The sequence below is a fragment of the Novosphingobium cyanobacteriorum genome, from assembly GCF_029436685.1.
GTDB lineage: Bacteria > Pseudomonadota > Alphaproteobacteria > Sphingomonadales > Sphingomonadaceae > Novosphingobium > Novosphingobium cyanobacteriorum.
Genome location: NZ_JAROCY010000007.1, coordinates 114825 through 170790, shown reverse-complemented (window position 1 = coordinate 170790; position 55966 = coordinate 114825). Strand labels below are relative to the sequence as shown.

Here is a 55966-nt window from a genome sequence, read left to right as displayed (position 1 = left end):
TTGATCGCGCCATAGCGCACGCCCTCGATCTCGATCCCGTGGATCAGCTCCTCAAGCTGCGCCTGCGTGACGGCGCCGAACGTGCGCGCGCGATAGGTGCGTGGCACGCCGTTGATCGGCAGCTCCATCGCCCGCTTCAGCTCGCCATCATTGGTCAGCAGCAGCAGCCCTTCGGTATTGAGGTCAAGCCGCCCCACCGGCATCACGCGGCCCGCTCCCGGGGGCAGGGCGTTGCGCAGCGCGGTGTAGATCGTGGCCCGCCCCGCCGGATCACGCTCGGCAGTGATCAGGCCCGATGGCTTGTGGAACATGAACAGGCGGGTGGCGGATGCGGCGGCCACAGGGTTGCCGTCCACGGTCACGCCCTTCAGCCCCTTCAGCACCGTGGCGGGCGTGGTCAGCACTTCGCCATCCAGCGCCACGCGCCCTTCGGCGATCATGCGCTCCACATCGCGGCGGCTGGCCACGCCGGCGCGCGCCAGCAGCTTGGCGATGCGCTCTCCCTCTCTGGCGCCTTCGCGGCCGCCTTCATTGGGTGCTTGCTGCCCGGCAGCGGTCTGGTCAGGAGCGGCGGGCCGTCGCGGACGGCCGCTCCCGGTCTTGGGGGGGAATGCCATGACCCACCTTTAGCGGGGGATGGCCTCCGCGTCACCCCTAGCCCTGCGCGGAAAGCACGTTAGGGTATCGGGCAGCACCCCAATTCCGTTCGTGTCGAGCGAAGTCGAGACACCGGGCGCAGTGTCTCGACTTCGCTCGACACGAACGGTGGGGGACGTTTCAGGGATCGCACTCCGTATGGCCTCAGCCGCCGCCACCGAAGACAAGCCACCGCGCCCCAAGGGGTGGAAGCTGCTGAGGATCGCGCTCAGTTCGCGCAAATCGGCCACAATGCTCGGCTTCGGCTTTTCCTCGGGGCTTCCCTATGCGCTGCTGATCGGCACACTCAACGCCTGGCTGGGCGAGGAGAAGATCGACCTCGCCACCATCGGCGTGCTGTCGTGGATCGGCCTGTCCTATTCCTTCAAGTTCCTGTGGTCGCCGCTGGTCGATCGCCTGCCGCTGCCCGGGCTGGAGCGGCTTGGCCGGCGCAAGAGCTGGATCCTGCTGTGTCAGGTGGTGCTGGTCGGCGGCTTTGCCGGCCTTGCCGTCACCGATCCGTCGAAGGCGATCGGCACCTTCGCCCTCTTCGCCTTCATCGCCGCGCTGGCGTCTGCCACGCAGGACGTGGCCGTGGACGCCTGGCGCATCGACGTGGCAGACGAATCGACCCCGGTGGAGCTGCTCTCCTCGATCTACCAGTTCGGCTATCGCATCGCCTCGATCGTCGGGGGCGCGCTCGCGCTGTTCCTGGCGGCGCGGATGCCGTGGGAAGGGGTCTATCTGCTGATGGCGGGGTTGATCTCGCTGATCGTGCTGGTCACCCTGCGCGCGCCCGATACGCCACGGCCAGAGCAGGGCGCGCTCCATGCGTCGCTGGCCGAGCAGGGTGAGCTGGCCCCGCAGGCGCGCTGGCTGGCGCTGGGTGTGGTGGCGGTAAGCTGGGCATGGGCCATCGGCACCATCCTGCACTTCATGTCGGGCATGCTGCGCCCGCTTCTGCCGGGGGAAAAGCATCCCTCGGTGGCCGATTTCACCAAGGCCTATGCCCCGTGGATCGTGCTGGCGACGGTGGCGGTGCCGCTGATCGTGGCGGCCACGACCAACTGGCTGAAGGCCAGCGGCCACGCGGTGCTGACCCAGCCGGATCACAAGGTCACCCCGCTGCGCACCGCGGCGAACCACCTCTATGTGGCGCTGGTGATGCCGCTGGCCGAGCTTTCCGGGCGGCTGCGCTGGGGCGTGCTGGTGGTGATCGGGATGATCCTGTCCTACACGCTGTGCTACAATATCTGGGGCAGCTTCGCCTTTCCGTTCTACCTGCAGCACCTGCATTATTCGAAGGACGAAGTGGCCTTCGCATCGAAGGTGTTCGGCATCTTCATGACCATCGCCGGCATCAGCCTGGGCGGTTACCTGTTCCTGCGCCTGGGCCGCATGCCCACGATCCTGATCGGCGCGATCCTCCCGGTCCTCGGCAACTTCGTCTATGCAGACCTGGCCGAAGGCGCGGTGCATATCGATGCAGTGGGCCGTACGCTGGGCCTCAACGCGCTGTTCGGCCTGTTCGGCTTCGATGAACGGATGGTGCGGCTGCTGCTGGCGATCAGCTTCGAAAACATCTCGACCGGCATCGCCGGGGCGGCCTTCGTGGCGTATCTGTCGGGCATCGTCAGCCGCAACTACACGGCAGTGCAGTATGCGCTGCTCTCGTCGATGACCTTCCTCATCGGGTCGCTGGGGCGCGGCATCGCCGGCGATACCATCGACCGTTTCGGCTATCCCACCATGTTCCGCTGGACCGCCGCCGCCGGCGCGGTGGCGATCCTGTTCGTGCTGCTGGAATGGGTCCGGGTGAAGCGGGCAGAAATGGCCGAGGCGAAGGCGGAGTAGGATCGGTTTCGCGCAAAGACGCGAAGGATTTGGTTCGCGCAGAGAGCGCAGAGGGCGCGTAGAGGAGATAGGGCGGCTGCGCCGCAGGCTTATTTCCTCCTTCTCTCTGCGATCTCTGCGGTCTCTGCGCGAAACCTAAATCAGTCCGGCACTTCCTCGTTCAGCCGCAGCACTTCGCCCGCGAGATAGAGCGAGCCGACGATCAGCAGGTCGCCCTCTGGCGGCAGCGCGCGGATGGCGCTGGGTACGTCGGCGAAGCTGCGCACCGGCAGCGCGGTGTGCGGGGCGAAGTCTTCCACGCGGTGCGCATCGTGGCCCGGGGCCGGCACCACCGAGACTGACAGCGCATGGCTGCCCAGCGGGGCCAGGATCGCGGACGGGTCCTTGTTGGCCAGCATGCCCATGATCAGGTGAACTGGCGGCTGCCCGGCAAGGTGGCGGGCGATGGCGCGCCCGGCGTCTGGGTTGTGCCCGCCGTCCAGCCATACCGTGCGCCCGCCCGCCAGCGTGGTCAGCGGGCCATGGCCCAGCCGCTGCAGCCGTGCGGGCCAGCGCGCATCGACGATGCCCTTGCCCATGGCGTGCAGCGACACGTCCACCATCTGCTGGTGGCGCAGCATGGCCACGGCCAGCGCGGCGTTCTCCGCCTGGTGCGCGCCAGCCAGCGCGGGCAGGGGCAGGGGCAGTTCGCCACCCCCGTCGCGATAGTGGATCGATCCGCCGATCTGCACGTGCCAGTCGCGCCCGCGCACCAGCACCGGCGCGCCGATGCGCGCAGCAGTATCCAGCACGGACTGCATCGCCGGTTCGGGATAGGCCTGCGTCACCAGCGGCACGCCCGGCTTGGCGATGCTCGCCTTTTCGAAGGCGATGCGCGCCAGCGGGTCGGTCGGCACGCCCTCTTCCGGCGCCAGCAGGAACGATTCGTGGTCCATGCCGAGCGTGGCGATGCCGCACACCGCCGGGCCTTCCAGCACGTTGGTGGCGTCCAATCGCCCGCCAAGCCCGGTCTCGATCACGCAGGCATCGGCCTTCTCGCGTTGGAAGGCGAGGAACGTGGCAACCGTGGTCACTTCGAAGAAGCTCGGCTCAAGGTCTTGCCCGGCGTCCAGCACTTCCTTCAGCAGGCTGGCCAGCAGTTCGTCCTCGATCAGCTTTCCGGCAATGCGGATGCGTTCGTTGTAGCGGACAAGGTGCGGCTTGGTGGCGGTGTGGACGGTCAGCCCATCGGCCTCCAGCATCGCGCGCAGGTAGGTGCAGGTGGAACCCTTGCCGTTGGTGCCCGCCACATGGAACACCGGCGGCAGCGACCGCTGCGGATCGCCCAGCCGCCTGCACAGCTCGCGCACCGTATCCAGCCCCAGCCGCCCGCTGGGCAGAGACAGCGCGCCCAGCCGGTCAAGCTGCGCCTGCACGCGCGGGTTTTCCGAAATGGCGAAGTCTTTCACGGGCAGCCCCTCCCGCCTGCGGGAGGGGTTTGGGGTGGGCAGGGGAAAGCGCGGCGCATGTTCGCGCCCACCCCCGGCCCCTCCCGCAGGCGGGAGGGGAGAAGGATCACGCCGCCGCCTTCGCCGCCATCAGGTAACCGATCACCGTGGCCAGCCGGTCCTTCAGGTCGCGGCGGTGGACCACCATGTCCAGCATGCCGTGATCGTGCAGGTATTCCGCGCGCTGGAACCCTTCGGGCAGCTTTTCGCGGATCGTATCCTGGATCACGCGCTGGCCGGCAAAGCCGATCAGGGCGCCCGGCTCGGCCATCTGCACATCGCCCAGCATGGCATAGCTGGCGGTGACGCCGCCGGTGGTCGGGTCGGTCAGCACCACGATATAGGGCAGGCCCGCGGCGCGCAGCTGGCTGATCGCCACGGTGGTGCGCGGCATCTGCATCAGCGAAAGGATGCCTTCCTGCATTCGCGCGCCGCCGGCCGCCGTCACCGCGACATAGGGGCACTTTTCCTGGATCGCGCGGCGCACGCCGGCGATGAACGCATCACCCACGGCCATGCCCATCGATCCGCCCATGAAGGCAAAGTCCTGCACGCCGACAACCGCCTTGTGCCCACCGATGCGGCCAAATGCGTTGGTCAGTGCATCGGGGTGCGGGTTGGCCGCCTTGGCGCCCTTCAGGCGGTCGGTGTACTTCTTGCTGTCCCGGAACTTGAGCGGGTCTTCCTTCACCTTGGGCGCGGGCAGGATCTCGAAGCCAGCGTCCAGCAGCTGCGCCAGCCGGGCGTCCGCGCCGATGCGGCCGTGGTGTTCACAACGCGGGCAGACCGAAAGGTTGTCCTCATACTCCTTGGTGAACAGCATCTCGCTGCACGAAGGGCATTTGATCCACAGGTTGTCGGGCGTGTCACGCTTCTGCGTGAACGACAGCGAATTGCGGACTTTGGTCAGCCAGCTCATGCCAGTTCCTTCTTCGCGGCGTGGACGGCCTCGGCCAGTGCGGAAACAAGGTCCCTCACCGGTCCGGCGGCGTTCGCGCCGTGCTCTGCGATAACGTCGATCAGCGCGGAGCCGACGACGACGCCATCGGCCACGCTGGCGATCGGCCCGGCCTGTTCGGGGGTGCGCACGCCAAAGCCGACCGCGATCGGCAGCGTGGCGGTCTGCTTGATCCGCGCCACGGCTTCCTCGATGCTGGCCAGCGCCGCGCTCTGCTTGCCGGTGATCCCGGCGACCGAGACATAGTAGAGGAAGCCCAACGAGCCATCGAGCACCGCAGGCAGGCGCGCCGCATCGGTGGTCGGGGTGGCAAGGCGGATCGGGCTGATCCCCTTGGCGCGCAGAGCCGGGCCCAGCTCGCCGTCTTCCTCGGGCGGGATGTCCACGCAGATCACGCCGTCGACGCCCGCAGCGGCGCAGGCATCCGCGAACCACTCCGGCCCACGGATGGTCATCGGGTTGGCATAGCCCATCAGCACCAGCGGCACGTCAGGATGCCGCGCGCGGAAATCGGTGGCGATCTTCAGGATGTCGGCAGTCTTCGTGCCGGCGGCCAGGCTGCGCAGGTTCGCCTTCTGGATCGCCGGGCCATCGGCCATCGGATCGGTAAAGGGCATGCCCAGCTCGATCACATCGGCCCCGCCCTCGACCAGCGCATCGAGGATGGCGGGCGTGGCATCAGGCGTGGGATCGCCCGCTGTGACGAAGCAGACCAGGGCGGCATGGCCTTTGGCGAAGGCGGATTGCAGACGGTTTGGGGAGAGGCGGTTGGTCATCTGGGAAGTCGGTACCCGGAGTAGAACAGGAACAGGGCAAGCGCGCAGAGCGCATAACCGATGGCATCGAGGATGTCTTCCGTGGTGGACCAGTCCTCCACCCACGGTTCATCCATAGTGCGCCAGCTTGCCCAAGCTCCAAGCGTCGCGACAACGCCGGCCATGAGCAACCTGTCGCGTCGCGTCACAATTTCACCCCCAGGTGCTCCGCAACCGAGAAGATGTCCTTGTCGCCGCGGCCGCACAGGTTGGCGAGGATGATTGCGTCCTTGGGCATGGTCGGCGCCACCTTCTTCACCGCAGCGATCGCATGGCTGGGCTCCAGCGCGGGAATGATGCCTTCGGTGCGGCACAGCAACTGGAACGCATCGAGCGCCTCGGTGTCGGTCACCGAGGTATAGTCCACCCGACCGATCTCCTTCAGCCAGGAATGCTCCGGCCCGATGCCGGGATAATCGAGGCCTGCCGAGATCGAATGGCCTTCGATGATCTGGCCGTCCTCGTCCTGCAGCAGGTAGGTCTTGTTGCCGTGGAGGATGCCGGGGCGGCCGCCCGCAAGCGACGCGGCGTGCTCCTTGTCCAGCCCATGGCCCGCCGCTTCCACGCCCAGCATCTTGACCGAGGTGTCGTCCAGGAACGGGTGGAACAGGCCGATCGCGTTGCTGCCGCCGCCGATCGCCGCCACCAGCAGGTCGGGCAGGCGGCCGGTGCGGTTCAGCATCTGGGCGCGCGCCTCGCGCCCGATCACGCTCTGGAAATCGCGCACCAGTTCCGGATAGGGGTGCGGGCCGGCGGCGGTGCCGATGATGTAGAACGTGTTGTGCACGTTCGCCACCCAGTCGCGCAGCGCCTCGTTCATCGCATCCTTCAGCGTGGCCGCGCCCGCCGTCACCGGCACCACTTCGGCGCCGAGCAGCTTCATGCGGAACACGTTGGGCTGCTGGCGCGCTACGTCGGTCGCGCCCATGAAGATCGTGCAGGGCAGTCCGAAGCGCGCGCAGACCGTGGCCGTGGCCACGCCATGCTGGCCCGCGCCGGTTTCCGCGATGATCCGCGTCTTGCCCATGCGCATGGCAAGCAGGATCTGCCCGATGCAGTTGTTGATCTTGTGCGCGCCGGTGTGATTCAGCTCGTCGCGCTTGAACCAGACCTGCGCCCCGCCCAATTCCTCGGTCAGCCGCGGCGCGAAATAGAGCGGGCTGGGGCGGCCGACATAGTGTTCCAGCAGATCGTCGAATTCGGCCTGAAACGCCGGGTCGGCCTTCGCCTTGCGGTATTCCTGCTCAAGATCGAGGATCAGCGGCATCAGCGTTTCCGCCACATAGCGGCCGCCGAACTGGCCGAAGTGGCCGCGTTCGTCGGGTTGGTTGCGGAAGCTGTTGGGGGTCTGGACAGTCATGCTTGGCCCTTTGCAGAGCATGGCGCGAATGTCCAGATTCCTGCGCGGGCAGGGGGCTTTCCGCTTCCTGCACATGTTGTTCACGCTGCTGCAAGATTGCGGGTGCAATAGCGATCCCGCAACGTCGTGAAGGCGGCTCCTCACGGGGTCGCCTTTTCGTTTATTGCAAGTAACATAGTATGTTTTGCAATCATGTTGTTCGCTTGAATAACAATCTGTTGCAAAAATAATACAATGATGCGCGATTGCATCTGGCGGTGCCGTTTCGCCATTGCAGCATGCGGTTCCCGCGCCTAGCTGGCCCCCGCCCCCAAAACAAGAAGGGGCCCATTGATTTCAGGAGGTTACCATGCGTCTCGTTCTCACCGCTCTCGCCGCCGCGGCTGCGGTTGCCGCCACCCCCGCCCTCGCCAACGAAATCCGCGCCGAAGGCCGCGGCGGCGTGATCTGGGACCAGGGTACGACCGAAGCCATCGCCGGCGTCGCCGTCGGTTATGACTACGACCTCGCCCCCAAGACCTTCGTCGGCATCGAAGCTTCGGCTGACAAGATCCTCACCTCGAACACCATCGTGTCGTTCGGCGTCAACGCCCGCGCCGGCGTGTCGGTGCCTGTCGTCGGCAAGCTCTACGCCACCGGCGGCTATGCCACCAAGCCCTGCCACGGCTGCGAGGAATCGTGGAACCTGGGCGCCGGCGTGCAGCACACCATCCTGCCGATGACCTACCTGAAGCTCGAATACCGCCACTACTTCGTCGGTAACGGCTTCAGCGATCCCGACGCGGTTGTGGCCGGCGTCGGCATCAAGTTCTGATCTGATTGGATCAGGCGGCGCGCGGTCTCTCAAGCGCGCGCAGCAAGATCGGGCGGCATCCTTCGGGATGCCGCCCTTTTTGTCTGGGTATGACACGGTGTGTCGCCGGATTTAGCGAACCATCGGGCAATTGGCCCTCGTCATTGCGGGAAGGCGAAGCCGACGAAGCAATCCAGAATTGGCGCAGACCGCCCTGGATTGCGGCGCCCCCTGCGGCGGCTCGCAATGACGAACCGGATGGTCTTGCGCGCTCGTCGCCGTCAGATCGTCCGCACCGCGCGGACGAATGCCGCAATCCGGCCCGCGTCCTTCACGCCCGGCGCGCTTTCCACGCCCGAGGATACATCCACCGCCGGCGCGCCCGTCACATGCACCGCATCGGCCACGTTGAGCGGATCGAGTCCGCCCGCCAGCATCCATGGCAGCGGGTGCTTCCAGCCTTTCATGAGGTCCCAGTCTATGCGCAGGCCGGTGCCGCCGGGCAGGGCCGCACCCTCGGGGGGCTTCGCGTCATAGAGGATGCGGTCCGCCGCCCCGGCATAGCTGCGCGCGGCCTCCATGTCGGCACGCTTGCGCACGCCCAGCGCCTTCCACGCCTCGCACCCGGTGGCGGCGCGCACCTGCTGGACGAAGGCGGGCGGCTCCTTGCCGTGTAGCTGGATCACGTCGAGCGGCACGGTCGCGCGCACTTCGTGCAGCAGCGCCATGTCCGGATCGACGAACAGGCCGACGATGCGCGTGCGGCCCGCGGCGCGTGCGGCCAGCGCGGCCGCCTGCCCGATGGCCACGTTGCGCGGGCTCTTGGGAAAGAACACCAGCCCGATATAGTCCGCCTGCGCGGCAATGGCCGCATCGAGCGTTTCGGGCGTGGACAGGCCGCAGATCTTGATGAGGGGGGCAGGCATGGCCGCCAGATAGGCTTGCCATACCCTCCCGTCAAAGGGGCCCTCCCGTCAAAGGGGCCCTCCCGTCAAAGGGGCCCTCCCGTCAAGGCGCCCGTTCAGCCAAGCGGGGCCAGTTCATAGGTCACGGTCACGTTCGCACCGATCTCCAGCTCGCCCGCCGCCACCGGGCTGGGCGCCTTGGCGCTGGCCATGTCGGCGCGGGCGAACATCACCGGCATCGGTGGCGGGGCCCAGCCGCCGTTCTCGTTGATGGTCAGCACCCGCACCACGCGCAGGCCTGCGGCCTTGGCATAAAGATCGGCGCGGGCGCGGGCCTTGCGCATGGCCTCCACGCGCGCTTCATCCTGCGCCGCTTCGGGATTGTCGAGCATGAAGTTCGGCCCGTTCACCTGGTTCGCGCCAGCGGCCACCAGAGTGTCGATCACCTTTCCGAACTCGTCGATCCTGCGCTGCTTCACCTGCACCTGGTTGGTTGCCTGATAGGCGATGATCACCGGCTCCTGCTCGGTCGAACCATCAGGCCGCACGCGCGGATTGCCATAGACCGGATTGACCGAAAGGTTGCTGGTTTGGATGTCGCGATCGGCGATTCCCGCCTTCTTAAGCGCGGCAATCACCCCGTTCATCTGCGCGGCATTCTGGGTCAGCGCGGCTCCTGCGGTCTTGGCCTGCGTGGTCACGCCGGCGCTGAACAGCGCAATGTCGGGCACGCGGGCAGACTTGCCTTCTGCCGAAACGGTCAGCATGGCATTGCCGGGCGCGATCACCGGGCCGGATTGCATCGTCTGCGCGGCGGCGGTCTGCGGCAGCGCCGCCATGGTCAGCGCGGCGAGCGGCAGCGCGGCAAGCGAGGTGGCGAAGATCAGCTTCTTCATAGGACGGTCTCCCTCTGGCATCATCCCGCCGGTGTGGGCCAGCCGGGGTGAGCGCGCGATGAACCGTTCAGCCGATACTTCGTTCCAGCACCGCCATGCCGAAGCGGTCTTCACCGCCAGAGGGGAAGGGGCGCTTTTCACCTGTCACGCGGTATCCCCGCCGCTGGTAGTACGCGATCAGATCGTGCCGCACGTCGATCACGGTCATTTCCATCACAGTGGCGCCGAACGCTTCCACCGCGGTGTCTTCCGCATCGGCGATCAGCGCGCGGCCCAGCCCTTCGGCCTGCAACTCGGGATCGACGCACAACATGCCCAGATAGGCGCGTCCGTTGCCAAGGTCGGCAACGGTCACCGTCCCCACGAATGCGCCGTCCACGATCGCCAGCAGCACGCGCTTGGCCGGATCGGCCAGCGTCTCGGCCAGTTCGGCATCGCTGGTGCGCTCGTCGTCCAGCAGGTCCGCCTCGTGCGTCCAGCCCTGCCGCGCACTGTCTCCGCGATAGGCTTTCTCCACCAGCGCGCGCAGGCGCGGCAGGTCCTCCGGCTTCGCGCTCCGAAAGCGGATCATGGTCCCAGCCTGCTGACTGTGCTGGGGTTGCAAGCGAAAAAAGACGTCATCCCTGATCCTGTCCGTCGAAAAGACGAGCGCTGATACTTGCGGCGGGATCCGTCACGCAACCGATCCTTAATGCCATCGCTGTATAGGCTCCAGCCATCACTTGCATGGAGCGGGGGCAAAAATGCGCAAGGGCGTGGCGATAACGGCGGTTCTGGCATCGATACTGGCGGGGTGCGCCCCCGGTGACGAATATGCCATGAGCCGCAAGGACGCCTATATCAAGCTTGCCGGGTTGACGATCGAGCCTTCGCAGAAGGCGCCGTTCATCATGCTCGACCAGCCGGTCCACGGCAATGGCCTGAACCGCATCGTCTTTGGCGCAGAAGACGATGCACCGGGCTTTGGCTGTGTAGCCAACCTGTCCGAACTTGCGCCGGAAAAGACCAAGATCGCGCTCAACTGCCATGGCGCGGCGGGCGATGGCGCCAGCAACGGCATGGCGCATAACATGCTGCGCGATCGCCTGATCGAACTGATCGACGCCACCCTGACCGATCGCGCCTATGATCCCGAAAAGGCCGGCAGTACCGCCTCGCGCTGGCCCGGCGATGGCGTCGATGGCAGCATCGGCGGCGCGGTGGGGCAGGCGATGAAGATGGATGCCGACATGAAGCGCGACATGCGCGAGCTGAAGGCACAAGCCGAAGAGAGCCAGCGGGAACAGGCCGTGAGCCAGCCTGACGGCGGCCAGGGCTATGATCCCAGCCCGCCGGAGTAAGCCCTAGAGCGTTGCCTCTATCGCGCGCGCGGCGGCTACCGGGTCAGCCGCGCGGCTGATCGGGCGGCCGATCACCAGCACGCTGGCCCCGGCATCGCGCGCGGCGCGCGGGGTGACGATGCGCTTCTGGTCGGCGGCGCTGGCGCCATCGGCCGGGCGCAGGCCGGGCACCACGAAGTACCCGTTCTTCCACTGCCTGTGCACCGCGCCCACTTCGTGGCCCGAACAGACGATGCCATCCAAGCCCGCTTCCTGCGCCAGTTCCGCCAGCCGCAGCGCCTGATCGTGCGCGGTGCCGGCAATGCCCTGACGGGCGAGGTCGGCATCGTCCAGGCTGGTCAGCACGGTCACGGCAACAACCTTGGTATGCTCGCCAGCCGCCGCCTTGGCGTCTTCCAGCATGGCGCGCCCGCCCGCAGCGTGGACGGTCACGATCGCCGGTTCCAGCACATGGATTGCCTGCATCGCGGCGGCCACGGTGTTGGGAATGTCGTGCAGCTTCAGGTCGAGGAAGATCGGCAGCCCGATCTTGGCGATTTCATGCACGCCGTGGTGGCCGTGGGCGCAGAAGAATTCCAGCCCCAGCTTCAGCCCGCCGACATGGCCCTTCACCTTCTGCGCCAGCGCCGTGGCGGCATCGAGGCGGGGCAGGTCGAGCGCAAGATAGATCGGATTGCTCACGGCGTTCTGTCGGTCCCGTTTTTGCTTGCAGCATCAAGCTGCGTCGAGGTGAGCGAGGCGGCGGCCTGCTGCTGCAGGTTGCCCTCAAGGTTCGTGATGCGCCGCTGCAGTCGCCAGCGCGTGGTGCGGTAGAGCGCCCACATCGGCAGCAGCCCGAGCAGGAAGGCCCCCACCACCAGCGCCGGCAGCTTGGTGTCCAGCACCAGCCCGTCCCAGATGCGCACTTCCACCGGATTCCAGTTGGCCACCGTGAAGGCGGCCAGCACCCCGGCGACGAGCACCCAGAATATCGTGCGCAAGGCTCTCATCAGGCGGTCCTTCCCGGTGCGTTACCCGTTGGCCGACAGCCTAGGGCGCTTTGGCCGGGAAGGCGAGTCCCGGTTGGTCAGGTGCCGAACACGCGGTCAAAGATCGTGTCGATGGCCTTAAAGTGGTAATCGAGGTTGAACTTCTCCTCGATCTGCTCCGCCGTCAGCACCGCGGCCACTTCAGGGTCCGCCTTCAGCAGTTCCATCAGCGAAAGCTGGCCGTCGGATTCCCACACCTTCATGGCGTTGCGCTGCACCAGGCGGTACGAGGCATCGCGCTCCAGCCCGGCCTGCGTCAGCGCCAGCAGCACGCGCTGCGAATGGACAAGGCCGCCCATCTTGTCGAGGTTCTTCTGCATCCGCTCGGGGTACACCACCAGCTTGTCCACCACGCTGGTCAGGCGGGCCAGCGCGAAGTCCAGCGTGATCGTGGCGTCAGGGCCGATGAAGCGTTCCACCGATGAGTGGGAAATGTCGCGCTCGTGCCACAGCGCCACGTTCTCCAGCGCCGGGGTCACGGCAGAACGGACCATGCGGGCAAGGCCGGTCAGATTCTCTGTCAGCACCGGGTTGCGCTTGTGCGGCATCGCCGACGAACCCTTCTGCCCCGGCGAGAAGTATTCTTCCGCTTCCAGCACTTCGGTGCGCTGCAGGTGGCGGATTTCCACGGCCAGCCGCTCGATGCTGCTGGCGATCACGCCCAGCGTGGCGAAGAACATGGCGTGGCGATCACGCGGGATCACCTGGGTGGAAACCGGCTCGGCGGTCAGGCCGAGCTTCTCCGCCACGTATTCCTCAACCGAAGGATCGATGTTGGCGAACGTGCCGACCGCGCCGGAAATGGCGCAGGTGGCGATCTCGGCACGGGCATTCTGCAGGCGCACCTTGCAGCGGCTGAATTCGGCATAGGCTTCGGCCAGCTTCTTGCCGAAGGTGGTCGGCTCGGCATGGATGCCGTGGCTGCGGCCGATGGTGGGGGTATACTTGTGTTCGAAGGCGCGGCGCTTGATCGCGTCGAGCAGGCCGTCGAGATCGGCCAGCAGCAGGTCGCTGGCGCGCGCCAGCTGCACCGCCAGCGTGGTGTCGAGCACGTCGGAGCTGGTCATGCCCTGGTGCATGAAGCGCGCCTCCGGGCCGACCTGCTGCGCCACCCAATCGAGGAAGGCGATCACGTCGTGCTTGGTCACCGCCTCGATCGCGTCGATCGCCGCCACGTCGATGGTCGGGTTGGTCGCCCACCAGTCCCACAGCGCCTTGGCCCCGCTCGGCGGCACCACGCCCAGCTCACCCAGCTTCTCGGTCGCATGGGCCTCGATCTCGAACCAGATGCGATAGCGCGCTTCGGGCTCCCAGATCGCGGTCATCGCGGGGCGGGCATAACGGGGGACCATGTTCGACTCCGGTTTTCAGCTTCGCGCCGCCGCTAGGGGGCAGGGGCGCGCGATGCAAGGGGGGAGGCCGATTCGTTCAGCAATTCCCGCGCAAAGGTGAACGAGGTTGACACAGTTGACACTGTCCTGAGGGAAAATCCGGGCCCAGTCAGACCGCCTGCCGCAAGACGGTGAGCAGGCATTATCGCGAGGATGGGCATGCTTTCCCCATACCACTGTTGGGCCTTGTAGGACAGCGCGAGTGGTCGGTTCAGTCCCAGCGGAAGTCCAGCACGGTCTCGCCCGTGGCCTGCCCATCGGCATCGAATCGCCGTTCAGCGATCCGGCCTGCGCCACCGGCGTCGACCGTCAGCACGGTGGAACAGCGCGTGCCGTAGAGCGGGTTGCGGATGAATGCCGACGAGAATTCGGGCGAGGGACCGGGGCCGGGCAAGGGCGCTTCGCTGCGGAGTGCGGTGAAGAGCGGCTCCATCGCGGCGTCATCCCGCTCCAGCCACCCGGCCAGCGCCGCTTCCAGCGCCAGAGTCTTGGCCCAGCGATCATCGAAGCCGCCGTTGGACAGGCCGTGGATGCCGGGATCAAGCAGGCGGCGCTGCGGGGCAGGGTGATTGGTCAGGTGCCAAGCCTGCGGGCCATCCACCAGCAGCAGGTTGAACGGGTTCATCGCCGCGATGCCGTCGGGCCCGCTCCCCAGCAGCCAGTGCGCCACCAGCGCACCCCGGCTGGCAAGGTGCGCCCGCGGATAGCCGTCCACGCGATAGTTGGTCACCAACGCAAAGCGTCCCGCCGCGTTCGCGCCCAGCCACGTGCCCCCGGCCTGCAGGTCACGCCCAGCCAGGATGCCATTGTTCCACCGCGAAAGCGGCGCCGTGGGGCGTTGATGGTATTCATCGCGGTTGCCGATCATCACCAGCCGCCAGCGCGGGCTGGCCGAAAGCGCCACGGCTGCGACGCACATCAGATCAACCCTTGCGCCTTCAGCGAACAATGCCCTTCGCGGCCGATGATCACGTGATCGTGCACGGTGATGCCCAGCAGGCGTCCGGCCTCGATGATCTTCTGGGTGATCTGGATGTCCGCCCGGCTTGGCTTGGGCGAGCCTGAAGGGTGGTTGTGGACAAGGATCAGCGCCGCCGCGCCGATTTCCATCGCCTTGTGAATGATCTCGCGCGTGTAGATCGCGGATTCGTCCAGCGTGCCGTCGCTGATGATCTGGTCGAGGATCAGGCGGTTCTGGGTGTTGAGATAGAGCACGCGCACGCGTTCGTGGTTCAGGTGCGCCATGTCGATGTGCAGGTAATCGATCAGCGCCTGCCAGCTCGCCAGCACCGGTTCTTCGCGCACCGTCTCTCGCGCAAGGCGGCGGGCGGCGATGCCGGCGATCTTCAGCGCGGCGGCGGCGGTTTCCTTGATCCCGGAAATGCCCATCAGCGCGCGCGGATCGGCATTGAACACCCCGGCCAGCGATCCAAAGCGCTGGATCAGCATGCGCGCCAGCGGCTTCACGTCCTTCTGCGGGATCGCTGTCATCAGCAGGTATTCTATGATTTCGTGATCGGCGAGGGAAACATCACCGCCTTCGAGCAGGCGCTGGCGCAGCCGGGCGCGATGGCCCGAAGGGTCAAGCCCCTTTTCCCGCACGCGATTTTTATCTTCGGAAGCATCGCGCCGTTCATCGAAGAGTCGGGGTTCGTCGTTCATCCCTCAAGCCGGAGCGGGCACCGTTCGGCTGGCAGTGCGTTACGTTCACTGCATTGCCTAAGCCGAGGCGCTGCGCAAGAAGGGGGCGAATGGCGAACGGTACCGATTTGGCGCAAGGCTCGCAGTCCCATGCTCCCGTGGAGCCGGATGACGGCGAAACCATGCCCGCCAGCCGCCGCTCCCGCCGCCGCGCCCTGATCGCCGGGGGCAGCGTGTTTGCGCTGGTGCTGGGCGGGGCGTGGGCCCTTCGTGAGCGCATCGCCGGCCATTTCATCGATCAACAGCTGACGGCGTTGGACGTTCCGGCAACCTACCGGATCGAATCGATCGGTCCGGGCGTGCAGGTGCTGCGCGATATCGTGGTGGGCGATCCCAGGCGTCCAGACCTCACGGTGGAGCGGGCCGAGGTGTACCTCGGCTATGGGCTTGGCACGCCCTTCATTCATGAGGTTCGTGTCCATAAGCCAAGGCTTTACGGCACATACCTGAACGGAAAGCTGAGCTTCGGCAGGCTGGACGAGGTGCTGTTCGCCCCCGGCGACGGCAAGCCGGTGCGCCTGCCCGATCTGTCGCTGGTGCTCGATGACGCGCGGGGCCTGGTTGACAGTGACCACGGCCGCCTTGCGTTCAAGGCCGAGGGCCGCGGCAACCTGCGCAACGGGTTTGCGGGCAGCCTTGCCGCGCTGATGCCCGAAGTGCGGTTTGGCGATTGCCGCACCGGACGCGCCACGCTGTTCGGCAAGGTCAGCATTGCGAAGGAGAGGCCACGCCTGACCGGCCCGATGCGGCTTGACCGGCTGGCTTGTGGATCGAGTGTGGCGCTGCAGGACGCCACGCTCGATCTCGACCTGACCGGCGACAAGGACCTGAAAGGTGCGATCGCCCGGGGCAAGCTGCGCAGTGGTGCGTTCGTCGCCGGGTCGGCCGGTGCCGAATCGCTCGCGCTCGATACCGCACTGGCCCTGCGGGATGGCGCGCTCAGCGGGCGCGTGGCCGCCAATGCCGGCGGCGTGCGCAGCGGCGGCGCGTCGATCGGCCTGCTCGGGCTCGACGGGCTGCTGCGCGTGCGCGACAGCTTTTCCACCGTGGAATTCCGCGGCACCGTGGATGGCCAGGGCCTGCGCCGAGGCCCTGCGTTCGACCGCGCGCTGCAATCGGCGCAGGCGAGCGCGCAGGGCACGCTGCTGGCCCCGATGGCGGCGCAGGTGCGCACCGCGCTCGCCCGTGAGGAGCGCGGCAGCAGCCTTGGCGGCGATGTTACGGTTCGGCGCAATACCGAAGGGTGGAGCGTGGTGGTGCCGTCGATGACGCTGCGCGGCGGCAGCGGCGCGGCGCTCGCCACGCTATCGCGCGTGCAGTTGACCGGCGATGGCAGGCGCACGCCACGGCTTGCGGGCAGCTTCGCCACGGGCGGGGCAGGGCTGCCGCGCATCACCGGGCAGATGGAGCGCGCCGGCAATCGCCGCGGTGGCGGGGCGCAGTTCCGCCTTGCCATGGCCCCCTATCGCGCCGGCAATGGCGAACTGGCCGTGCCCGACATGGTCGTGGCGCAAGTGGCCGATGGCTCGCTCGGGTTCTCCGGTACGGCGCGGCTTTCCGGTGCAATTCCAGGTGGTTCGGTGCAGAACCTCAACCTTCCTGTGCAGGGCGCACTTTCGGGCACGGGGGCGCTGGCGCTCTATCGCCGTTGCATCACCCCGCGTTTCGACCGGCTGGTGATGGGGCAGATGGCTCTCGATGGGCGCAGCGTCACGCTCTGCCCGGTGGCGGGCCAGCCGATGGTGCGCAGCGATGCGCGTGGCCTGCGAATCGCCGCCGGCGCCGCCAACCTCTTGCTGTCGGGCAAGCTGGGCGAAACGCCGATGCGGCTCGATAGCGGCGCGGTCGGCTTCGCCTGGCCCGGCACGCTGACGGCCAGGGGCGTGAACGTGGTGCTCGGCCCGGAAGACACCGCCGCGCGCTTCCGGCTGAACGATCTGGTTGCGCGGCTGGGCAAGGACTTTTCCGGCACGTTCGGCGGGGTGGAGGCGCGGCTCGCCGCCGTGCCGCTCGACGTGACGAATGCCAGCGGCGAATGGCGCTATACCGATGGCGCGCTGGTGCTGTCCAACGCCAGCTATGACCTGACCGACCGCACGCCGGTGCCGCGCTTCGAAAAGCTGCTGGGCCGCAATGCCACGCTGACGCTGGCGGACAGCCGCATCGTTGCCGAAACGCCGCTGATCGCACCCAAGACCGGGCAGGAAGTGGCCCGCGCCACGATCCGTCACGATCTTGGCAACGGCACCGGCCATGCCGACCTTGCCGTGCCCGGCCTGCTGTTTGCCGACATCAAGGGCGACACCGGGCTGCAGCCGGCGGACCTGACGCGGCTGGCGTTGGGCGTTGTCGCCAACGTGGCCGGCACGGTCAAGGGCACGGGCCGCATCGACTGGAACGAACGGGGCGTGACGAGCACCGGCACGTTCGGCACGGACAGGATGGATCTTGCCGCCGCATTCGGCCCGGTGAAGGGGCTGGCGGGAACGCTGCGCTTCACCGACCTGCTGGGGATGGAAACCGCCCCGCACCAGCAATTGAGCGTGGCCTCGGTCAATCCCGGCATCGAGGTGACCGATGGCAAGCTGGACGTGCAGATGCTGGCCGGGCAGGTGCTGCGCCTGAACAGCGCGCAGTGGCCTTTCCTGGGTGGCACGATCGCGCTGGAGCCGACCGAGCTGCACCTCGGCATTGCCGAGGCGCGGCAATACACGCTGACCATCGTCGGGCTGGATGCCGCGCGCTTCCTTGAACGGATGGACCTGTCCAACCTTTCGGCAACCGGCATCTTCGATGGGCAGCTGCCGCTGGTGTTCGATGCCAATGGCGGCCGCATCGAAGGCGGCAATCTCGTGTCGCGCCCGCCTGGCGGCAATGTCTCCTATGTCGGCGCGCTGACGTACAAGGACCTGTCGGCCATGGCCAACTTCGCCTTCGATGCGCTGAAGTCGATGGACTACCAGACCATGACCATCGCCATGCGCGGGGATCTTGAGGGCGAGATCGTGACCAACGTGAAGTTCGGCGGGGTGAAGCAGGGCGCGGGCACGAAGAAGAACTTCGTGACGCGGCAGATCGCCAACCTGCCGATCCAGTTCAACGTCAACATCCGGGCGCCGTTCTATGCGCTGATCGGCACGGCCAAATCGATGTATGACCCGAGCACGGTGAAGGACCCGCGCGAGCTTGGGCTAGTGGATGCGCAAGGGCGCGCGCTGCGCCGCCAGAACGCTTCCTTTACGCCGCCTGCCATGCCTATTCAGACACCAGTCAGCAGAACACTGCCATGAGGAGCGATGAATTGACCCGATCCGCGAACCCTGCGACGATTGCCTTCATGAGGGAGAGCGGAAAACGGTCGATGCGGCGCACCTTGCGGGCGCTGCGGTTGGTAGGGCTGATGGGGGCGGTCTGCGCGTTGCCGGGATGCATCTCGGTAAAGGCGCCGGACAAGCCGATCGTCATCGAGCTCAACATCAACATCAAGCAGGAAGTGGTCTATCGCCTGGCCGGGGACGCCGCGCAGACGATCGACAAGAACGCAGGGATTTTCTGACCATGACGCGCATTGTTCACAAGACGCTTGCCGGCCTGGCGCTGGCCGGGCTGATCGCTGCGGCGCTGCCCGGCGTGGCGCTCGCCCAGGCGCGCGATCCCGCCTATGCCGCCGCACGTGCCGCAGGGCAGGTGGGTGAGAAGATGGACGGCTATCTCGGCTATGTCACCCCGCCCAGCCCGGCGCTGCGCGCGGTGATCGAGGACATCAACATCAAGCGCAAGGCCGTCTATGCCGACAAGGCGAAGGCCAACAGCGCGACCGTGGAAGAATATGCGCTGACATCGGCCTGCCTGCTGATCTCGCAGACCAAGCCGGGCGAAAAATATCAGGCACCCGATGGTTCGTGGCAGACCCGTGGCGCGGGTGCGCCGATGCGCGACGCGCGTTGTCCTTGATTGGTTAGCCCTGATCGTCCTCCCAAGGCTTGCGGCACCGGCCCGCTCCCCCGCCCGGCCACCCATAGCGAACAATTCCGGCGGGTGACCCAGTTGGACATTTGGGCGGGGGAGCGGGCCGGTGCCGCAAAGGGAAGCCCGGATGGGCTGACCGCACAATCAGATTGCGCATACGTAGCAACTGACCAAATTCAGCCCCTTTGCGCTTTCGGCGTGGAGGGGCTTTTCATTTCGGATCGTCCTGTCTCCGGGGCGGTTGACTCAGGGGATACCCCCGCTTAAGGGGGCGGCGCTCTCGACGGACAGGCGTCGGTCGTGCAGCGTCTTGCGTGCCCGCAAACGGCAGGAGAGGCGAAGCATGGACGATGACAGGACGGGCAGGGCGCCCATCGGCGAGGATGCGCGCATCGAAACGCTCGACGAGCGGCTCAAGGCCGCCCGCAAGCGCGAAGAAGTGCGGACCAACCCGAAGGCTCCGGATGGTTCGGACGCCAATTACCGCGCGGGCAACCGCGTGTTGGCGGAACTGATCGGCGGCCCGGTGGGCGGGGCTTTCATCGGCTGGGTCATAGACCAGTTTGCCGGGACAAAGCCCTGGGGACTGTTGCTGATGATGTTCGTGGGGGTCGGGGTCGCCTTCCGCAACATCATAAGGATTTCGAACCGGCCTCCCGAGTAATTGGCAGGCAAGGGTTTTTTCGCCGGCGCTCCGCAAGGGGCGCTGTAGTCATATTCGAGTGTACGGGGACAAGCGCGTGGCCGAAGGCAAGGTCGATCCGGTTCACCAGTTCACGATCGAGAACCTTTTCGGGACCGATCACTGGGCGATCGGCGGTTTCAACATCGCTTTCACCAATTCGGCGCTGTGGATGCTGATCACGGCGGTGGTGCTCGTGCTGTTCGTGGGCGGCGGCGCCAAGCGCCAGCTGGTTCCCGGGCGCTGGCAGATGGCGGTCGAAGGGTTCGTCGGCTTTGTCGACAACCTGCTCAAATCGAACATCGGGCCGGCGGGGCGCAAGTACCTGCCGTACATCTTCTCGCTGTTCATGTTCATCCTGTTCGCCAACCTGCTCGGCCTGCTGCCGCTGGCGCTGGTCGGCCTGCACCCGTTCACCGCCACCAGCCACTTCACGGTGACGGGTGTCCTTGCGGTGATGAGTTTCGCGATCGTTCTGATCGTCGGCTTTTCCAAGCACGGCCTGCACTTCTTCTCGCTGTTCGTGCCCCACGGCACGCCCCTGCCGATGGTCCCGATCATCTTCCCGATCGAGCTGATCTCGTTCATGGTGCGTCCGTTCTCGCTCGGCCTGCGTCTCTTCGTCGCGATGATGGCCGGCCACGTCCTGCTGGAGGTGCTGTCGGGCTTCGTGATCTCGGGCACCAATGCCGGCGCGCTGACCTTCGGGATCGCCGCGCTGCCCAGCTTCCTGCTGATGATCGGCATCTGCGCCCTGGAACTGCTGGTCGCCGGCATCCAGGCCTATGTCTTCGCGCTGTTGACCTGCGTCTATCTGAACGACGCGGAAAACCTTCACTGACCGTACCAACCATTCCACTTCGGATCTGAGAAAAGGGAGTTTTTATCATGGACGCACAGAGCGCAAAGCTTCTCGGTGCCGGTCTCGCCGCCATCGGCGCCGGTCTGGCCTCGCTGGGCGTGGGCAACGTCTTCGCCAAGTTCCTCGAAGGCGCGCTGCGTAACCCCGGCGCTGCTGATGGCCAGCAGGGCCGCCTGTTCATCGGCTTCGCGGCCGCGGAACTTCTGGGCCTGCTCTCGTTCGTCGTGGCGATGATCCTGATCTTCGTCGCCTGAACGAATGACGGCCCGGACAAACGGGTCGAATACTGTTGATGACACGGCCGGGGCCCGCTCATGCGGGACCCCCGGCCGCAACAAGCGCGGACCAACGCGATGCCTCAGATAGCACAGCTTGCCACCACCTATTCCAGCCAGGTCTTCTGGCTGCTGGTGTGCTTCGGCCTGGTCTTCTTCGTCGTCGGCCTGGGGCTGCTGCCCAAGGTTACGACCACCGTCGACCAGCGCGACAAGCAGATCGCCGACGACCTTGCCGCGGCGGAAGCCGCACGGGCCGCCGCCGATGCCGAGGAAGAGGCCTGGCGGGTCGCTGCCAACAAGCAGCGCGCCGATGCGCAGACCCTGATCGCCACCGCCAAGGCGGAAGCGGCCAAGGCCACCGACGCGGCGCTTGCCGCCGCATCGGCCCGGGTCGATGAAACCGTCGCCGCTGCGGAAGCCCGGATCGGTGCGGCGCGCACCGCCGCGCTGGGTGAAATCGAAGGCGTGGCTGCCGAAGCCGCGCAGGACATCGTCAGCCGCATCGCCGGCCTTTCGGTCTCGGCCGAACAGGCGCACGGCGCGGTGAAGGGAGTGCTCGCGCATGGCTGAGGCCAACACCACCGCTACCGTCGAGCAGCCCCACGGTTCGGAGCACGAGGTCGAACCCGCAGCGCTGGGCCTTACGCCCGGCATGTGGGTGGCCGCCGCGATGCTCGTCTTCCTGCTGGTGCTGGTGTGGAAGAAGGTCCCCGCCGCGATCACCGGCGGTCTCGACAAGCAGATCGACGCGATCCGCAACCAGCTTGCCGAAGCCAAGGCCCTTCGTGCCGAGGCGGAGAAGCTGCGCGCCGAATACGCCGCGAAGATCGCCAATGCCGAAAAGGACGCCGCCGCGATGCTCGCCCATGCGCGCAGCGAGGCGGACCAGATCGTGGCGAAGGCCGCGGCCGACACGCAGGACGTGATCGCCCGTCGCGAGAAGATGGCTTCGGACAAGATCGCCGCTGCCGAACGCGCCGCGGTTGACGATCTGCGCGCCAAGGCTGCTTCGGCCGCCGCTGCTGCTGCTGCACAGCTCATCGCCCAGAACCACGGCGCCGCCGCCGACAAGGCGCTGGTGGATGGAGCGATCGCGGGGCTCGTGAACTGAGGTTTTCATAGCCGGTTTGCCACGGAAGGGTCGCATCTTCCGGGCCACGCGGAACGAAAGGCCTCGCCGGCAACGGCGGGGCCTTTTGCATTGTGCCTGTCAGATCGATCGATGCATCACCAGCGCATCGACCAGGCCCAGCGAGGGGTGATCGAAGGCGAGCGGGATGCGGCCGACGATGGCGAAGCCGCACGCCTGCCACAGGCCGACCGCGCGGGCATTGGTCGATACCACGAAGTTGAACTGCATGGCCCGGAATCCCCGCGCCTTGGCCCGCCCCAGCGAATCACCGCACATTGCCCGCGCCACGCCCTGGCCACCGGCCTCGGGGGCAACCATGTAGCCGCAATTGGCCACATGCCGCCCGCCGCCCTGCTGGTTTGCCCGCAGGTAATAGGTGCCGATCACCGCGTCCGTTCCGTCCTGTACCACGAACACGCTGTTGCCCGGTGCGAACCAGTATGCCAGCGCCGCCGCACGCGTCAGGTTGCGGTCCAGTGCATAGGTCTCGCCCGCGCGGATCACGGGCTGCAGGATGCGCCAGATGGCGTCATGGTCGCTTGTGCGGGCAGGGCGGATGTGCATCTTTCCGTCGGTACGCGCGTTGGAGTGGGTGATGAAGCGTTTCGTTCTGCTGCTGATCTGCCTCGTGCTCGGTGCGCTCTCCGCGCCCGTGCTGGCGCAGGGCCCCCGGCCACCCGCCCGCCTGCCCGGTCCACTGCCTACCCATGCCGACAAGGTCTATGTCACTGGCGTTCCCGCCACCGATCCGCGCAAGATTGATCTCTATCTGCCGGCCGCCGATGGCAAGGTGCACCCCGTGGTGATCTTCACACATGGCTCCGCCTGGCTCGCCAACAACGGCCGCGATGATGCGCAGGTGCTGGCCGAGGTGCTGAACCCGCTGGGCTATGGCGTGGCGGGCGTTGCCGTGCGCACCAGCGCGCAGGCGCGATTCCCGGGGCAAGTCTTCGATATCAAGGCGGCAATCCGCTGGTTGCGCGCCCATGCGCGCGAATATGCGCTTGATGGCGCGCGCATCGGCATCGTGGGCGAAAGCTCGGGCGGGTGGACCGCCGCCATGGCCGCGCTCACCGGCGATTTCGGCCCGTTCGAAGGCCGCCTGGGCAATCCGAAGGAATCGAGCCGTGTGCAGGCGGCAATCGCCTTCTACCCGCCGACCGATTTCACCCGGATGGACGAATGGGCGCTTGAACCGTGCCGTCCGCAGGCCAAAACGCCGTGGGAGCGCGCCTTCTGCCACGCCGCCAGCATGAGCCCCGAATCCCGCCTGCTCGGCTGCGCACCCGCCGCCTGTGCCGACAAGGCGCAGTTCGCCGATCCGATCCGCTTCATCTCGGCCGACGATCCGCCGCTGATGGTGATCCATGGCGCGGCAGATCCCGTGGTGCCGCATGCGCAGGGTGAGATGCTTTATCACGCGCTGGCCCGCGCCTGTCGCACTGCCACTTTCGTCAACCTGCCGGTGGCGGGGCATGGGCCGTGGCACGGCATGCTCACCGAGCCGAAGCTGGGCTATGGCGCCACCATCCAGCAGACCACGCCCGCCGATTGCGGCGCCACTGCGCCGGTGCCGGTCACCATGGGCTGGCCGGTGCTGGTGGAATTCCTCAACGCGCACCTGAAGCGCTGAGGCCGCAGCCTCAATCGCGGGTGGAGCCGCGCACGACCAGCCGCACCGGCACGCGCCGGGGGGAGGGGGCCTCGCCGCCGATGGTGGCGATGAGGCGATCGACCAGCAGCGATCCCGCCACCTCGAAGTCCGATTCCACCGTGGTCAGCGGTGGGGTCGACCATTGGCCCGCGCGCACGCCGTCAAATCCGACCACGCCCACGTCGTGCGGCACCTTGAAGCCACGCGCGGTCAGTTCCTTCAATGCGCCCAGCGCGATCTCGTCGCTCACGCCGAACACGGCATCGAACGGCCGGCCGCTGTCGATCAGCGCGGCAGCGGCCAGTCGTCCCTGCTCCTCGCGCGGCAAACCCCGCTCGATGCGCTGCAGGAAGGGTTCGAGCCCCGCATCCTGCATGGCGGCGGCATAGCCGTCGAAGCGTTCCTTGAACTGGCGCTGCGGCGACGTTTCCGATCCGATGCACACGATCTGGCGATAGCCGCGCACCAGCATGTGCCGCGTCGCCAGTGTCGCCCCGGCGATGTTGTCGCTGCGCACCCAGGGGAAGCTGTCGTTCGGCGCGCCCCAGCACACCCAGTTGGTGCCTTCGGCCAGCTCGCCGAAATAGTCCCACGCGGCGGTGTTCTCGCTGGTGCCGATCACGATCATGCCGTCGGCCTTGCGCCGTTCCTGGTAATGGCCCCAGAAGTTCTCGGGGCTGTCCTGAAACGAGACCAGCACTTCATACCCGCGCGCAGCCGCCGCGGCGCACGTGCTGCCCAGCAGCGCGAAGTAGAACGGGTTCAGGTCCTTGCGGTCCTCGCCCGGGCGGCAGATCATCACCAGCGCCAGCGTGCCGGTGCGCCCCCGGCGCAGCCGCGCGGCGTTCTCGTCCACCTGGTAGTTCAGCGCCCGCGCCGCTTCCATCACCCGCTTGCGCGTCGGCTCGCTGATCGACGTGTCGCCGGCCAGCGCGCGGCTCACCGTGGACTGGCTGACCCCCGCCTTCTCGGCGACGTCGAACGACGTGACCCGGACGATCCGCTTTTCCACCATCGCTCGCTTACTTCCCCCAAACCGTCCGATCAGCGAAAGCTGTCCTTCGCGGCGCGCAGCGCGGCAAAGGTCTGCACCGCGTCGCCGCCACCCCACCGCGCCTGCATGGCAGGATCATCGGCGCGGAGAAAGGGGTTGGTTGCGATTTCCCGTTTCAGGACGGTCGGAACCGTGGGTTCGCCCGCACCACGCCGGGTCTCCACTTCTGCCGCATAGGCCGCCAGCGCCGCATTGTCTGGATCGGCATGTACGGCAAAGCGCGCGTTCGATGCAGTATATTCGTGCGCGCAATAGATCGTGGTGTCTTCGGGCAGCGCCTTCAGCCGCGAAAGGCTGGCCCAGAACTGCCCCGGCTCCCCTTCGAACATGCGTCCGCAGCCCAGCGCGAACAGCGCATCGCCGACAAAGGCGATGCCCGCAGTGGGCAGCCAATAGGCCACGTGCCCCATGGTGTGCCCGCCCACGTCGATCACCTGCGCGTCCACGCCGTCCAGCGCCACAAGGTCGCCGCCCGCCACGGTGCGGTCCACCGCCGCGATCCTGGGCGCATCCACCGCCGGCGCGACCACCAGCGCCCCGGTCTGCGCCTTGATCGCCTCGTTCCCGCCGGCATGGTCGGGATGCCAGTGCGTGTTCCAGATCTGCGTGATCCGCCAGCCCTTCGCTGCCGCCTCGCGCAGATAGGCCTCGGCATCGGGCGTATCGATGCACACGGTCTCCCCGCTCTGGCTGTCATGCACCAGATAGCCATAGTTGTCGGACAGGCAGGGGAACTGATGGACTTGGATGGTCATCTTGTGTCTTCCGCTGGTACGCAATCAGGGGGCAGGGCGGCGCGCAAAGTGTTTGTTCAGGTCTGTCGATCATTGCCCGGTGGCCTGTCGTTTGCGAAGGCTTCTCGAATTCCGGCAGGAATATCATCGCCCCGCAGCGCGCGAAGAAGGTCCGCCTCCGTCCATTCAGGGTTGTCGTCATCAAATACGATCTGACGATTCTGGTCGGTCATTTTGAGTTTCAGGCCCTTCATTCCAGACCAATCCTGTTGCGGCTTCGAAAGATTATCCGAAGTTGGAGCAACCCCAAGGCGATCACCGGGTAAAGATACAGACCGCCTCCATCGTTTTCGAAGGTTCCCGATATCAGCGCGAAGGCAATGGTCCCCACACATGCAACCGCAAGCATAAGTTCTAACGCAGTCGGCTCACACTCATGCATCTGCGCTCGGGAAATCATGCCGCCCCGAGGCATCCATATAAGCCCGTAGGCGACCAGCACCATCCACAGCCAAGGGACGGCCCGGTGGGTCAGCGCTTCCGACCAAGCCAGAACTAGCAAGCCAGCGGCACCCCACGGTGCGTGCCGTATTGGTGCGGTCCACAAGGCTCTTGCGGTCTCAAGCATCGGACTGAGCATATCGCCTTTCACCAAAAGCAAAAGCCCGCCCGGATCGCTCCGGACGGGCCTTGCATTCAGTCCCGCTTGGGGCTCGCGTTCTTACGAACGGGCCTTCAGCGCGGCGCCGAGGATGTCGCCCAGCGAAGCGCCGGCATCCGACGAGCCGTACTGTTCCACGGCTTCCTTCTCTTCGGCCAGCTGGCGGGCCTTGACCGAGAAGTTCGGCTTCTTGGAACGGTCGAAACCGGTGACCATGGCGTCGAGCTTCTGGCCGACTTGGAAGCGGTCGGGGCGCTGTTCGTCGCGGTCGCGGCCGAGGTCCGAACGCTTGATGAAGCCGGTCGCTCCGTCTTCGCCAGCCTGCACTTCGAGGCCGCCATCGCGGACTTCGAGCACGGTGACGGTGACGACTTCGCCACGACGCAGCGAACCAGCACCCGCGGCCGAAACACCGCCAGCCGCCGGAGCGCCCTTTTCAAGCTGCTTCATGCCGAGGCTGATGCGCTCCTTCTCGACATCGACGTCGAGAACGACGGCCGAAACCTGCTCGCCCTTGCGGTGCAGCGCCAGCGCGTCTTCGCCCGAGATGCCCCAGGCGATGTCCGACATGTGGACCATGCCGTCCACGTCGCCGTCCAGGCCGATGAACAGGCCGAACTCGGTGGCGTTCTTGACTTCGCCTTCCACGGTCGAACCGACCGGGTGCTTCTCGGCGAAGGCTTCCCACGGGTTCTGCTGCGCCTGCTTGAGGCCCAGCGAGATGCGGCGCTTGTCGCTGTCGACTTCCAGCACCATCACGTCGACTTCCTGCGAGGTCGAGACGATCTTGCCGGGGTGGACGTTCTTCTTGGTCCAGCTCATTTCCGAAACGTGGACCAGGCCTTCGATGCCCGCTTCCAGTTCCACGAACGCGCCGTATTCGGTGATGTTGGTCACGGTGCCGCGCAGCTTCGCGCCGACCGGGTACTTGGCGGCAACGCCATCCCACGGATCGTTCTCGAGCTGCTTCATGCCCAGCGAGATGCGCTGCGTGTCCTGGTTGATGCGGATGATCTGCACCTTCACGGTGTCGCCGATGGCAATCACTTCGCTCGGGTGGTTCACGCGCTTGTAGCTCATGTCGGTCACGTGGAGCAGGCCGTCGATGCCGCCCAGGTCAACGAACGCACCGTAGTCGGTGATGTTCTTGACCACGCCGTCGATGATCTGGCCTTCCTTCAGGTTCTGGATCAGGCCCGAACGTTGCTCGGCGCGGGTTTCTTCCAGAACGGCGCGGCGCGAAACCACGATGTTGCCACGGCGGCGGTCCATCTTCAGGATCTGGAACGGCTGCGGCATGTCCATCAGCGGGGTCACGTCGCGCACCGGGCGGATGTCGACCTGCGAACCGGGCAGGAAGGCCACGGCGCCGTCGAGGTCGACGGTGAAGCCGCCCTTCACGCGGCCGAAGATAACGCCTTCAACGCGCTTGCCTTCGCCGAATTCGGATTCCAGCTTGTCCCACGCGGCTTCGCGGCGGGCACGGTCGCGCGACAGCATGGCTTCGCCGTCGGCGTTCTCGACGCGGTCGACATAGACTTCGACTTCGTCACCGACCTTCAGGCCGTGCGGCTGGCCGGGCGAGGCGAATTCGCGCAGCGCCACGCGGCCTTCGCTCTTCAGGCCCACGTCGATGACGGCCTTGTCGTTTTCGATGGCGGTGATGGTGCCCTTGACGACGCGGCCTTCAAAACCGCCATTGGCGGCTGCGCCCAGCGTCTCGTCGAGCATCGCGGCGAAATCGTCGCGAGTGGGATTGGTAGCCATTTGCATGCTTCCTGTATCGATGTTTCCGGCCAGGCGGTTGAATCCGCCGGTCTTTCACCGCACACCGCCCCATGCGGTGCCCGGGCCAAAAGGGCCGAACCGCCCGCCGGGCCTCATGCCATGGCGGGCATCCTTGCCGGTTGCCCGGAAGAACCCGCGCGCCCTAGGCCCAATCGCCGGGAAACGCAAGCGAAACCGCGCCTTTTGCAAGCGCCTGGTTGCGCTGGATCAAGGCCGCCCATGCTGCAGGTGCTAACGCTGTCTCCAACGCAGCGATCCCATCCCTTCCATGCCATATCATCCTGAATTCTCAGGGGCTTGGCGCTTGAAGGCGGACTTTGACGGAGAATGATCATGACCACCCTGGCAGACCTTGCCCCGATCACCGAACTGACCACACGCGATGGCACCGTGCTGACCGTGCGCCCCGCCTTTGCCGAGGACGAGGCAGCGCTGGAAGCCTTCTTCGATCTCGTCAACGCCGAGGATCGCCGCTTCCGCTTCCTCGCCGCCTCGCAGCACGTGGGGCATGATCAGCTGCAGCCGCTGACCCATGTCGATCACTGGCGCACCGAAAGCTTCCTGGGATACGATCGCAAGAGCGGGGAACTCGTCGCCAGCGCCATGCTCGCCTGCGATGCGAAGATGCACACCGGCGAAATCGCGGTCTCGGTGCGCGGCGACTATCGCGGCAAGGGCGTGGGCTGGACCATGCTCGACCTGCTTGCCGCAGAGGCGCAGCGCCGTGGGCTGAAGCGCGTGATCTCGATCGAGGACCGTGACAACCACGCGGCGATCGAACTGGAACGCGAAAAGGGCTTCACCGCCCACGGGCTGGACGGTGATCCCCATCTGGTCCTGCTGGAAAAGCGTTTCGACTGAACGTTTTGCAGGCGTTTCCTCAGGCGGCTCGGCGCATTGCGCCGGGCCGCATCTGCGCGGCAGGGCCCGTCGCGCTGGTGCGGAACTGCGCCACCATCTGCGCCAGCGAATCCGCCTCCTGCGCCAGCGATCGTGCGGCGGCGGTGCTTTCCTCCACCATCGCCACGTTCTGCTGGGTCAGCCGGTCGATTTCCAGCACGGCGGCGTTCACGTGGCTCATGCTGCTGGCCTGGTCCTCTGCCGATCGGGATATCTCGGCAATCAGCGCGGCGATGCCCGATGTCCGTTCTACGATGGCGGACAGCGCCTCGCCGGTATTGCCCACCAGCGCCACGCCGGCGGAAACCTCGCGCGCGCTGGTGGCGATCAGCGTCTTGATCCCCTGCGCTGCTTCCGCGCTGCGCTGGGCAAGGGCGCGGACTTCGGTGGCCACCACGGCAAAGCCCTTGCCGGAATCGCCCGCGCGGGCCGCCTCGACACCCGCGTTCAGCGCCAGAAGGTTGGTCTGGAACGCGATGGCATCGATCAGGTCCACGATCTGGCCGATCTCTGAAGACGAACGCTCGATCGCGGTCATCGCGCGCACTGCATCCTCCACGATCTGCTTGCCGCTTTCCACTTCGGTATTGGCTGCCGCGATCACCGCGTGCGCCTCACGCGTGCGCTGCGCCGTCTCGGTCACCAGCGCGGCGGTTTGCTGCACGGCGGCGGTCGATTCCTCGATGCTGGCGGCCTGTACATGGTTGCGGCGGGCAAGGTCGTCAGAGGCGCCGCGGATTTCGGTTGATCCGTTGCTCACATCCTGCGCTGTCACCGAAACCTGCGCCACCAGGCTGTCCAGCCGCGCCGCAGCCTGGTTATAGGCCGTGCGCAGTGTTTCATATTCGGGCGCGAAAGCCGTCTCGATGCGGTGGACCAGGTCGCCTGCCGCCATCCGTTCCAGCGCGCCGCCCATGGTGCTGACCACCACGGCCTGCCGCTCCGCCGCCTCGCGCTGTTCCAGCGCGGCGCTGCGGAAATGCACGATGGCGCGGCTCATCTCGCCGATTTCGTCCGGCCGCGCGGTGCCTTCCGGCGATCGGGACAGGTCGCCCCCCGCCATCGCGCGCATCAGATCGGCAGTCTGCGCCAGGGGGCGCAGCACCCGCTGGCCCAGCAGGCGCAATGAAACCACCACCATGCCCATCACCACCGCCCCGGCCAGCAGCATGACCAGCACAGTCACCTGCATGGTCCAGGCCGCCTGCGCATCAAGCGCGCCGCGCACTTTCGCCGCGTGCGCCGCCAGCTTGCGGATTTCCTCGGTATGCTTGCGATAGAGGATGCGGGCCTTGCCCTGCGCGATGGCGGCGCCATCGGCGTCCTCGCGTTCAAGCGCGGGGATCAGGTTCTGGTCCACTTCCGCCCAGAACTTGTCTGCCAGCGCCCCGGCGCCTTCATCCAGCTGACGCTTCAACGATGGGTCAATGTCCGACGCAGCCCAGCGCTGGCGCGACGCGCGATACTCCGTCTCCAGCCGCTTCAGCTCCGCCTTGTCCTGATCAAGCGCGCCGCCCAGGTTGGCTGCATCGGAAACGCGCAGCATCGCCTCGGTCACGAACAGCGGCGGTGGCAGGATATCGGCGGTGAAGTCAGAGATGTCGTTGATGCGGTGGTGGACCGGGCCGTTCACGCGCACCTGCTGCACGCCCAGCGCCATGGCCAGTGCGGCCACAAGCAAAACCCCTGTCACCACCAGTCCGGCCTTTTGGCTCGCATCCCGGATTGTCATCACCGCGTTCCCCGTCGTCATAAGGCGGGGCAGGGATAACCGAACGGCGGTCAGAAAACGTTTGTAACGAAGTTTCGTAGAACTACAGAACGCATCTGTTCGAAAATTAAGCGTACGAATCGGACCTTTCTAGCCAATCCGGTTGAGCAATCCTTGCGCGAAAAGTGCCAGCGTATCATCTCGCGCGCCCATCACCACCACGCGGTCACCGGGGCGGGCCAGTTCCACGATCCGGTCGGCGCAGGCCTCGCGCGTGTGAAGGTGCTCGGCATGGCCACCATGCGAATTGATAAGCGTAACAATGCGTTCCGATCCGACAGAGCGGTCCACCGTGCCGCCGAAATAGACCGGATCGCACAGGATCGTAATATCGGTGGCATCCAGCCGGGACCCTAGCACTTCTGCTAGCTCAGCCCCCATCTGGCGCAGCGGCCCATAGCCGTGGGGCTGGAAAAACGCGATCACACGCCCGGCGTGGGCCTTCAGGGTCGTTAACGTCGCAGCGACCTTCTCCGGGTTGTGGCCGAAATCGTCGATCACCGTCACCCCGCCGGGGCTGGTTCCCACGATGTCGAACCGCCGTGCCAGGCCGGCAAATTCCGCCAGGGCCGCCACGCCCTGCGCCAGCGGCACGCCCGCCGCATCCGCCGCCGCCAGCGCCGCCAGCGCATTGGCCAGGTTGTGCCGCCCCGGCACCTGCAGCGTCAGCGCATGGCCTGCGCCATCGCGCCGGTCCACCACCGTGGCGCTGATCGAGGTCGGCCCTTCAACTACGCTGCCCGGTTCCACCGAAACCTGCGCTTGCGGAGAAAAGCCGAACGTCAGCGAGGCATGGGCGCGCGGCAACAGCGCCACGCTTTCCAGATCGTCGGCATTCACCACCGCCACCGCCGCCCGATGCAGGAAATCGCCAAACAGCGCGCGCAGCTCCTCCATGCTCTTGTGGTCCAGGCTCACGTTGTTCAGCACCGCCACGCTGGGCCGATAGAGCGCGATCGATCCGTCGCTTTCGTCCACTTCGGAAACGAAGGCATCGCCTGCGCCCGCCCGGGCGCTGGCGAAGGGCGCTTGCGGAGCGCGGAAGTTCTTCATCACCGCGCCGTTCATGATCGTGGGATCGCGCCCGGCTTCGGTCAGGATCCACCCGATCATGCCGGTAACCGTGCTCTTGCCGCTGGTGCCACCCACCGCGATGCCCAGCCGCGCGGCGTTGAACAGCTGCGCCAGCAGTTCGGCCCGGCTCATCCGCGTGCAGCCCAGTTCCTTTGCCCGGATCACTTCGGGCACGGTGTCCTCCACCGCCGCACTGGCCACCAGCACCTGGTTGGCAGAGGCGATGCCCGATCCGTCCTGCGGAAACAGCGTGAAGCCCAGGCTTTCCAGCCAGGCAAACTTTTCCGGCGTCCGCCCTTGGTCGCGCCCCCGGTCCGATCCGGAAACTTGCGCGCCCAGACCTTTCAGGATCAGCGCCAGCGGCAGCATGCCCGATCCGCCGATGCCGCAGAAAAACCAGGGATGCGAAACGAGGTCGGGAGAGGGGGCTTGCGTCATGGTTGCAGGCCCTAGCCTATCCATGCGGATCGGCCAACGCCACGCATCGCGTGGCAGGCACAGACCGGAGCGATCCAATTGCGTCCGTTCGGTCAGGCCAGCCCCCCTAACGCGCCGATCCCTAATTCTTTCCCGCGCGACGAACACGGAGCCGTGTGGCAATCCCCCGTTAACCCGGCGGCAACCGCTTTGCGCAAGGCGGCGCAAAGGCTATGCCCGGGCCATGCGTATCGCCATCTGCGCCCCTTCCACGCCCTTTTCCCGCGAAGATGCCGCACGCGTTTCTGCTCTGGCTTCGGTGCATTTCCCTGGAATCGAACTGCTTTTCCATGATCAGTGCTTCGCGGTTGAAGGCCATTTCGCCGGGCCGGATGCGCTGCGCCTGTCCGCCCTGCTGGAATGCGCCAACGATCCGGGAGCCGACGCGGTGTGGTTCGTGCGCGGCGGCTACGGCGCCTGCCGCATCGCAGCCGACGCGGTGGCCGCGATGGACGCAACCGCCCGCAACAAGCCGTTCCTCGGCTATTCCGACGGTGGCACCCTGCTCGCCGCACTCTATCGCGCCGGGGTGGGCCATCCGGTCCACGCCCCCATGCCCACCGACATCCGCCGCGAAGGCGGAGAGGCCGCGGTCCTGCGCCCGCTTGGCTGGCTGGCCGGGGAAAGGACCGGGCTGGAACCCTCGCTCGGCACCACGCCCACCGTGGCCTTCAACCTGATGACGCTGGCCATGCTCGTCGGCACCCCGCTGATGCCAAGCCTGTCCGGCCACGTGGTGATGGTGGAGGAAGTCAGCGAACATCTCTACGCCGTCGATCGGCTGCTCTTCCACGTTACCCACGCATTGGCGGCGCAGGGCGTGGCGGGCCTTCGCCTTGGCCGGGTAAGCGATGTGCCTGAAAACGATCGCCCGTTCGGCTCCGATCCGGAAAGCATGGTGCGCAACTGGTGCGCCCGCACCGGCATTGCCTACCTTGGCGCCGCCGATATCGGGCATGACATCCACAACAAGATCGTCCCCTTCGGGCTTGCGGGCAGCGCCAGTCACTCATAGGGGCCGCGCAATTACGCCTTCGGGGCGGCGCAAACGCAGGAGAGAAGGTCACATGAGAGCATTCGTTTTCCCGGGGCAGGGCAGCCAGAAGGTCGGCATGGGTGTCGAACTCGCCGAAGCCAGCGCCGCCGCGCGTGAGGTGTTCGAGGAAGTGGACGACGCGCTGGGACAGAAGCTGTTCCAGATCATGAAGGAGGGCCCGGATGATGCGCTGACCCTTACCGAAAACGCCCAGCCCGCGATCATGGCCAACGCCATCGCCGTGCTGCGCGTGCTGGAACGCGAAGGCGGCATCGCGCTGGCCGACAAGGCCGATTTCGTGGCGGGCCACAGCCTGGGTGAATACACCGCGCTCTGCGCCGCCGGGGCCTTCAGCCTGGCTGATACCGCCCGCCTGCTTAAGCTGCGCGGGCAGTCGATGCAGGCCGCCGTGCCTGTGGGTGTCGGCGCCATGTGCGCGCTGCTCGGCGCCGATATCGAAAAGGCCACTGCGCTCGCCGCCGCTGCGGCTGAAGGTGAAGTCTGCACCGTCGCCAATGACAACGATCCCACGCAGGTCGTGCTTTCGGGCCACAAGGGCGCGATCGACCGGGCCATTGCGCTGGTCAAGGAACACGGCATCAAGCGTGGCGTCGCGCTGCCGGTGTCCGCCCCGTTCCACTGCCCGCTGATGCAGCCCGCCGCCGACGCCATGGCCGAAGCGCTGACCAAGGTCCCGCCGCAGGCCCTGCGCGTCGCCCTCTTCGCCAACGTCACCGCCGCCATCGCGACCGACCCGGCCGAAGTGCAGCGCCTCCTCGTCGAACAGGTCACCGGCCGCGTCCGCTGGCGCGAAAGCGTGATCGCGATGAAGGACGCGGGCGTAGACCAGTTCGTCGAACTCGGCGGCAAAGTCCTCGGCCCCATGATCGGCCGCACCGTGGCAGACGTCTCCATCACCAGCACCATAACCATGGCCGATGTGGAAGCCCTCCTGAAGGACCTTTGAGCCGATCATCTGTCGCTCGATTTCGGTTTCTCGCAGAGACGCAGAGGGAAAAGAGATCGCGGAGGAATGCATGCGCCAAATCGACGCCCTGACCGCAGCCGTGATCGATGAGGCGATCCGCATTCACCGCGAGCTCGGACCAGGCCTGTTTGAATCCGTTTACGAATCAATCCTTGCCGGTCGGCTCGACGCTTTGGGCATGCGCATCGAACGCCAGCTAACTCTCCCTGTCGAGTTCGATGGCAAGCGCTTCGACGCGGCATTCAGGGTTGATATGCGGGTTGAGGGGTGCCTAGTGCTTGAGATCAAAGCAGTGGACCAGTTGAGCAAGGCGCACGAGAGACAACTGATAACCTATCTGAGATTGATGAAGCAGCCCGTTGGGCTGCTTCTGAACTTTTCCGGCGCAACGATGAAGGAAGGCATCCGCAGAATGGTAAACAACTACGCCCCCGACTGACATCTCTGCGATCTCTTTCTCCTCTGCGTCTCTGCGAGAACCAACTAAACATTCTCTTTCACCGGAGCACACATATGGAAAACCGTCTCTTCGATCTCACCGGCATGACCGCCCTAGTCACCGGCGCTGCCGGCGGGATCGGTTCGGCCATCTGCCATGCGCTGGCGAAGCAGGGTGCAAGGCTGGCTCTCTCCGGCACCAACCCGGCCAAGCTGCGCGCCTTTCGCGAAGAGCTGAACGAGACCTACGGCCACGATCATGTCGAGATCACGTGCGACCTGTCGAACACTGAACAGGTCGAACACCTCGTTCCCGCCGCGCTCGATACGCTGGGCAAGGTTGATATCCTCGTCAACAACGCCGGCATCACGCGTGACAACCTTGCCATGCGGATGAAGGACGACGAATGGGATGCGGTGATCCGCGTCAACCTCGAAGCCGCCTTCCGCCTGATGCGCGCCGCCGCCAAGCCGATGATGAAGGCCCGCTTTGGCCGCATCGTCACCATCACCAGCGTGGTCGGCGCCACCGGCAATCCAGGGCAGGTGAACTATGCCGCGGCCAAGGCCGGCCTTGTCGGCATGTCCAAGTCGCTGGGCCAGGAACTCGCCAGCCGCAACATCACCGTCAACTGCGTCGCCCCCGGCTTCATCCGCACCGCGATGACCGATGTCCTGCCCGATGCGCAGAAGGACGCGCTCAACGCCCGCATCCCGATGGGCCGCATGGGTGAAGGCAGCGATATCGGCGCCGCAGTCGCCTATCTCGCCAGCAGGGAAGCGGGCTACGTCACCGGCCAGACGCTGCACGTCAACGGCGGCATGGCCATGATCTCGTGATCCGTGGGGCGGGCAGGGGCCTCATGATGGCGCTGGCGCTGTGCGTTGGCGCGCAGGCCCATGCCCGCCCGCCAGAGGCGCTGGCCTGTGCCATCATGGGGGCGCCTGCCGGGCTCGACGCGCGCATCGCCGATGTCGTGGTCAGCCGAGACAACGATCGTGGCCGGCCCGCGCTCGATGAACTGCGCGCCATCGTGGAACGCTGTGGCGATGACCAGTTCCTCACGCCTGACCAGCGCGAAGCCTATTTCACCTATACGCTCGGCCGCATGGCGCGCGATGTTCTCGATGCCCGCCTTGCCGAAAAGGGCCTCTCCGCCGCGCTGATCGACCATGCGCTCGATATCGGCCCCGGCAATGCCAACAACCCGGCCGAGAAGGTGACCGAGGGCGATCTGCGCCATGTCGCCACTGCGCTGTCCGAATCTGGCAAGGACCCGACCGCCGTCACGTCCGAAGGCTGGGGCCTGATCACCGCGTGGATCGTCGCCACCGCCAACATGTTCGACGGTCTGCGCAAGCTGGATTGAGCGCTGCACCCCCGGACCGCGCGAAATCCGCGCATTTATGCACAGCTTCCCGCAGCTTCCCCGCGCAACCGCTTGAAGCGCTTGGCGTGGCGGGTAAGAAAGGTGGTCCGAAACCGCAATTTCCCTGCGCGATTCCGCGCATGGGGCCGCTTACACAGTCGGGGGTGGCATCCGCCGTCCGGCCGCTGGGGGGATCGAGACGAGAATGAAGGCGACGATCGAACGCGCGACCCTGCTGCGCTGCCTGTCCCACGTGCAATCGGTGGTCGAACGGCGCAACACCATCCCCATCCTCTCGAACGTGCTGATCGAGGCAGCGCCGGACAATTCCGTGCGCCTGATGGCCACTGACCTTGACCTGCAGATCATCGAATCGATGGGCGCGGTCTCGGTGGACAGCCCCGGCGCGATCACCGTTTCGGCCCACCTCCTGTTCGACATCGCGCGCAAGCTGCCCGATGGCTCGCAGGTCAGCCTCGAAACCGCCGACAACCGCATGATCGTCAAGGCCGGGCGCAGCCGCTTCCAGCTGCCCACCCTGCCGCGTGACGATTTCCCGGTGATCGTTGAGGGCGATCTGCCCACCAGCTTCGAGATCCCGGCCCGCACCCTGGCCGAACTGATCGACCGCACCCGCTTCGCCATTTCGACCGAAGAGACGCGGTACTACCTCAACGGCATCTTCTTCCACGTCACCGACGACGTGCTGCGCGCCGCTGCCACCGACGGCCACCGCCTTGCCCGCTTCACCCTGCCGCGCCCCGAAGGCGCCGAGGGCATGCCCGACGTGATCGTGCCGCGCAAATGCGTGGGCGAGCTGCGCAAGCTGCTGGAAGAAGTGCTCGACACCAACGTGCTGGTCGATCTTTCCGCCAGCAAGGTGCGCTTCACCCTGGGCGGCGAACACGGCGTGGTGCTCACCAGCAAGCTGATCGACGGCACCTTCCCGGACTACAGCCGCGTGATCCCCACCGGCAACGACAAGCTGCTGCGGCTTGATCCGCGCTCGTTCTTCCAGGGGGTCGATCGCGTGGCCACCATCGCCACCGAAAAGACCCGAGCGGTCAAGATGACGCTGGAAACCGATCGCGTCACCCTGTCGGTCACCAGCCCCGACAACGGCACCGCGGCGGAAGAAGTCCCCGCCGAATACACTTCACCCGGCTTCGAGATCGGCTTCAACGCCAACTACCTGAAGGACATCCTCAGCCAGATCGATGGCGACAACGTGGAACTGCACCTGGCCGATGCCGGCGCCCCCACGCTGATCCGAAAGGATGAAAAGTCCAGCGCGCTCTATGTGCTGATGCCGATGCGCGTCTGATCGCCGGCGTTTCAATGTACGGAGCGACCTGAGTTCTTATCGGGTCGACCAAGGTCGCTCCGCATTGCTCCTTATCTATTGGTTTATACCGGAATCAATCTTCCGATTTAATGCGGTCCATGAAGGGGACCCATGGGTCAGGCCAAAAGGCCGGGAAGGTATTGGTATGGACCGCGCTGAAGTAAACAAGAAGCTCGCATTCTTCTGTCTTTCGCAGGAGGATTTCGCGCGTTTCGCCACCATCGGGTCCGCTGTTGCCAAGCACGCCCCGCCCGCGCTCGACAAACTTTACGACCGCATCGCCCAGAATCCCGAAACCGCCGCCCAGTTCTCCTCGCGCAAGGCGATGGACCACGCGCGGGACAAGCAGGTCGATCACTGGGCCAACATGTTCTCGGGCGGCGGGGTTGACGAACGGTATCTTGAAAGCGCCCAGGTAATCGGGCGCGTCCATGCCCGCATCGGCCTGGAACCGCACTGGTACATCGGCGCCTATGCCTCGGTCATGGACGATGTGATCCACGGCATGTCGGGCATGATCGGCAAGCGCAACGCCAACCTCGTCGGCACCATGATCAAGATGGCCCTGCTCGACATGGAAATCGCGCTCGGCACCTATTTCGAGGTCGAGGCGGAGAAGCGCGCCAACGTGATCGAAAAGCTCGATGGCGCCCTCCACCGCATGATGGACGGCGATTTCGCCACCGAACTTCCCGAACTGGCCGACGGCTACAAGGAAATCCGCAACGCCTTCGAAGCGATGCGCGTAAAGGTCGGCGCCGCCCTTTCGGAAGTGGGCGAAGCCTCGCGCAATGTCGATGTCGGCGCGCGCGAGATCAGCCAGGCCTCCAACGATCTGGCCCGCCGCACTGAACAGCAGGCTGCCAGTCTGGAAGAAGCCTCTGCCGCGATGTCCAGCCTTGCCGCCTCGGTCGCCAGCACGGCCAACGATGCCGGCCACATGCACCAGTCGGTGTCACAGGCCCATGGCGATGCCCAGGCTGGCGGCGCAGTGGTCAGCGAAGCCGTCGCCGCGATGAACGACATCCACCGCTCGGCACAGGAAATCGGCAAGATCATCGCCGTGATCGATGGCATCGCCTTCCAGACGAACCTGCTTGCGCTCAACGCGGGCGTTGAGGCGGCCCGTGCCGGGGATGCCGGCCGCGGTTTCGCGGTTGTCGCCAATGAAGTGCGCGCCCTTGCACAGCGCTCTGCCGAAGCCGCGCTGGATATCAAGAAGCTGATCGGCGAAAGTTCGGCACAGGTCGAACGCGGCGTCCAGCTCGTCGGCCAGACGGGCGATACCTTCGGCCGCATCGTTGCCAACGTGGGTGAGATCGCCGGCCTTGCCAGCACCATTGCAGACATGGCGCGCGAACAGGCCGGCAATATCGGCTCGGTCCGCCAGACGGTGGGCGAGCTCGACATCATGACCCAGCAGAACGCCGCCATGGTCGAGGAAGCCAACGCCGCCTCGCGCAATCTGGCGGGAGAGGCCGACCGCATGGCGGGGCTGGTCGACAAGTTCGCCGTCGCCGGCCAACGCAACCACGGTGGCAGCGCCCTGCGCCACGCGGCGTAAGGGGCTGTTCGGTGTCGCCCTGTTTCAGTGCGGGTGAAACAGGGAAATCTCCATCATTCCGCCGCTTCGCGCGTCTCCGCCCGCTGCGGCCCGCGCAGCACGCCGCCCGGCGTTTCCCCGGTCCATTCGCCCTTGCGGAAGGTCACCCGGCCTGACTTGATCGTCAGGTCATAACCTTCAGCCTTCTGCAACAGTCGCTTGCCCCCCGCCGGCAGGTCAAACGCCAGCCACGGCTTCAACAGGCGCAGGTTGTCGAAGTCGATCACGTTGATGTCCGCGATCGTCCCCGGTGCAATCACGCCCCGGTCGTCCAGGCCATAGAGCCGCGCGGTGTCGTGGCACTGCCGCTTCACCGCCTGCTCCAGCGTCAGCCTGTTTTCGCGCTTCCGATCACGCACCCAGTGCTGCAGCATGAAGGTCGGGCTCGCCGCATCGCAGATCGTGCCGCAATGCGCGCCGCCGTCGCTCAGCGAATTCACGCAGTCCTCGCGCGCCTGCAGCGCTTCCAGGAAATCCAGGTTGCCATCCGAATAATTGAGGATCGGCAGGTAGATGAAGCCGGTGCCGCCATCCTGCATCAGCAGGTCATAGGCGTATTCGGCCGGGCTTACGCCCTTCGCCGCTGCGCGGCCCGCCATCGAATGTTCGTATTGCGGCTCGTAATCGAAGTCCGCATCCATCTCGTACAGGCGGTCCCAACCTTGCGCGATCATGCGATAAAGGTGCACGATGTCGCTCTCGGGAAACACGTTGTCCTCGGCCAGCAGCCTTGCCTTGAACGCCGGGTCCGAAAGGCGCGCCAGCTGCTCGTCCCACGGCAGGGTGGCAATCTCCGCCCACGATGATCGCCAAAGGAACGGATGGATGGTGCCGCGCCATGCCATCACCACGCCATTGCCACGCAGCGCGATCGCCGCCACGATGTTCGCACCAGTGGCGTTCTGGCGGTCCATTTCGGCAATCTGTTCTTCCAGCGGTAGTTCCTTGGCGATGGATTGCAGCGCCGCGAACGTCACCGGCAGCCCGGTCTCGCGGCTGATCGCGCCCATCCACTCGAACTCGTTCCATTCGCGCCGCATGTCGCTGGCCAGCTCGAACACGCCATGGCCGGCGCGGCCCATCGCCCGTCCGATGGCGATCAGTTCCTCGGGCGTCGCCGTGGTGCCCGGCACCAGTTCCCCGTCCACGGACTTGTGGATCACTGTGCGGCTGGTGGAAAATCCCAGCGCGCCCGCGCGCACGCCGTCTTCCACGATCGCCGCCATCTTCTCGATGTCATCGGCCGTGGGTACCGCGCCCGGCTGCTCCCGCTCGCCCAGCACATAGGCGCGCACTGCGCCATGCGGCACGTGCGTGCCCACGTCCACGGTGCGCGGCAGCTGTTCCAGCGCGTCGAGGTATTCGGGGAAGGTTTCCCAGTTCCACGTCATCCCCTCGGCCAGCGCCGTGCCGGGAATGTCCTCCACCCCTTCCATCAGGCCGATCAGCCATTCGTGGCGGTTCGGTGCGGCGGGCGCAAAACCCACGCCGCAGTTGCCCATCACCACGGTGGTCACCCCGTGCCAGCTCGAAGGTGCCATTTCGGCATCCCAGGTGGCCTGCCCGTCATAATGCGTGTGGATGTCCACCCATCCCGGCGCTACGATGCGCCCGGTGGCGTCTATCTCTTCCTTGGCGTCGCCGTGCACAGTGCCCACCGCGCTGATCAGCCCGTCGCGGATCGCCACGTCGCCGATGAAGCGCGGGCGGCCCGTTCCGTCCACAATCGTTCCGCCGCGAATGATCATGTCATGCGTCGCCATCGCCCAATCCTCTCTCCTTGCGCGCGCCGACTCGTGGGAAGGGGTCAGCATCGCGCCTTAATTGCGCGATTAAGACACGAAGGTCGCCGTGGTGCAATATGGCCCGGTCAGTGTTCGCCGCTTGCCCGCATCATCTCGGCCACGTCCACGAACTTTTCGCGCGGGGCGCCATCGCGGGCGCGGGCGGCTTCAGCTTCCTCAATCCGCTTCCAGTCGCTGAAGCTCACCACTTCGATCCTGCGCTCGCGCGCGCGAGCGTCAAAGCCGGCGCCGCCGCGCTTGCCGCCCTGGCTGATCAGCCCGTCCTCCATGTCCGCCTGGATCAGCTCCACCACCCCGAACCCGTCGGGGCGGTTGGTGCCGATCGTGCCCGATGGACCGCGCCGCGCCCAGCCCACGCAGTAAAGCCCCGGCAGCACGCGTCCATCGTCGTTGGCGATCTTGCCCGCGCGCTCGTCGAACGGCACGCCGGGTATGGGCATGGAGCGGTATCCGATGCAGGCCACCACCAGGTCGGCAGGAATGGAGTAGAACGTGCCGGTGCCGATGGCCCGCCCGCTCTCGATCTTGGTCCGCTCCACCTGCACGGCCTCCACCCGGCCATCGCCCAGCAAGGCGCGCGGCGCGCCGAAGAAGTCGAACTCAACCTCCACGTCCATGTCGGCGCGATGGCTTTCGGGGATCGCGGCGAATGACCGCAGGTGGCTCACCGATTTGCGTATGCCCGGCTCCAGGAACGCGTCCTCGGCTTCTTCGGGCAGGTCGTTCGGGTCAACGCGCGGCGCCGCGCGTTTCAGGTGGCCCAGTTCGCCCAGTTCCTTTGGCGTCATCATGATCTGGTGCGGCCCGCGCCGGCCCAGGATCACGATGCGCTTCAGCCCCGATTGCGCCAGCGCATCCAGCGCATGGCCCACGATGTCCGCGCCTTCGAACTCCTCGGGCGTCTTGGCCAGGATGCGCGCCACATCCAGCGCCACGTTGCCCATGCCGATCACCACCGCCGTCTTGCCGGAAAGGTCGGGGTTCAGGTTGGCGAATTCGGGATGGCCATTGTACCAGCCGACAAAGGCTGCGCTGCCGAACACGTTGCGCAAGCCTTCGCCCGGCATGTCCAGCGCCCGGTCGCGCGGCGCGCCGGTGGCCAGCACCACTGCGTCATAAAGGCCCTGCAGCTCGGCGATGGACACGTCCTGTCCGATCGTCACGTTGCCCACAAAGCGCACGTTGGCCGAAAGCGCTGTCGCTTCATACCGCCGCGCCACGCCCTTGATCGATTGGTGATCGGGCGCCACCCCGGTACGGATCAGGCCATATGGCACGGGCAGGCGGTCGAACACGTCGATCCGCACCTCCTCGCCCCACTGCTTCTGTGCCGCTTCGGCGGTGTAATATCCCGCCGGGCCCGAACCGATGATCGCGATATGCCGCATGCGCTCTCCCTGCGCCTGTTGGGAAAGGGATGCTAACGCGCCGGAAGCAAAAGGGAAGGGCGCTTGGCCCTTCGTTCAAGTCAGCGCGTAATAGCGCACATGGTTGCCGTCGGGCCGCCGCTCGCCCACGCCCACGAATACGTGGCGCGTCAGCCAGTCGTGCTTGCCCTTGCTCGTCTCGAACGTGGGCTGCGCACGCAGATAGTATTCGGCGTGGGGCACCGGATCGCCCCCGGCAAAGGCCCACTGCCGCAGCCGGTCCATCACCCCCGGCTCGCGGCCCCACAGGAAGCCCTTGTTCTGCATGTAGATCAACGTGCCGTCGTCCACTTCCAGCATATAGCGCGCGTCGAACACCGCGGTGTCGTCGGGCCGGAAAAAGGCATAGTCCCCGCCCGAATTGGGCACCGCCCGCCCTTTCAGCCGCGGCCCCTCGAACTCGCCGCCATCCACATAGACCGCGCTGCGGACCCCCCCCGTCGGCACATCGGGCACCATCTGCACCCGCGTGAACCGCAGCGTACAGGCAAACGCAAACTCCAGCCGCGGATTCTCAAGCGTCGAAAAGTCCATGGAATTCGCCTTCAATAGTTCGAAAGAATGGTCAGGCTCGGCCCGTCGAGCGGCTTGCCGGCTTTCTGCTTGGCCAGCTCGTCGGCGCGGGTCTTGCCTTGCAGGTCGATCAGGTAGGCGTGGATCGCATCCGCATCGCCCGGCGTCAGCACGTCGTTCCAGCGCGGCATGCCGCCCGCCACCAGCGCGCCTTCCAGCACGATCTGGCGGAACAGCTCGTGCGTGCCCGGCTGCATCCGGCGCAGGTCCGGCGTGATCGAACGCGGCTGGTTGGCGTGGCAAATGGCGCAGTTGTTGAAGAACAGCCCCTGTCCACGCGCAATCGTCTCCGCCGTCACGTCGGCGGCTTGCGCGGGCGGTTCCGGCGCCACTTCGATCGGCGGCAGCAGGTCGGGGATCGGCACCGCCTCGCCGCCCAGCCGGAACACCAGCAGCCGGTTCATGTTGCCGCGGGTATAGGCCGCGGAATAGCGCGGCACGAACGGGTAACCGCCGCCGCCCCAGCCCGCCGCCACCGCGATGTACTGCACGCCCCCGGCCATGAAGGTCATCGGCGCGGCCATGATCGGGGTGCCCGTCTGGATCTCCTTCAGCACCTTGCCCGTGGCCGTTTCACGCACCACCAGCCGTCCGTCCACGCCGCCGTGGATGGTCAGCCCGCTCGCCGTGGTCAGCACCCCGCCGCGGTCCTGCCAGCCCAGCGTGTCCGCCGCCCACACCGTTTTTCCGGTTAGCGGCTCGATCGCGCGGATCTGCGCCTTGCCGGGGTCGCGCAGCGCTTCCTGGTAGGCGGGCAGCCTGCGCACCGCCTCGGCCATCGGCGCCGGCAAAGTGTCCAGCGCCGCCTTGACGTCGGGCGTGAAGATCAGCGCCGCATCGTTGTTCAGCGCCCGCGCCCGCGCCGGCTTCTGCCCCGGCGTCATGAAGATCAGGTTGCCCATGTCCAGCACCGCGCCCACATAGAGCCCCGTCGCCGGGTCATAGCTCGCCGGATGCCAGTTGCGCGCGCCTGTCGTCGCCGGAAACACGATCTTCGGCCCGTCGGTATAGTCCGCCTCCGCCGGGTTCAGCAGCGGCCTGCCCGTCTTCGCGTCGATCCCCTTGGCCCAGTTGGTGCGCACGATCGCATTGGCGCGCAGCAGCTCGCCGGTCCTGCGGTCGAGCACGTACATGAACCCGTTCTTGGGCGCATGGATCACCACCGACCGGTCTTTGCCGTCGATGGTCAGGTGCGTCAGGATCATCGGCTGCGTGCTGGTGAAGTCCCAGTTGTCGCCCGGCGTCTCCTGGTAATGCCACACCATCCGCCCGGTCTTCGGGTCCAGCGCCACCAGCGTGCCGAGGTACAGGTTGTCCCCGCCCGCGGGTGATCGTTTCGACGTGGCATAGGGCCCGCCGTTGCCCGTTCCCACCAGCACATAGCCGGTTTCGGGGTCATAGTTGATCGCATCCCATGGCGCTCCGCCGCCGCCGATGTCCCACCGGCTGTTCGGGTCCCAGGTCTTCAGCGCCGCTTCCAGCTCGGGCCTTTCCTGCGGCCCCAGCTTCGGGTCATGCGGCACCACGTGCCAGCGCCAGCGCAGCTTGCCGGTATCGAGGTCAAGCGCCGTCACATAGCCGCGCACGTCGTATTCCGCGCCGCCCATGCCGATCACCACCACGTCACCCGCCACTTCGGGTGCGCCGGTGGAGTTGTCGCCCTTGCGCCGGTTCTCGATGAAGTCGCTCTTCCACACCACCGCGCCGGTCTTCGCGTCCAGCGCATACATCCACCCGTCAAGGCTGGCGACGAAGACCTTGCCCCGCGCGACCGCCACCCCGCGGTTCACCATGTCGCAGCAAGTGGTGCGGTTCACCTGCATGTCCACTTCCGGCTCGAACGCCCACAGCGGCCGCCCGCTCGCCGCGTCGAAAGCATAGGCACGCCCCGCCACGCCCGAAGTGTAGAGCACCCCGTCCACCACCACCGGCGTCGCTTCCTGCCCGCGCATGGTGCCCAGTTCCGCCTGCCAGGCAAGGCCCAGCGCGCCGACATTGGCCGGCGTGATCTGCGCCAGCGCGGAATGGTGCGTTTTGCCCGCATCCCCGCCGGGATTGGTCCAGTTCGCCCCCGCGCCTACCTGCGGTCCTGCGGCGCCCAGGCTGCACGCCGCCAGCGCCGCCAGCGCGAGGCTCAGCAGCGGCCGCATCACAGAGCATCCCAAGGAGAGGGCATGCGATAGGGCACGGTGATGAAGTTCGCCTCGATCTGCTCGATCATCCCGTGGTCGATCTTGAACAGCTCCGAGATATAGAAGCTGTGCGGCCGCCGCACCGGGCTCTTCACCGTGCGCCCGTCGGTCAGCTGGTATTCGTCGATCCGGCCTGAATGGTCGATGAAGCCGAATGCCAGCACCAGCCCGCGCTCTTCGTCCACCAGCGGAAAGCGCCGCGCGCGCAGCTCGTCGTCATAGCGATAGTTGCCCATGCGGAACTGCTCTTCGCAGCCGAGCGCGGAAACGGGCACGATCTTGGCAAATTCCGGGTTGCGCGTGGTCTGCACCCCGTTTTCCACGCGGTTGCAGTCCGGATGGAACTTCGTGTGGATGGTCCCGTCGTTCTGCTGCAGCGTGTCGAAATAGCCGTTCGACAGGCGGATCATTTCCTCGCGGCTCACCGGTGCTTCGGGTTCGCGATGCAGGATCGGCTTGTCCCAGTACCGGCAGTTCTCGAACTTGATGCCGCTGTCCGATTGCCGCACGATCAGCATCTCGCACTCGGTCACGCGCTCCGCCTCGTCATACATCAGCCGCAGCGTGAAGGCCGATTCCTCGATCGCCTCGATCACCGTGCCGAAATAGCCAACCTGCCGCGTGCGCGTGTCGGCGAACTTCAGCTGGTAATCGCCCAGCTTCACGATCGTGCCCCACACCCCGTCTCCGGGCGTCAGCATCACGTTGTTCTCGCTGTTGTGCACCCCCGGCGCCCACGGCACCAGCGTGTGGTCGCGCGCGTTCATCGCGGCAAGGAAGCGGTCGAGCGCGGCATAGAGCGCGGTTCTGTCCATGATCTCTCCCATCGGGCTTTGACGCCTCGTTGATTCCAGTGCATACGCTACCAATTGTTAGAATAAAAGGGGAGAGCGCAATGAGCCGTACAGCGGCCGAACAGGCGACGCATGACATGGTGCTGGAAATGTACCGCAATGTCCTGATCGCGATGGATAGCAGCGCAGTGGACCGCTACATCGCGCCCGATTACGTGCAGCACAGCTCGCTGGCCGAACCCGGCGTCGCCGCGTTGAAGGGCTTTCTCGATCGCGTCCGCGTCGAATCCCCCACTGCCCGGCAGACCATCCATCGCAGCTTCGTCGATGGCGATCATGTCGTCGTCCACACCCATGTCGAACGCTGGCCGGGTGATCGCGGGCTCGCCGTGGTCGATATCTTCCGTTGCGCCGATGGCAAGATCGTCGAACACTGGGATGTGATTCAGGATGTGCCGGATCACCCCGTCAACACCAACTCCATGTTCTGAAAGGGGAAGATCGATGCGCCTCGTTTTCGCCGCCGCGCTGGCCATGCTCGCGCCCACAGTCGCCTCCACTGCCGCTCACGCTGAAGACTGCACGCTCACGCCCAAGCAGGTGGTCAGCCAGTTCATGGATGAATTCTACATCCAGAAGAAGGTCCGTTCCTCGTTCGAACGCTGGGTCGATCCCGGCTATATCCAGCACAATCCCTATGCCGCCACCGGTCGCGATGCCGCCATCGGCTTCCTCGAAAAGTTCGTGAACGAAAACCCGGGGCAGAAGACCATGATCCACCGCATCATCGCCGATGGCAACATGGTCGCCGTCCACAGCCACGGGTGGATGGAACATGGCGATGCCGCCGCCAAGCGCGGCTTCGCCGTGGTCGATATCTTCCGGGTGCAGGGGTGCAAGGTGATGGAGCACTGGGACGTTATCTCCCCCGTTCCCGAAACCGCCGCCAACACCAACACCATGTTCTGAAGAGGCCCCATGCGCTTTCGTGACAAATGCGTCCTCGTCCTCGGCGGCACCGCAGGCATCGGTGCCGCTGCCTGCCGCATGCTCGTCGCCGAAGGCGCGAAGCTCGCGCTGACCGGTCGCAATGCCGATGCCCTTCGCACCATCGCCGAAGATCTCGATGCACTCGCCATCCGCAGCGACATGGGCGATCTCGCACAGACCCGCGCCGCGCTGGGCGAAGTGGAGCAGGCGCTTGGCGGCATCGACGTGCTCTTCGTCAATGCCGGGGTCGGTGGCTTCGCCATGGTGCCCGATGTGACCGAGGAATTCTGGGATGGCATCCATGCGGTGAACCTGCGCGGCGCGTTCTTCGCCATCCAGTCGGCCCTGCCGCTGATGCGCGATGGCGGGGCCATCGTCATCACCGGTTCGATCGGCTCGGTCGCTGCGGTGCCCGGCAACGTCGCCTATGCAGCGGCCAAGGCGGGCCTGCGCGCCATGGCTCGCATCCTCGCCAAGGAACTCCTCCCCCGGCGCATCCGCGTCAACATGGTCAGCCCCGGCCCCACCGACACCGAAATCTTCAAGCGCGACGCGTCCGAGGCCGAGATCCAGGGCATGAAGGACATGTTCGCCACGATCGTGCCCATCGGCCGCATGGGCACGGCTGAGGAAATCGCTCGCGCCGTCCTTTTCCTCGCCAGCGAAGAAGCCGGCTTCATCAACGGCATAGACCTGATGGCCGACGGCGGCTGCATCGAACTGGGTTAACCTCCAGACCGCTCAGAGCGCACCATCCTCCCCGGCAAGGGGCGGTGGCGGCCGCAGGTCGGAGGAGGGGTAAAGGCCAGGCGCTTATCCGGCAGATCAAACCCTCAAGCCGCCCTGCGCGCCTTGCCCCCGGCCAGGAAATCGCGCAGCCGCTCCACGAAGGCCTCGGGCTGAGACAGCATGAACAGGTGTCCCCCGCCGCTGAACATTTCCAGGCGGCTGTGCGGGATCGAATGGTGCAGGAACTGGGCGTTGGCAGGGGGCACCAGCTGGTCTTCCTCGTCGGCCATCACCATCGTCGGCACGCCCAGCAACGGCAGGAACGGCACGCTGGTCCAGGTGGCGAACGAGGTCATCTGGCAGGCCCAGCCCAGAGGGGAAGGGGGCTTGGCTGCATTGAGTGAAACCCGGCCAGACCCGCCGCCATTATACAGCATGGCCAGGTTGCGGCGGAGCGCCTTTTCCACCGTGTATTCCATCGGGTCCATCATCGCACCCAGGATCGAAGGATTGCCCGGCACCATCGCAGCGCCGCCTGCCGCCGTCGCCGCCAGCACCAGTCGCCCCGTGCGCGCCTTGTGCTGAAAGGCGAACTGCTGCGCCACCGCGCCACCCCAGCTGATGCCCATGATGTCCACCTGCTCGATCTTCAGCCTGTCGAGCAGTGCGGCCAGCGTCAGGGCGATGTGCGGGATGGTATAGGGAAAGATCGGATCGGGCGATCCGCCGATGCCGGGCATGTCGAAGCTGATCACGCGGCGGTCGTCCAGCAGGCGCGCCACCGGCTCCAGCAGCTCCACGTTCATGCCGATGCCGTTCAGCACCACCAGTGGCAGCGCCGGAGTGCCGTCGCGACTTTTGCCTTCTGCGCCAACATGCCACTGCCCCACGCGCAGCCGCCGTCCGGCCACGCCCACCATCTGAAAATTCGCTGTACTCAAGACGCCGTCGTCCGATCCGTAAAAGCCATTAGTTCATCGCCCTAGCAGGTTCGCCGGGCGCGCAAAAGCGCGGGGTTCCCCGCCATTGCAAGCTGGCGCGGGAATCAGGGAAAAGCGCTTTGCCTAACGCTTTTTTAAGGGCGCGTGGCCCATGAACTTCCCATGACGGGACAATCGGGGGCTCAGGGCGGACAAACGGCCGCACCGCGCGGTGCACGCGATTACGCGCGCACACAGCGCCGTGGCGATCGCGCCCCCGTGGACCATTCGGCCGGAGCCGGTTCCGCATTTCTGTTCGGCGGGGGCCAGAACCGCGGGCTGATCGCGCGCGAATGGCCGCAGATTTCCGCCCCCATGGGCCTCGGCGTCATCGGCGTTGCGCTCGTCGATCGGGCCTTTGGTGATCTGATCGCCCCGCTAATCGCCCTTGTGGCGGCGGCTTTGGCCTATGCCGGGCGCTATGCGGTCCGGCTTGAAGGCAAGGCGACGCTTTCCACGGGACCGCGCATGTCGCTGATGGCGCTGGTCATTGGCCTTCCCATGTTCCTCTATGGCGTCGGCATCGGGCTGTGGGCCGAAGGCGGCAACGCGCCGTGGCTGCAATGCCTGGCCTTGCTCATCACCGTGTCGCTGCTCGCCACCGTAATCGAATCCGGCCGCCTTGCCGGCGTTCTGGCCGCGCAGGTGTCGATGTGGTCGGGCGTCACGTTCGTCGCAAGCAGCATCGGTGGCGTGCTCACGCTGGGGATAGGCAGCCTGATCGCTGCGGCCGCCTATATGCGCCAGCGCGAGATCGACCTGAAGGAGCGTGAAAAAGCCGAGGAAGAGGCCCGCATCCAGACCCGCGCGCAGGAAATCCTCGCCGATTATGAAGAGACCGGGCAGGGCTGGTTCTGGGAAACCGATCGGCGTGGCATGCTCACCTACCTCTCGCGCCCCGTGGCCGAGACGCTTGGGCGTGATCTGGATGACCTGATCGGGCGGCCGTTCTCCGATCTGTTTAACCTCGCCGAACAATCGGGCGAGGGCGAGCGCACGCTCGCCTTCCACCTTTCCGCCCGCTCCGGCTTCACCGAACTCGCCGTCCGCGCCGCCACTGCCGACGAGGAACGCTGGTGGTCGATCACCGGGCGGCCGACTTACGATACCTTCAACAATTTCCAGGGCTTCCGCGGCTCCGGCACCGATCTCACCGAAAAGCGCCGCTCGCAGGAACACGCCAGTCGTCTGGCCCATTTCGATTCGCTGACCGGCCTGTCCAACCGGTTCCGCATGTCGCAGACGCTGGAAAAGATCCTCAATGCTCCGCAGGCGCAGCACAGGCTGTGCTCGGTCTTCCTGCTCGATCTCGATCGCTTCAAGCAAGTCAACGATACCCTTGGTCACCCGGCGGGCGACGCCCTGCTCAAGCAGGTGGCGCAGCGGCTGGAACGCTGCGTCGGCGCGCAGGGCCGCGTCGGCCGTCTGGGTGGTGATGAATTCCAGGTGATCCTGCCCGGCAAGATCGAGCGTGATGCGCTGGGCCACCTGGCCGCGCGGATCATCGAAAGCCTGTCGCAGCCTTATTCCATCGAGGGCAGCCGCGTGATGATCGGTGCTTCGGTCGGCATTGCACTGGCGCCCGATGACGGCGTGACCAGCGAGGCGCTGATCCGCAATGCCGACCTCGCGCTCTATGCCGCCAAGGATGGCGGGCGCGGGCGATATCACTTCTACGCGCCAGACCTGCGCATCGATGCCGAAGAGCGCCGCCAGCTTGAGGAAGAGCTGCGCGACGCTGTCGCCAACGGCGGGCTCGAGCTGTACTACCAGCCGGTTGTCCATACGGTGACCGAAAAGATCACCGGGTTCGAGGCGCTGCTGCGCTGGAACCACCCGGTGCAGGGCTTTGTCTCGCCTTCGAAGTTCATTCCCATTGCCGAGGACACCGGCCTCATCGCCACGATCGGCGAATGGGCCCTGCGCACCGCGTGCCAGGATCTTGCCCAATGGCCCACCAACGTGCGCGTGGCGGTAAACGTCTCGCCGCTGCAGTTCTCCAACCCCGCGCTGCCCTCGATCGTCACCAATGCGCTCGCCCACGCGCAGGTCGATCCCGCGCGGCTTGAGCTTGAGATCACGGAGAGCGTGTTCCTCAACGATGACGAGGGCACCGAGCAGATGTTCCGCGCGCTGAAAGCCATCGGTGTGCGGCTGGCGCTCGACGATTTCGGCACCGGCTATTCCTCGCTCGGCTATCTGAAGCGGGCGCCGTTCGACAAGATCAAGATCGACCAGTCCTTCGTGCGCGGCGCCACCCAGCCGGGCAGCCGCAACGGCGCGATCATCGCCTCGATCGTCAGCCTGGCTGAAGCCTTGGACATGGAGACGACGGCCGAGGGCGTGGAGACGCTCGACGAGCTGGACCTCGTGCGCATGCTGGGGTGCAGCCACGTGCAGGGCTATATCTACGAACGCCCGCTCTCCTCGCAAAACGCCGCCGCGCGCCTTTCCACCGGCCTCATCGCCATTGCGCAGGGCCCCCGTTCCGCCCGCGCCGCCCGCCAGTCCATGCTGCGCAAGGTCTCGCTTGAGCATGGGGGGCACAGCTATCATGGCATGATCCGCAACATCAGCCAGACCGGCGCCCTGGTGGAGGGGCTGTGGAACGTGCCGCCGGGCACCATCTTCCGCCTCGCCCTTGCCGAAGGGCACGTGATCACCGCCACGGCGCGCTGGTCCAATGAAGACCGCATGGGCGTCGAATTCGCCACGCCCCTGCGCCTCGACGATGATGGCCGCATCGCCGCCGTCGCCGTCCGCGGCACCACCATCGCCCAACTCGACACCGCCGGACAGCGCAAGGTCGGCTGACCCCTCACGAGAGGGGCGGTGACAGCAGCCGAAACGGCTGCTAACGGCGCGGGATGACTGAGCTCGCCCTGATCCGGAACTTTAGTATCATTGCCCATATCGACCATGGCAAGTCGACGCTGGCCGACCGCCTGATCCAGTTTACAGGTGGCCTGACCGAGCGCGAGATGAGCGCGCAAGTGCTTGATAACATGGACATCGAGCGCGAGCGCGGGATCACCATCAAGGCCCAGACCGTCCGCCTGAACTACACCGGCAAGGACGGCCGCACCTATGAGCTGAACCTGATGGACACGCCGGGCCACGTGGACTTCGCCTATGAGGTGAGCCGCAGCCTGGCCGCCTGCGAGGGCGCACTGCTGGTGGTGGACGCGGCACAGGGCGTGGAAGCGCAGACGCTGGCCAACGTGTACCAGTCGATCGAGCATGACCACGAGATCGTGCCGGTGATCAACAAGATCGACCTGCCCGCCGCCGAACCGGAGAAGGTGAAGGCCGAGATCGAGGAAATCATCGGGCTGGACGCGAGCAACGCGGTGCTGACCAGCGCCAAGAGCGGCATCGGCATCGAAGACGTGCTCGACGCCGTGGTGGAACGCATCCCCCCGCCGCAGGGCGACCGCACTGCGCCGCTGAAGGCCATGCTGGTGGACAGCTGGTACGACCCCTACCTCGGCGTGGTGATCCTCGTCCGCGTGGTTGACGGCGTGATCAGGAAGGGCCTGCAGGTCAAGTTCATGGCCGGGGGCACCGAGCACCTGATCGACCGGGTGGGCTGCTTCACGCCCAAGCGGATCGACCTGCCCGAGCTGGGTCCCGGCGAGATCGGCTTCATCACCGCGCAGATCAAGGAAGTGGAGACGGCCAAGGTCGGCGACACGATCACCACGGTGAAGGCAGGCGCCACCGCCGCGCTGCCCGGCTACAAGGAAGTGCAGCCGGTGGTGTTCTGCGGCCTGTTCCCGGTGGACGCGGCCGATTTTGAAAAGCTGCGCGAGAGCATCGCCAAGCTGCGCCTGAACGACGCCAGCTTCAGCTTCGAGATGGAGAGCAGTGCGGCGCTGGGCTTCGGCTTCCGCTGCGGCTTCCTGGGCCTGCTGCACCTGGAAATCATCCAGGAACGCCTGACCCGCGAATACGACCTGGACCTGATCACCACCAGCCCCAGCGTGGTCTATCGCATCCAGCTGCGCGCCAGCAAGACCGACGATGCGCGCGAGATCATGCTGCACAACCCGGCCGACTATCCCGATCCCAACCGGATCGAGCAGATCGACGAGCCGTGGATCAAGGCGACGATCTACACCCCCGACGAATACCTCGGCAGCATCCTGAAGCTGTGCCAGGACCGGCGCGGGGTGCAGACGGGCCTGACCTATGTCGGCGGGCGCGCGCAGGTGAACTACGAGCTGCCGCTGAACGAGGTGGTGTTCGATTTCTATGACCGGCTGAAGAGCATCAGCCGCGGCTATGCCAGCTTCGACTATGAACAGATCGGCCTGCGCGAGGGTGATCTCGTCAAGATGAGCATCCTGGTGAACAACGAGCCGGTGGATGCGCTGAGCATGATCGTGCACCGTGGCGTGGCCGAGGACCGCGGCCGCCACATGTGCGAACGGCTTAAGGACCTGATCCCGCGCCACCTGTTCAAGATCCCGATCCAGGCGGCGATCGGCGGCAAGGTGATCGCGCGCGAGACGATCGCCGCGCTGCGCAAGGACGTGACCGCCAAGTGCTATGGCGGCGACATAACCCGCAAGAAGAAGCTTCTGGAAAAGCAGAAGAAGGGCAAGGCCAAGATGCGGGAGTACGGCAGCGTGCAGATCCCGCAGGAGGCGTTCATCGCCGCGCTGCGGATGGGAGAAGAGTAGGGCGGCGCGACCTGCGCGGGCACCTTCGCCTTTCGTCAAGCTCAGGGTGAGCGCGCTTTGATCGTTGCGGCTTGGGGATTGCAGGGTGTCTGGACATCACCCGAACTTGGCATTGGGTAGATGATGCCTTTGCATCTTGGCGGACGAGAAGTCGCTTTCCAGGCCAGTATCGCTGTCTGCGACACCATATTGACCACCGGGCCCGTGTAACCAGCCCTGCAACTCCTCAACCTGCATGGGTCTGGCGAAAAGGTATCCCTGGGCCAAGCTGTAGCCCATCGCGCGCAGCATCAGAAATTGCTCGGGCGTTTCTACGCCTTCTGCCACGCATCCGAGCTCGAGAGTTTGGCACATCCCCAGGATAGCCGCTACGATCTTCCTTACGCCCGGGTCATCCAGGTTGTTGACGAAGCTGCGGTCTATCTTGATCTTGTCGATCGGCAGGCGGCTCAGATAGCTCAAGCTCGAGAACCCGGTCCCAAAATCATCGAGCGCAATCGATGCACCCAAGTCCCGCAGCCGCTTGATTTGCGTAATTGCGCTGTCAAAATCCCGCATCAGCGCGGTTTCCGTAATCTCGAACGTCAGGCGCTGGGGCGCAATCTGATGAAGATGCAATTCAGAAATCAGCGTATCGATCGTACTCGGCGTAACGATGTCACGCGCCGAGAGATTGAACGACAGATCGAGGCCGGCAGGTAGAACTGCGAGATGGGCTAATGACTTGACGAACAGATTGGTTGTGATGCTGCCGATGAGATTGAGGCGTTCGGCGGTTTCGATGAAGCGGGCTGGCTCGATCTTCCCGATTGCCGCGCTGTTCCAACGGGCGAGCGCTTCTACTCCGCAGGCATTGCCGGAACCGAGGGAAACGATAGGTTGCAGCTCAACCTGCAGTTCACTTGGCAGGTCGGCTGACAGCAGAGCGGCTTCCAGCTCGGTTTCGTTGCGCAGCCGCTTTTCCAGGCTGGGCGTGAAGAAGGCGAAGTCGCCACGGCGATCGGCCTTTACATCGTAGAGGGCATAGTCGGCGCGGTCAAAAATCGTGCTGGCCGATCGTCCCGTGCCCGGAAAATCGGCAAAACCGATCGAGCAGCCAAGTGACAGGCTGTGTGTGTCGATGTCGAACGGCCGATGCAAAAGCTCGATAACCTGCTCGCCAACGGCCTTTGCAGCGGCCACGTCGCCATTGATCAGGAGGCCAAACTCGTCACCACCAAGACGCGCAATCAAAAGTCGATCACGGCCAAGCGATTGAAGTCGCTCTCCCACCTGCACCAGCAACTGGTCTCCGGTCGCATGGCCGTAAATGTCGTTGACGGGTTTGAAGCGATCGAGATCAAGCACGCCGACGACGAATTGCCCGCCGGTGCGATCAGATCGCCGTACCCAATCTTCCATGCAGGCCAGAAATGCCCGCCGGTTGGGCAAGCGCGTGAGGGCATCGGTCATGGCGAGATCGGCGTTCTCTGCCGCCAGCCGTTCCGCATCGCTGCGGCGAAGCGCCAGCTCGGCCCGCGAGGTGATCAGCTCCGTAAAATGCTCGTGCGCATTGAGCGAAACCCTTATCATCAATGTCGTTACGATGCTGGCGATGAGCGCCACCAGCAGAAAAGTCTGGTTGCCCGTCACGAGCTGGTAGAGCGCGTAGGGCGCCATCGTCGTGAGATTCACCAGTCGGGCTGCCTGCGGTAAGTGCATCAGGCAGAAGATGCAGCCTACTGCTGTCAGCACGAGGCAAATGGCTACGCCCGCCCTTTGCGATGCATCGCCATAGTGGTCGAGCAGGAAGGCATATCCCAGGTACGACACGCAGATGGGAACAACGGCCCACGTCGTGCGAAGCAAGAGGGCACGGACGTCCGCTATCGAGATTTCTTCGGGCGGAGGAAGGAACCATACCCATGAAACCATTCGCACTGTGCCGACCACAACAAACAGCATCGACACGATCGCGACGCCCATGGGGACAGCGTCGAACATCAGATAAAGGCTGGCGAGCGCGATGATTATCAGCAGCAGGTAAAGTAGCGGGACTTGCCGCTTGAGGTTGGCGTACTGGCCGATCAGAAGGTTGGGATCATTGGTTAGGGCGTGGCGCCGCCGCGCCAGCCCGTGGAGACTGGCGATTCGTCGAGCTGCCGATAGAGCGCCGCGATATCTATCCAGCAAGGTCAATGACTGGCCACGCTCCTGCCCGCGATCACATGGCGTGAATTCTATGCTGTTGGGCGCAAAGAGACGTTAACTCCAGATACTGAATCACCCGTGCCGGGCACCTGCGGCGGCCCGATGGGACCGCCTGCCGGAAAGCGCCGCTTTCCTGTGCGTTTCTCCTTCGCCGGGTGCTTGACTTTGCGCGGCGAAATCCCCAGCGTCAAAAATAGAACAACGTTCTAATATGCGATCCGCGGGAAGCCGCGGTCGCTGGCGAGGGTACGGAGCAACTGTGGCGAGGATCAAGTGGCAGTATGCGGACCATTGGCGCACGGATTCGCCAAAGGGGCCGATCAACCAGTTCGCATCGCGCAGCGAGATGGACCGGTTCATCAAGCAGATCGCGGCGGTGGGGCTGAGCGGCGTGGGCATGTTCGCTTGGAATCTGGGCGCGGTTTCGGCGATGTTCGGCAGCCTGCAGGCCTATCAGGCGTTCCTGGCAGAGCGCGGGATCGAGAAGATCGTCGACCTGTTCTGGTGCCAGCCGCAGGCCAGCCCGGGCATGACCATCCACGATCCGCAGCACAAGGGCCGGGTGATCGGGATGCTTGACCACTTCGCCTCGCTTGCTGCTGGGCTGGGGGTCGAGAACCT

General features: G+C 65.8%; 53 protein-coding genes (2 of these 53 only partly in view). 26 read left to right on the top strand and 27 right to left on the bottom strand.

Annotation, left to right across the window (positions count from 1 at the left end; translation table 11 throughout):
- Window positions 1-617 carry the 5' portion of a pseudouridine synthase gene (locus POM99_RS09555; RefSeq protein ID WP_313792125.1) on the bottom strand. It extends 586 nt beyond the left edge of the window, so 617 of the gene's 1203 nt are visible here — the first part of the coding sequence; its start codon is at window positions 615-617; the stop codon falls past the left edge of the window.
- Between the two features lie 178 nt (window positions 618-795).
- Between POM99_RS09555 and POM99_RS09550 the strand changes: the two genes are divergently transcribed.
- The gene (locus POM99_RS09550; protein WP_277277155.1) at window positions 796-2490 is read left to right on the top strand and encodes an AmpG family muropeptide MFS transporter; all 1695 of its coding nucleotides are present in this window, start codon (window positions 796-798) and stop codon (window positions 2488-2490) included.
- 140 nt (window positions 2491-2630) lie between these two features.
- Here the strand turns inward: POM99_RS09550 and POM99_RS09545 are convergent, their stop codons facing one another.
- From POM99_RS09545 to trpB, 4 genes are all read right to left on the bottom strand, one after another.
- Window positions 2631-3938, bottom strand: a complete 1308-nt coding sequence (locus POM99_RS09545; protein ID WP_277277153.1) for a bifunctional folylpolyglutamate synthase/dihydrofolate synthase — start codon at window positions 3936-3938, stop codon at window positions 2631-2633.
- A gap of 106 nt (window positions 3939-4044) precedes the next feature.
- A complete protein-coding gene (gene accD, locus POM99_RS09540; protein ID WP_277277151.1) occupies window positions 4045-4896 on the bottom strand; it encodes an acetyl-CoA carboxylase, carboxyltransferase subunit beta in 852 nt (283 codons plus the stop codon).
- Complete coding sequence (gene trpA, locus POM99_RS09535; RefSeq protein WP_277277149.1) at window positions 4893-5711, bottom strand: tryptophan synthase subunit alpha; 819 nt, start codon at window positions 5709-5711, stop codon at window positions 4893-4895. Before trpA ends, accD begins: the two co-directional genes overlap by 4 nt.
- Window positions 5712-5895: 184 nt before the next feature.
- On the bottom strand, window positions 5896-7110 hold the full coding sequence (gene trpB, locus POM99_RS09530) for a tryptophan synthase subunit beta (RefSeq protein ID WP_277277147.1): 1215 nt from the start codon (window positions 7108-7110) through the stop codon (window positions 5896-5898).
- 349 nt (window positions 7111-7459) lie between these two features.
- On the opposite strand from trpB, the gene POM99_RS09525 reads away from it, so the two are divergent.
- On the top strand, window positions 7460-7924 hold the full coding sequence (locus tag POM99_RS09525) for an outer membrane protein (protein WP_277277145.1): 465 nt from the start codon (window positions 7460-7462) through the stop codon (window positions 7922-7924).
- A gap of 260 nt (window positions 7925-8184) precedes the next feature.
- On the opposite strand, the gene POM99_RS09520 is transcribed toward POM99_RS09525, so the two are convergent.
- The 3 genes from POM99_RS09520 to POM99_RS09510 form a co-directional block, all read right to left on the bottom strand.
- Window positions 8185-8829 carry a phosphoribosylanthranilate isomerase gene (locus POM99_RS09520; protein ID WP_277277143.1) on the bottom strand — a complete coding sequence of 215 codons (645 nt, stop codon included), beginning with the start codon at window positions 8827-8829 and terminating at the stop codon, window positions 8185-8187.
- Window positions 8830-8924: 95 nt separating this feature from the next.
- Window positions 8925-9704: an SIMPL domain-containing protein gene (locus POM99_RS09515; protein ID WP_277277141.1), complete on the bottom strand. Its 780-nt coding sequence runs from the start codon at window positions 9702-9704 to the stop codon at window positions 8925-8927.
- A gap of 67 nt (window positions 9705-9771) precedes the next feature.
- Window positions 9772-10275, bottom strand: a complete 504-nt coding sequence (locus POM99_RS09510) for a GNAT family N-acetyltransferase (RefSeq protein WP_277277139.1) — start codon at window positions 10273-10275, stop codon at window positions 9772-9774.
- Window positions 10276-10447: 172 nt separating this feature from the next.
- On the opposite strand from POM99_RS09510, the gene POM99_RS09505 reads away from it, so the two are divergent.
- Window positions 10448-11044 carry a hypothetical protein gene (locus POM99_RS09505; protein WP_277277137.1) on the top strand — a complete coding sequence of 199 codons (597 nt, stop codon included), beginning with the start codon at window positions 10448-10450 and terminating at the stop codon, window positions 11042-11044.
- Window positions 11045-11047: 3 nt separating this feature from the next.
- Here POM99_RS09505 and pyrF read toward each other — a convergent pair whose 3' ends face one another.
- The 5 genes from pyrF to radC form a co-directional block, all read right to left on the bottom strand.
- Window positions 11048-11725 carry an orotidine-5'-phosphate decarboxylase gene (gene pyrF / locus POM99_RS09500; protein WP_277277135.1) on the bottom strand — a complete coding sequence of 226 codons (678 nt, stop codon included), beginning with the start codon at window positions 11723-11725 and terminating at the stop codon, window positions 11048-11050.
- Window positions 11722-12033, bottom strand: a complete 312-nt coding sequence (locus POM99_RS09495) for a lipopolysaccharide assembly protein LapA domain-containing protein (RefSeq protein ID WP_277277133.1) — start codon at window positions 12031-12033, stop codon at window positions 11722-11724. Before POM99_RS09495 ends, pyrF begins: the two co-directional genes overlap by 4 nt.
- Window positions 12034-12110: 77 nt before the next feature.
- The gene (gene purB, locus POM99_RS09490; protein ID WP_277277131.1) at window positions 12111-13424 is read right to left on the bottom strand and encodes an adenylosuccinate lyase; all 1314 of its coding nucleotides are present in this window, start codon (window positions 13422-13424) and stop codon (window positions 12111-12113) included.
- A 250-nt stretch (window positions 13425-13674) separates the two neighbouring features.
- Window positions 13675-14382 carry an NRDE family protein gene (locus POM99_RS09485; RefSeq protein ID WP_277277129.1) on the bottom strand — a complete coding sequence of 236 codons (708 nt, stop codon included), beginning with the start codon at window positions 14380-14382 and terminating at the stop codon, window positions 13675-13677.
- Window positions 14382-15125: a RadC family protein gene (radC, locus tag POM99_RS09480; RefSeq protein WP_277277127.1), complete on the bottom strand. Its 744-nt coding sequence runs from the start codon at window positions 15123-15125 to the stop codon at window positions 14382-14384. Before radC ends, POM99_RS09485 begins: the two co-directional genes overlap by 1 nt.
- 89 nt (window positions 15126-15214) lie before the next feature.
- Between radC and POM99_RS09475 the strand changes: the two genes are divergently transcribed.
- The 8 genes from POM99_RS09475 to POM99_RS09440 all read left to right on the top strand — a co-directional run bounded on the left by POM99_RS09475 (window position 15215) and on the right by POM99_RS09440 (window position 22066).
- On the top strand, window positions 15215-18454 hold the full coding sequence (locus POM99_RS09475; RefSeq protein ID WP_277277125.1) for an intermembrane phospholipid transport YdbH family protein: 3240 nt from the start codon (window positions 15215-15217) through the stop codon (window positions 18452-18454).
- A gap of 71 nt (window positions 18455-18525) precedes the next feature.
- On the top strand, window positions 18526-18720 hold the full coding sequence (locus POM99_RS09470; RefSeq protein WP_277277123.1) for a YnbE family lipoprotein: 195 nt from the start codon (window positions 18526-18528) through the stop codon (window positions 18718-18720).
- Between the two features lie 2 nt (window positions 18721-18722).
- Window positions 18723-19118, top strand: coding sequence for a YdbL family probable chaperone protein (locus POM99_RS09465; RefSeq protein ID WP_277277122.1), 396 nt, complete (start codon window positions 18723-18725; stop codon window positions 19116-19118).
- A 358-nt stretch (window positions 19119-19476) separates the two neighbouring features.
- Window positions 19477-19797, top strand: a complete 321-nt coding sequence (locus POM99_RS09460; RefSeq protein WP_277277120.1) for an AtpZ/AtpI family protein — start codon at window positions 19477-19479, stop codon at window positions 19795-19797.
- A gap of 76 nt (window positions 19798-19873) precedes the next feature.
- Window positions 19874-20656, top strand: a complete 783-nt coding sequence (locus POM99_RS09455; protein WP_277277225.1) for a F0F1 ATP synthase subunit A — start codon at window positions 19874-19876, stop codon at window positions 20654-20656.
- Between the two features lie 47 nt (window positions 20657-20703).
- Window positions 20704-20931: a F0F1 ATP synthase subunit C gene (locus POM99_RS09450; RefSeq protein WP_022677864.1), complete on the top strand. Its 228-nt coding sequence runs from the start codon at window positions 20704-20706 to the stop codon at window positions 20929-20931.
- Between the two features lie 99 nt (window positions 20932-21030).
- A complete protein-coding gene (locus tag POM99_RS09445) occupies window positions 21031-21525 on the top strand; it encodes a F0F1 ATP synthase subunit B family protein (RefSeq protein WP_277277101.1) in 495 nt (164 codons plus the stop codon).
- On the top strand, window positions 21518-22066 hold the full coding sequence (locus POM99_RS09440; RefSeq protein ID WP_277277098.1) for a F0F1 ATP synthase subunit B family protein: 549 nt from the start codon (window positions 21518-21520) through the stop codon (window positions 22064-22066). Before POM99_RS09445 ends, POM99_RS09440 begins: the two co-directional genes overlap by 8 nt.
- A gap of 99 nt (window positions 22067-22165) precedes the next feature.
- Here POM99_RS09440 and POM99_RS09435 read toward each other — a convergent pair whose 3' ends face one another.
- Complete coding sequence (locus tag POM99_RS09435; protein ID WP_277277096.1) at window positions 22166-22651, bottom strand: GNAT family N-acetyltransferase; 486 nt, start codon at window positions 22649-22651, stop codon at window positions 22166-22168.
- A 31-nt stretch (window positions 22652-22682) separates the two neighbouring features.
- Between POM99_RS09435 and POM99_RS09430 the strand changes: the two genes are divergently transcribed.
- Window positions 22683-23720 (top strand): alpha/beta hydrolase, encoded by a 1038-nt coding sequence (locus POM99_RS09430; RefSeq protein ID WP_277277094.1) that lies wholly within the window; start codon window positions 22683-22685, stop codon window positions 23718-23720.
- Window positions 23721-23730: 10 nt separating this feature from the next.
- Here the strand turns inward: POM99_RS09430 and POM99_RS09425 are convergent, their stop codons facing one another.
- The 4 genes from POM99_RS09425 to rpsA form a co-directional block, all read right to left on the bottom strand.
- Window positions 23731-24756, bottom strand: coding sequence for a LacI family DNA-binding transcriptional regulator (locus POM99_RS09425; RefSeq protein WP_277277092.1), 1026 nt, complete (start codon window positions 24754-24756; stop codon window positions 23731-23733).
- A gap of 29 nt (window positions 24757-24785) precedes the next feature.
- The gene (gloB, locus tag POM99_RS09420; RefSeq protein ID WP_277277090.1) at window positions 24786-25550 is read right to left on the bottom strand and encodes a hydroxyacylglutathione hydrolase; all 765 of its coding nucleotides are present in this window, start codon (window positions 25548-25550) and stop codon (window positions 24786-24788) included.
- Window positions 25551-25606: 56 nt separating this feature from the next.
- Window positions 25607-25783, bottom strand: coding sequence for a hypothetical protein (locus tag POM99_RS09415; RefSeq protein ID WP_277277088.1), 177 nt, complete (start codon window positions 25781-25783; stop codon window positions 25607-25609).
- Window positions 25784-26250: 467 nt separating this feature from the next.
- The gene (rpsA, locus tag POM99_RS09410) at window positions 26251-27963 is read right to left on the bottom strand and encodes a 30S ribosomal protein S1 (protein ID WP_277277087.1); all 1713 of its coding nucleotides are present in this window, start codon (window positions 27961-27963) and stop codon (window positions 26251-26253) included.
- Window positions 27964-28311: 348 nt separating this feature from the next.
- Here rpsA and POM99_RS09405 point away from each other — a divergent pair, with 348 nt between their 5' ends.
- Window positions 28312-28839, top strand: a complete 528-nt coding sequence (locus POM99_RS09405; RefSeq protein WP_277277085.1) for a GNAT family N-acetyltransferase — start codon at window positions 28312-28314, stop codon at window positions 28837-28839.
- A gap of 19 nt (window positions 28840-28858) precedes the next feature.
- Here the strand turns inward: POM99_RS09405 and POM99_RS09400 are convergent, their stop codons facing one another.
- Together POM99_RS09400 and POM99_RS09395 are read right to left on the bottom strand one after the other, a co-directional pair.
- Window positions 28859-30610, bottom strand: coding sequence for a methyl-accepting chemotaxis protein (locus tag POM99_RS09400; RefSeq protein WP_277277083.1), 1752 nt, complete (start codon window positions 30608-30610; stop codon window positions 28859-28861).
- Between the two features lie 129 nt (window positions 30611-30739).
- Window positions 30740-32161, bottom strand: coding sequence for a UDP-N-acetylmuramate--L-alanine ligase (locus POM99_RS09395; protein ID WP_277277081.1), 1422 nt, complete (start codon window positions 32159-32161; stop codon window positions 30740-30742).
- A gap of 223 nt (window positions 32162-32384) precedes the next feature.
- On the opposite strand from POM99_RS09395, the gene POM99_RS09390 reads away from it, so the two are divergent.
- The 7 genes from POM99_RS09390 (at window position 32385) to POM99_RS09360 (ending at window position 38941) form a co-directional block, all read left to right on the top strand.
- Window positions 32385-33215: an LD-carboxypeptidase gene (locus tag POM99_RS09390; protein ID WP_277277079.1), complete on the top strand. Its 831-nt coding sequence runs from the start codon at window positions 32385-32387 to the stop codon at window positions 33213-33215.
- 52 nt (window positions 33216-33267) lie between these two features.
- A complete protein-coding gene (gene fabD / locus POM99_RS09385) occupies window positions 33268-34203 on the top strand; it encodes an ACP S-malonyltransferase (RefSeq protein ID WP_277277077.1) in 936 nt (311 codons plus the stop codon).
- A gap of 70 nt (window positions 34204-34273) precedes the next feature.
- Window positions 34274-34663, top strand: coding sequence for a GxxExxY protein (locus POM99_RS09380; protein ID WP_277277074.1), 390 nt, complete (start codon window positions 34274-34276; stop codon window positions 34661-34663).
- Between the two features lie 74 nt (window positions 34664-34737).
- Complete coding sequence (fabG, locus tag POM99_RS09375; protein WP_277277072.1) at window positions 34738-35502, top strand: 3-oxoacyl-[acyl-carrier-protein] reductase; 765 nt, start codon at window positions 34738-34740, stop codon at window positions 35500-35502.
- 26 nt (window positions 35503-35528) lie between these two features.
- A complete protein-coding gene (locus POM99_RS09370) occupies window positions 35529-36032 on the top strand; it encodes a hypothetical protein (RefSeq protein WP_277277070.1) in 504 nt (167 codons plus the stop codon).
- A gap of 205 nt (window positions 36033-36237) precedes the next feature.
- Window positions 36238-37356: a DNA polymerase III subunit beta gene (gene dnaN, locus POM99_RS09365; RefSeq protein WP_277277068.1), complete on the top strand. Its 1119-nt coding sequence runs from the start codon at window positions 36238-36240 to the stop codon at window positions 37354-37356.
- A 166-nt stretch (window positions 37357-37522) separates the two neighbouring features.
- Window positions 37523-38941 carry a globin-coupled sensor protein gene (locus POM99_RS09360; protein WP_277277066.1) on the top strand — a complete coding sequence of 473 codons (1419 nt, stop codon included), beginning with the start codon at window positions 37523-37525 and terminating at the stop codon, window positions 38939-38941.
- 53 nt (window positions 38942-38994) lie between these two features.
- Here the strand turns inward: POM99_RS09360 and POM99_RS09355 are convergent, their stop codons facing one another.
- From POM99_RS09355 to POM99_RS09335, 5 genes are all read right to left on the bottom strand, one after another.
- Window positions 38995-40743 carry an N-acyl-D-amino-acid deacylase family protein gene (locus POM99_RS09355; RefSeq protein WP_277277064.1) on the bottom strand — a complete coding sequence of 583 codons (1749 nt, stop codon included), beginning with the start codon at window positions 40741-40743 and terminating at the stop codon, window positions 38995-38997.
- Window positions 40744-40850: 107 nt separating this feature from the next.
- Window positions 40851-42173, bottom strand: coding sequence for an FAD-dependent oxidoreductase (locus POM99_RS09350; RefSeq protein WP_277277062.1), 1323 nt, complete (start codon window positions 42171-42173; stop codon window positions 40851-40853).
- A gap of 75 nt (window positions 42174-42248) precedes the next feature.
- Window positions 42249-42746, bottom strand: a complete 498-nt coding sequence (locus POM99_RS09345; protein ID WP_277277060.1) for a DUF3237 domain-containing protein — start codon at window positions 42744-42746, stop codon at window positions 42249-42251.
- Window positions 42747-42757: 11 nt separating this feature from the next.
- Window positions 42758-44935 carry a PQQ-dependent dehydrogenase, methanol/ethanol family gene (locus POM99_RS09340; RefSeq protein WP_277277058.1) on the bottom strand — a complete coding sequence of 726 codons (2178 nt, stop codon included), beginning with the start codon at window positions 44933-44935 and terminating at the stop codon, window positions 42758-42760.
- On the bottom strand, window positions 44935-45792 hold the full coding sequence (locus POM99_RS09335; RefSeq protein WP_277277056.1) for a DUF8021 domain-containing protein: 858 nt from the start codon (window positions 45790-45792) through the stop codon (window positions 44935-44937). Before POM99_RS09335 ends, POM99_RS09340 begins: the two co-directional genes overlap by 1 nt.
- A gap of 80 nt (window positions 45793-45872) precedes the next feature.
- Between POM99_RS09335 and POM99_RS09330 the strand changes: the two genes are divergently transcribed.
- Genes POM99_RS09330 through POM99_RS09320 form a run of 3 tightly spaced genes read left to right on the top strand, consistent with a single transcriptional unit; the run spans window position 45873 to window position 47490 of the window.
- Window positions 45873-46262: a nuclear transport factor 2 family protein gene (locus tag POM99_RS09330; protein WP_277277054.1), complete on the top strand. Its 390-nt coding sequence runs from the start codon at window positions 45873-45875 to the stop codon at window positions 46260-46262.
- Between the two features lie 13 nt (window positions 46263-46275).
- Window positions 46276-46740 (top strand): nuclear transport factor 2 family protein, encoded by a 465-nt coding sequence (locus tag POM99_RS09325; RefSeq protein ID WP_277277052.1) that lies wholly within the window; start codon window positions 46276-46278, stop codon window positions 46738-46740.
- A 9-nt stretch (window positions 46741-46749) separates the two neighbouring features.
- A complete protein-coding gene (locus POM99_RS09320) occupies window positions 46750-47490 on the top strand; it encodes an SDR family oxidoreductase (protein ID WP_277277050.1) in 741 nt (246 codons plus the stop codon).
- 104 nt (window positions 47491-47594) lie between these two features.
- Here the strand turns inward: POM99_RS09320 and POM99_RS09315 are convergent, their stop codons facing one another.
- Window positions 47595-48431: an alpha/beta fold hydrolase gene (locus tag POM99_RS09315; protein WP_277277047.1), complete on the bottom strand. Its 837-nt coding sequence runs from the start codon at window positions 48429-48431 to the stop codon at window positions 47595-47597.
- Between the two features lie 162 nt (window positions 48432-48593).
- On the opposite strand from POM99_RS09315, the gene POM99_RS09310 reads away from it, so the two are divergent.
- Together POM99_RS09310 and lepA are read left to right on the top strand one after the other, a co-directional pair.
- Window positions 48594-51284 (top strand): EAL domain-containing protein, encoded by a 2691-nt coding sequence (locus tag POM99_RS09310; protein WP_277277045.1) that lies wholly within the window; start codon window positions 48594-48596, stop codon window positions 51282-51284.
- A 53-nt stretch (window positions 51285-51337) separates the two neighbouring features.
- The gene (lepA, locus tag POM99_RS09305) at window positions 51338-53155 is read left to right on the top strand and encodes a translation elongation factor 4 (RefSeq protein WP_277277043.1); all 1818 of its coding nucleotides are present in this window, start codon (window positions 51338-51340) and stop codon (window positions 53153-53155) included.
- A 96-nt stretch (window positions 53156-53251) separates the two neighbouring features.
- Here the strand turns inward: lepA and POM99_RS09300 are convergent, their stop codons facing one another.
- Window positions 53252-55333: a putative bifunctional diguanylate cyclase/phosphodiesterase gene (locus POM99_RS09300; protein ID WP_277277041.1), complete on the bottom strand. Its 2082-nt coding sequence runs from the start codon at window positions 55331-55333 to the stop codon at window positions 53252-53254.
- Window positions 55334-55604: 271 nt separating this feature from the next.
- Between POM99_RS09300 and POM99_RS09295 the strand changes: the two genes are divergently transcribed.
- Window positions 55605-55966, top strand: the 5' end (the start) of a protein-coding gene (locus POM99_RS09295) for a sugar phosphate isomerase/epimerase family protein (RefSeq protein ID WP_277277038.1). The gene runs 580 nt beyond the window's last position; the window shows 362 of its 942 coding nt (coding positions 1-362); its start codon is at window positions 55605-55607; its stop codon lies off the right edge, out of view.

Excerpts from the sequence above, each read along its gene's own strand:
- POM99_RS09550 (WP_277277155.1), top strand. The coding sequence starts at position 796 with ATGGCCTCAGCCGCCGCCACCGAAGACAAGCCACCGCGCCCCAAGGGG.
- accD (WP_277277151.1), bottom strand. The coding sequence starts at position 4,896 with ATGAGCTGGCTGACCAAAGTCCGCAATTCGCTGTCGTTCACGCAGAAG.
- trpA (WP_277277149.1), bottom strand. The coding sequence starts at position 5,711 with ATGACCAACCGCCTCTCCCCAAACCGTCTGCAATCCGCCTTCGCCAAA.
- trpB (WP_277277147.1), bottom strand. The coding sequence starts at position 7,110 with ATGACTGTCCAGACCCCCAACAGCTTCCGCAACCAACCCGACGAACGC.
- POM99_RS09525 (WP_277277145.1), top strand. The coding sequence starts at position 7,460 with ATGCGTCTCGTTCTCACCGCTCTCGCCGCCGCGGCTGCGGTTGCCGCC.
- POM99_RS09520 (WP_277277143.1), bottom strand. The coding sequence starts at position 8,829 with ATGCCTGCCCCCCTCATCAAGATCTGCGGCCTGTCCACGCCCGAAACG.
- POM99_RS09515 (WP_277277141.1), bottom strand. The coding sequence starts at position 9,704 with ATGAAGAAGCTGATCTTCGCCACCTCGCTTGCCGCGCTGCCGCTCGCC.
- POM99_RS09510 (WP_277277139.1), bottom strand. The coding sequence starts at position 10,275 with ATGATCCGCTTTCGGAGCGCGAAGCCGGAGGACCTGCCGCGCCTGCGC.
- POM99_RS09505 (WP_277277137.1), top strand. The coding sequence starts at position 10,448 with ATGCGCAAGGGCGTGGCGATAACGGCGGTTCTGGCATCGATACTGGCG.
- POM99_RS09495 (WP_277277133.1), bottom strand. The coding sequence starts at position 12,033 with ATGAGAGCCTTGCGCACGATATTCTGGGTGCTCGTCGCCGGGGTGCTG.
- purB (WP_277277131.1), bottom strand. The coding sequence starts at position 13,424 with ATGGTCCCCCGTTATGCCCGCCCCGCGATGACCGCGATCTGGGAGCCC.
- POM99_RS09485 (WP_277277129.1), bottom strand. The coding sequence starts at position 14,382 with ATGTGCGTCGCAGCCGTGGCGCTTTCGGCCAGCCCGCGCTGGCGGCTG.
- radC (WP_277277127.1), bottom strand. The coding sequence starts at position 15,125 with ATGAACGACGAACCCCGACTCTTCGATGAACGGCGCGATGCTTCCGAA.
- POM99_RS09475 (WP_277277125.1), top strand. The coding sequence starts at position 15,215 with ATGGCGAACGGTACCGATTTGGCGCAAGGCTCGCAGTCCCATGCTCCC.
- POM99_RS09470 (WP_277277123.1), top strand. The coding sequence starts at position 18,526 with ATGCGGCGCACCTTGCGGGCGCTGCGGTTGGTAGGGCTGATGGGGGCG.
- POM99_RS09465 (WP_277277122.1), top strand. The coding sequence starts at position 18,723 with ATGACGCGCATTGTTCACAAGACGCTTGCCGGCCTGGCGCTGGCCGGG.
- POM99_RS09460 (WP_277277120.1), top strand. The coding sequence starts at position 19,477 with ATGGACGATGACAGGACGGGCAGGGCGCCCATCGGCGAGGATGCGCGC.
- POM99_RS09450 (WP_022677864.1), top strand. The coding sequence starts at position 20,704 with ATGGACGCACAGAGCGCAAAGCTTCTCGGTGCCGGTCTCGCCGCCATC.
- POM99_RS09445 (WP_277277101.1), top strand. The coding sequence starts at position 21,031 with ATGCCTCAGATAGCACAGCTTGCCACCACCTATTCCAGCCAGGTCTTC.
- POM99_RS09440 (WP_277277098.1), top strand. The coding sequence starts at position 21,518 with ATGGCTGAGGCCAACACCACCGCTACCGTCGAGCAGCCCCACGGTTCG.
- POM99_RS09435 (WP_277277096.1), bottom strand. The coding sequence starts at position 22,651 with ATGCACATCCGCCCTGCCCGCACAAGCGACCATGACGCCATCTGGCGC.
- POM99_RS09430 (WP_277277094.1), top strand. The coding sequence starts at position 22,683 with ATGAAGCGTTTCGTTCTGCTGCTGATCTGCCTCGTGCTCGGTGCGCTC.
- POM99_RS09425 (WP_277277092.1), bottom strand. The coding sequence starts at position 24,756 with ATGGTGGAAAAGCGGATCGTCCGGGTCACGTCGTTCGACGTCGCCGAG.
- gloB (WP_277277090.1), bottom strand. The coding sequence starts at position 25,550 with ATGACCATCCAAGTCCATCAGTTCCCCTGCCTGTCCGACAACTATGGC.
- POM99_RS09415 (WP_277277088.1), bottom strand. The coding sequence starts at position 25,783 with ATGAAGGGCCTGAAACTCAAAATGACCGACCAGAATCGTCAGATCGTA.
- rpsA (WP_277277087.1), bottom strand. The coding sequence starts at position 27,963 with ATGCAAATGGCTACCAATCCCACTCGCGACGATTTCGCCGCGATGCTC.
- POM99_RS09405 (WP_277277085.1), top strand. The coding sequence starts at position 28,312 with ATGACCACCCTGGCAGACCTTGCCCCGATCACCGAACTGACCACACGC.
- POM99_RS09400 (WP_277277083.1), bottom strand. The coding sequence starts at position 30,610 with ATGACAATCCGGGATGCGAGCCAAAAGGCCGGACTGGTGGTGACAGGG.
- POM99_RS09395 (WP_277277081.1), bottom strand. The coding sequence starts at position 32,161 with ATGACGCAAGCCCCCTCTCCCGACCTCGTTTCGCATCCCTGGTTTTTC.
- POM99_RS09390 (WP_277277079.1), top strand. The coding sequence starts at position 32,385 with ATGCGTATCGCCATCTGCGCCCCTTCCACGCCCTTTTCCCGCGAAGAT.
- fabD (WP_277277077.1), top strand. The coding sequence starts at position 33,268 with ATGAGAGCATTCGTTTTCCCGGGGCAGGGCAGCCAGAAGGTCGGCATG.
- POM99_RS09380 (WP_277277074.1), top strand. The coding sequence starts at position 34,274 with ATGCGCCAAATCGACGCCCTGACCGCAGCCGTGATCGATGAGGCGATC.
- fabG (WP_277277072.1), top strand. The coding sequence starts at position 34,738 with ATGGAAAACCGTCTCTTCGATCTCACCGGCATGACCGCCCTAGTCACC.
- POM99_RS09370 (WP_277277070.1), top strand. The coding sequence starts at position 35,529 with ATGGCGCTGGCGCTGTGCGTTGGCGCGCAGGCCCATGCCCGCCCGCCA.
- dnaN (WP_277277068.1), top strand. The coding sequence starts at position 36,238 with ATGAAGGCGACGATCGAACGCGCGACCCTGCTGCGCTGCCTGTCCCAC.
- POM99_RS09360 (WP_277277066.1), top strand. The coding sequence starts at position 37,523 with ATGGACCGCGCTGAAGTAAACAAGAAGCTCGCATTCTTCTGTCTTTCG.
- POM99_RS09355 (WP_277277064.1), bottom strand. The coding sequence starts at position 40,743 with ATGGCGACGCATGACATGATCATTCGCGGCGGAACGATTGTGGACGGA.
- POM99_RS09350 (WP_277277062.1), bottom strand. The coding sequence starts at position 42,173 with ATGCGGCATATCGCGATCATCGGTTCGGGCCCGGCGGGATATTACACC.
- POM99_RS09345 (WP_277277060.1), bottom strand. The coding sequence starts at position 42,746 with ATGGACTTTTCGACGCTTGAGAATCCGCGGCTGGAGTTTGCGTTTGCC.
- POM99_RS09340 (WP_277277058.1), bottom strand. The coding sequence starts at position 44,935 with ATGCGGCCGCTGCTGAGCCTCGCGCTGGCGGCGCTGGCGGCGTGCAGC.
- POM99_RS09335 (WP_277277056.1), bottom strand. The coding sequence starts at position 45,792 with ATGGACAGAACCGCGCTCTATGCCGCGCTCGACCGCTTCCTTGCCGCG.
- POM99_RS09330 (WP_277277054.1), top strand. The coding sequence starts at position 45,873 with ATGAGCCGTACAGCGGCCGAACAGGCGACGCATGACATGGTGCTGGAA.
- POM99_RS09325 (WP_277277052.1), top strand. The coding sequence starts at position 46,276 with ATGCGCCTCGTTTTCGCCGCCGCGCTGGCCATGCTCGCGCCCACAGTC.
- POM99_RS09320 (WP_277277050.1), top strand. The coding sequence starts at position 46,750 with ATGCGCTTTCGTGACAAATGCGTCCTCGTCCTCGGCGGCACCGCAGGC.
- POM99_RS09310 (WP_277277045.1), top strand. The coding sequence starts at position 48,594 with ATGACGGGACAATCGGGGGCTCAGGGCGGACAAACGGCCGCACCGCGC.
- lepA (WP_277277043.1), top strand. The coding sequence starts at position 51,338 with ATGACTGAGCTCGCCCTGATCCGGAACTTTAGTATCATTGCCCATATC.